We start from the raw sequence: 57,671 nt of genomic DNA, 5'->3' as shown, positions 1-57,671 counted from the left end.
CGTAAACGTAAAATAGAAGAAAATTTGCATCAAGATATGTCCAATTATAATTATCAAGAAGGAATTTCAGCAGAACTTTTCCCAAGAATCTATGCGTTATTACATGAACTTTCCGCAAAGCAAAGGGTGGTGGTATTACTAGTCATGGGATTTGGCTACTCCTCAAAAGAAACGGCAAATTTGCTTTCGGTCAGTGAGGGTTCTATCAAAGCTGCTCTAAACAGGGCTAGGAAAAATGCTAAGCAAAAATCCTACGAATCCTTCCGATATGATGTTGAAGACGAAACAGCTATGTCTTATTTACACGCATGGAGCAGTGGAGATCCGACTGCAGTTATTCGTGTTTATCAGAATGATCATCAACAACCATATATGCAAAGTGGAAAAATAGAACTCGCTTCCTCAAGTCACTCTATCGTCCATTCATATGTACAGGGTAATTCTTCTTATATGCTAATTTCGTTCCTCAAGAAAAATGGCGAAGTGCTAATTGTTCCGTTCTATCAATTAGAAGTAACTAGGTTATTATCTCAGCTTACTTTTTGGAAAGAAGAGGGTCTTTTAGCTATAGCGTAGAAAGGGGAAAGAAAATGTCTAACCTTATTCCATATGTTGTAGAACAAACAGGACATGGCGAGCGTTCATATGATATATATTCGAGATTATTGAAAGATCGTATTATTTTCCTTGGCTCGGAAATCAATGACGTTGTTGCTAATAATATCGTAGCGCAACTATTATTTTTAGAAGCAGATGATCCGGAGAAGGATATTTCTTTGTACATCAATAGTCCAGGAGGCTCAGTAAGTTCTGGATTTGCAATTTATGATACAATGCAGATCATTAAACCAGATGTACGTACGATTTGTACGGGAATGGCTGCTTCATTTGGTGCGACAATATTAGTTGCGGGTGCAAAAGGAAAACGTTTTGCTTTACCGAACAGTGAGATTATGATTCATCAACCTCTTGGCGGAGCGCAAGGTCAGGCAAGTGATATTGAAATCAGTGCTAGACGTATTCTGTTGATGAAAGATAGAATTAACCGAATCTTTTCAGACCGAACAGGTCAGTCCATTGAAAAAATAGCCAAAGACTCTGACCGTGATTATTTTATGACAGCTGAAGAAGCGATGAGTTATGGCATTATTGATCAAATCGTATAACGATATAAAACTCCTCACCTTATTTGGTGAGGAGTTTTATTAACTTAGAGCAGTTAATACCACAGCAATGCCATTAAAGACGCCATGTATAATCATGCCAGGATATATGGATCCGGTTTTTTCATAAGTCCATGAAAATATAACACCCGTAAGAAAATTGACTGGCAATGTATTATAGGAAGGAATATGAACAAGCATGAAAACGGAAGAACTAAGTAATATCCCAGCTGGCACTCCCAACTTAACTCTAAACCATCTATAAAGAAAGCCGCGATAGAAAATCTCCTCATAAATAGGAGAAATGATAGCAGCTGATACGAAAGCGAATAGAAATGACAAGATTCCCATATTACTTTGTAGGCTTTGTGTCTTTGTATTTTCTGAAGTCCCTCCAAGGAGTTCCATTAATATAACTATTATTAGACTAGTTCCTATTAAAAAAACTGTCCAAGTTATAATAGACTTCCAATAGGATGTTTGGAATGAGTTGAATCCGACAGCTCGCCATGAAAGGTTATATGGTCTCAAAGCGATGACATAAACTCCTCCTGTGAAAAGAATAGACATTACGAGTCCTGTTAATGTGCCTGAATAAAGGCTATCCTCCAAAAATACATACAAAACATCCTGTAATAGGTTCTCAATAACTATAGGAACAAATAAAAAAGTTACCAATAACAGCAGTATAAGTTCACTCCAAGACCAAAACATTGTTTTGAACGAAAATTCTTTCATTTTGTAATTCCTCCAATAACGAAATATGTTATTTTTAGAATAAGTGGTGACGTAACGTTACCTGCAAGACATTTTATATGGAGGGGATGAATTTTGGTTTACTACACTACAGGAGAGGTATCAAAAAAACTTCATATCTCTGTCCGTACTATTCGTTATTACGATCAAATCAATTTACTTAAACCAACAATGATTCATGAAAGTGGTAAAAGGCTTTATTCGGAAGAGGATCTCTTATCGCTTGAAAAGATAGCCTTGCTAAAAGCGGCTTCGCTTCCGCTAAAGGATATACAGCAGATCGTGGAAAGAGTCTCTATTGCAGACATACTTAAAATGCACCGAGAACGACTCAATGTAGATATGCAGCAATTACAGAAATCTATTGATCATACAAACACCTTACTTAACATAGTCCAGCTCGAAGGGATGCTAAAGTGGGAAGAATTAGTACCGCTTTTCCAACAACATAAAAAGTATAGTAAGGAAGATGTATGGAAGGAAATATTTACTGAAGAGGAAAGAACAACCTTAACAGCTAGTCTGCCAAAATTAGAACAGGATGCAGATAACATTGTGAAATGGATCAATCTTATAAAACGAATCGAACTATGTTTGACTGAAGGGAAATCACCAAATTCTCCGGAAGGAAAAATTATTGCGGAAGATATCCGTATTTTATCCAGTATTACATTCGCTAATGAAGACTTAGCTGATAAATTCTGGGAAGTTCGGAAATCTGAAGATACATCCGAAGCGTTAGGTCTCTATCCCGTTAGTCAGGAAATAATTGAGTTTATAGAAGAAGCGGTGGAAGGAATAGCTAGTGTGCAACAATAAGGGGATAGATAAGTGCTAGCTATTCAAAATCGATATTTACTAATTCTCTAAATGCTCCTCGTCACTCAGAGGATGAAACTAAAAATGATATAAAAGAAGCGACATGGATATAGGTATAAGGAAACACGCACAAGTATTTGTGTGTGTTTTTTTATTTTATTTTAAGCAATTAGTCTCAATCATTGAGATATTTTGAAGAAAAAAAGTGCTTATATGTAACTTTATGCCTCTAAAATAAGTCGCAAGGAAAGAATTTATGACTTTGTTTGTAGAAAAAATAGAGGTTATGAGGAATCCGTTACCCGCAAATTTAGCAAAAGTATAATTATGTTAATCTTCTGTCACTAACTGATTAACTGTTAAGGATGAGTGGAAGTAAAAAATAAACTATATAACTAAAAGGAGGTTATTATTTCTAAAATACTAGTTATAAAAGAATGGGTATATGGATAGAATGGTTGGGGCGAGTAAAAGGGGTGTAAACAATGAAAAAAGTTATAGGAACTATTTTGATATTTCTTGTTCTACTAGGATCCAGCACCATTTATGCCAGTGGTTTGCCACAAATTTCCCTTTCCAAATGGTATGGTCAATCATTTCAAGAGGAGAGTGAGGCATTTGAAGTTGTAACATCAAAAAGTATTAAAGAGATTCTAATGGAAATGAAATTATTTCTAACGACAACAAATGAAAAACTTGATGTTGATGTTTCAACTTTTTTAGACACTCAGTTAGAAGCAACAAACTCCAATTTGGAGGGATTTTCAAATGAAACTAAAAGTAGTCTTGCTGAATCAATAAAAGATTTAGAAAAGGTTAGCTTTGATGAGTATATGGATGAAGAACTCATAAAAGAAGAAGTCGAACAAGAGGTTGAAGGACTATTAGCAGATGTATTAAGCAAATAAACACTTATCTAAAAACTACAGTGCCAAGGGAGATATTTCATTGAAAAGAACAGTTAAACGTAAACTAATCGCAGGAGCAGTGGTAGTAGGACTAATATCGACTACAGGAGTTGCATTTGGAGCAACGGATGCTGGCGCTGGTTTAAAAGGTTGGTATGACTCACAATTTAAAAAGGCAAATACTGAGGTAGCTATTGAATCAGCAAAACATACTACCCAAAAATTGCTCGAATTTAACAATGATACAAAAGAATTAAAAACAGGTGCTACTGAAAGTATTAATGGGACAAGGGATACTGAAACAGAAGCTGCAAAAAGTTCCATTCATCAGGAAAGTAGAGATTATATAAATTCAGTTAATAGTAAAAAAGCTGAAATTCAAAATAACATCGACAATCAATTTAAGAAAATTGAGGATGATGCGAATAAGGCAATATTAGCAGCTAGCAAATTAACTTATAGTTTAGCCGAATTGGATTTAAAAACACAAACAAGTAAGGAAGGCAAAGCTGCTCTTGCGTTTTTAAATACAGAAATTGAAAAAGAAACCAACAAAGCACTTAGTGACTTGGAGTGGGAGATTCGTACAACGAAGGGTTTCTTGCAGGATTTGCTAAATAAAAAAAGTAGTGCCTCAATCGAATCCATTAATAAAACAGTGGACAATGAGATTGCTAGACTACTCAACTTAATTACGAAGAAAACTGGAGAATTAGTAACTGCACAACAGACTGCAATTTCGTCAAAAGCTGCAGAATTAGAAGCAGCTGCTAAATTAAAGTTAGAAGAACGAGTAAATGCATTAATAAATGAAAAATAAAATGAACATATTTGATAATTGTAAGATGGACTAATTCATACAAAATTATAAAATCAAAGGGAGATAGTTAATATGATGAAAACAGTTAAAGGTAAAGTAATTGCAGGAACAGTAGCAGTAACACTATTTGCAGGGGCGGGTGCAGCATTTGGAGCATCTGATGCAGGCTTAAACTTAAAAAATTGGTATAAGGCTCAATTTACTAATTCTTCGAATGAAGTAAATAAACAAGTAGCGGAATATGCAGGAAGTAAAGTAGAAGAAATTACAACAGAATATAACACTATTAAATCAGAAGCTGGAGATAGTATTAATGAAAAAGGAGAATTTGTCGCAGGCGTAGCAAGTGATAATATCGATGAACGTAGCCGTGAGCATATTGATTCTATTAAAGATGAAAAAGCTCATATTGAAACCTACCTAGCAGGTCAATTTGATTCGCTTTCAACGTTTACGCAAGGTTTAATAAATGAGGCAGGTAAAGAGGCATTAAAGTATGCAGACAAAGATTTAACTAAATATACTGGAGATACTGGAAAAGCGGCTGTTGAAAAAGTAAATACAGACGTTAAAGCGGCGACTGCAGTGGCGGTGAAAGATTTAAAGGATACAATCGATTGGGCTAAGACTGATCTTCAAGCAAAACTTGATAAAGAAACAGATTTAACAGTAGCAGAAATCAAAGCCATGATTGATGCAAAAATTGTTGAACTACGTGGGGAAATTACGAAGAAAACAAATGCATTAGTTAAAGAGCAAGAAAGAATTATTACAATGGCAGCTAAAGATTTACAAATAGCTGGATTGAAAGAACTTGATGATTTAGTAAGTGGCATGAACAATTAATTAAAATTAATAAGGACCTCTTACTTTAGAGGTTCTTATTCTTCTAATTGGAGGAATATAAATGCTAAGTAGAATTGAGAAATACAAAAAGAAAAGACAAATTAAAAAAGCGACAATAATTATTGCTTTACTAATTATACTTTTGGGGCTCTCAGGTGGTGTAGAAAATGCTTTAGCAGATCAAGATATTCAAAGTTTACTGAACAATTGGTTTAACAACAAGAAGGTGGAATCCGTTCAGGAAATAGAAGGGGCGGTCTCATCAGAAAGAGATCGTTTAATGCAGGATCTTGAGGTGGAACTACAAAGAGAAATGCAAGCTGCTGAAAATCAGCTGAATAGCTTTACAGCATCTCAAAAACAAACTCGTCTTGCGGCGTTACAAGAATATGCTAATAACATAAAAGCAGGAATGACCATTGATAATAGTGAACAACAAGCTGCAATTATGAAAAACATAGATATTATTTTAGAGAATGCAAAAGCACAGCTGGATGGTCAACAAGCTCAGTTAAATTTAGTGGCAATTCCCAATCCTGAGGCAAATCCTATACCTAATCCAGTTGTGGTTCCAGAAACAATCCCTGTCCCTGAATTAGAAACACCCCAAACACCTGATACAGAAGTGATTTCCGAAACAGAAAAAGCTCCTGAAAAGGAAGTTAAGGCTTCTTCCCCATCAGTAAAAGAAGAACCTGTTGGTCTCCCTCCTGTCGAGGTAGATATTTACTCGGTTACAGATTGGTTTGTTCTACCGAATACTTCGAATGTACAAATAGAAGAACTGACAATCACGGATGACGTATTTTCTATTAATACCTCTTTTTCGGATATTTTGATGAACTCCCAGGCGCGAGGAATCTTTAATAGTATTTTACCAGGACTAGAAAAACATCCGCAGTTTAATCTAATTCAATATAAAACAATTGAAGAGATGTCGCGTATTGCACCAGGACATTTTACAGAATCAGTTTTATATCTATTAAATAAATCATTAAGCACTGTAAAAAAATAAAAAATACCAGGTAATTCAACAACTAACATTGTTGAATTACCTGGTATTTACTTTTTCGGGGTAAAAATATTTACTTTATGGAGTAAACTAATTGATTTTTAGCGTAATTTAAATTACTATTAAAAGTAATAAGGAGGGGTGTTATGGAAGATATAAGATTGAATGTTGCTTTACTGAGAAGGAAGGTTCCCAATTTGACGACCGCGGCGAAATCAATAGGGATTAGACCTGCAACCGTTTCGAATTTATGTACCGGGAAGATTGATTTGGGAAAGGCGGAGATAAGGACCCTTGTAGGTCTAGCTTCTTTGGCAAATTGTAAGGTAGATGATCTAATCATACGGGGGGAGAAGTTGGATATGATAGAAACAAAAATCAAAGCATTAGATTTTTTTGCTCCATTAGTAAAAGAGGGGACAACTGGTTTAGTTGCAAGACCTGGAATGGGGCAGTTAGTTATTCTTGCAGAACTTTTGCACAGATTTAAAGACGGTGATTATTCTACGGTTTTTTTATTGCCTAAAACTCGACAAGATGAACTTGAAACAGAGGGTATAACTGAATTAGCAAATTATTTAACTGAATCCATAGAAGAAACATTTTTGAAGTTATCCGAAATTTCTGGGGATATCCTGTTAATAACAGATAATAGTTATGTGGTGTCGGGACAGTTATTAGATTTGCAAGAAAAAATGATCAAAGAAGGAATTAAAAACGTCACCACAATACTATTAGACCTTTCTGGGGAAGTGGTCGATGAGGATATTCCTTTTGGACCTTTAGAAACAGTGTGGCAATTGGATGCAGACCTTGCAGCACGTCACCTTTATCCTGCAGTTCAACCAATTATTTCTACTTCTTCACTTGTGGAAGGAGTGGACGTAGATCAGCGTCACTTTAATTTAAGGCAAAGAGCACAGAAATTACTTAGACGTTATAAAGAACTGCGTTCGTTAGTTGTTGTCCATGGTTTAGACAAAATTAGAAGTAATGAATTAGAAACTTTCAATCGTGGAGAACGACTAGAGGCGTATTTTACGCAACCCTTTTATGTTGCAGAGTCCTTTACAGGTCAAGTTGGGCACGAAGTTTCCCTGTCTCAAACATTGCAAGATGTCGAATATATTCTAGATGGTAAGGCTGATGAACAATCAGTAGATAACCTGAAATATATTGGAAGTCTAGTATAAGCTATATCGAAGAAAAGCAACTGAAGCTATTTCGGTTGCTTTTTTACTTAGTATTTTTGTTGACTATTATTATTTCTATATTCCTACCCTTCTGTTTAAATCCTTTCTGAAAAGGAGAAACTTAGTTAAAAAAGGGTGTTAAACATGACTACTTCTGTAAAAACTTCTTCCATTCATAAACAAAATCCAAATAAAAGAGTATATGCCAAACAGAATATGTGGACAGGTATTTTGTTTGGACTGGGAATTGTAGCATTTATAGATGAAGTAGTTTTTCATCAGCTTCTTCATTGGCACCATTTTTACGATAAATCTACTACGGATATTGGACTAGTGTCAGATGGGCTTTTTCATGCCTTTAGCTTCATAGCTACGATAGGGGCATCCTTTTTACTTGCAGATCTTCATAGGCGGCATGCTTTTTGGTTAAAGAGATGGGTAGGGGGAATCCTTCTAGGTGCAGGTGTTTTTCAACTGTACGATGGAATTATCCAACATAAGTGGATGGGTTTACATCAAATTCGTTATGGGGTAGATATCCTTCCTTATGATTTAGTATGGAATATTTTAGCTGCTTTAATGATTATTTTGGGGTTTATTTTAATATATCAGACAAGCCATGAAAGGAAGGTCTGAGTATAAGTGCATACTCACGAACAGTATTCAGCGACTAGTCTCCAGTTTTTTTTAGCAATTCCTTTTATACTGTTATTTGTTTTTTATATTGTGGCGGTAGGTCTATCCAATCGAAAGAAAAAAACATGGTCAGTGTTCCGGTTAGTAGCATGGAGCTTTGGAGTACTGTGTGCATTGCTCGCAATAATTGGTCCAATTGCAGATTTAGGACACATGAATTTTTCTGTTCATATGATTGGTCATGTATTACTTGGCATGTTGGCGCCGCTTTTAATGGCGTTAGGTGCTCCGATAAAGCTTCTGCTGCGTACGATTAGTGTATATACAGCACGAAAACTAACTACAATTTTACGACACAATAGTTTTCTTCATTTCGTTCAACATCCTATTATTGCTTCTTTACTAAATATTGGTAGCTTATGGGTTCTTTACACAACTGACTTGTTTCTAATGATGCACGAAAATATGCTTCTTTATGTAATTATTCATGTACATATTTTTCTAGCTGGATATGTATTTGCAGTTTCAATTATTTATGTTGATCTGGTGATTATAAGAAAAAGTTATTTATATCGTACGGTCGTCTTTCTTTTTGCATTAGCAGGTCATTCCGTCTTAGCTAAATATATTTATGCGAATCCGCCAAGTGGAGTTCCAAAAGATCAAGCGGAATTCGGTAGCATGATTATGTACTACGGTGGGGATACTGTGGAGGTAGGGCTAATTTCAATACTGTTTTATCAGTGGTACAAAAAAAGTCGCCCTATACTCAATAATGGAAAGGATGGGTTTGCTATAAGTACTAAAAAATTTACAGTTGCAGGAACAGATATTGAGGAAGTTAAAAGATTAAATGCAAATGCAGGCATGAGTTATCGTGAAATAAATGAGTGGTTTGCAAAAAAACAATCTAAGGCTAGCACAGTAACTAAAAAAAGATAAATCGAGAGGGGTTAAAATAATGTATATGAAAGCTTTATTTATGAAATTTCTCATGATAACTGCGGTGCTATGGGTTGTTTTAAGCCTTATTTATGATGTGTCTTTTACTGACGTACTTATTACTAGTGTGGTTCTTACAGCAGTAGGATATGTAGGAGATGTCTTTATATTACCTAAAATAGGAAATGTATGGGCAGCTATAAGTGATTTTGTTATTGCTTATGCAGTTATTTACTTCCTTGGTTCCTATATTTATGAGCAACCACTAGCCTTAGGAACAGCCGCTTTTATATCTGCGCTGATATTAATGGTAGGAGAACTCTTGTTACACCGATATATGCACACAAATATTTTCGAACCGAGGAAATCTAACCCCAATGAAAAAGTGGGATATTACAACCGAACGAATTTACAGACTGAATTTGCAGAAGAAGTGGAAATTGAATCCTTTTCCAAAGAAGTAAAAGGAAAAAACTCAAAGAGGTAATAAATTATAAACATTGAGGTATATATATCAGTCTTTCGACCATTCTAATATGGTCAAGGAGGTGAGCAGTCATGGGAAACAATAATAATCGCAATAATAACAACAACAATAACCGTAATAACAACAACCAAAATAATCCAGCTGAGTTCGGTGAGGATTTCAACTTTGACAATTTAAACGAGCAAAACCAAAACGAACAAAACAGAAACAATAACAACCAAAACCAACGTAATAACAATCGCAATAACAACAATAACAACAATAACAACCTTAAGTAACTAATTGCTTCTAATACAGTTATTCCTAAAGTTAACTTTAGGAATGACTGTATTTTTGGTTTATGAATAGAGCAAGTGAGGTAAATAAGAATAATTAATAACCAAAAGTAGGTGGATAAAATGGATAGTTTAGTAATTCGACCTTTGGATGTTACGGATGCGTACATGACTTATCTATTCCCATTTTCTTTTCGAGAGAAAGATCGTCAAAAGTTAATGGAGCAGCTAGAAAAGCACCATTTCACCTTTTTTACTTTAGAAAAAGAAGAGCTACAAGACATGTATTATGGAGATGATATAAAAATCTCTCATGAGGAATTGGAACAGTTCTTTTTGCCGTTCATTGAAGATAAACTATTCCCTCCTAATACCAATAATAGGGGCTTTTTGCGTTACTCTAAAGTAGTTGAAGATTATTTTACATATGAATTGAATGATAACAAATTCAATTTTATCATTAATAGTGTGGACATTGTTTTATGTCCTTTTGGTATTGGTATAATCACCATACGTTCCGCAATGAATCAGGATCAGGAAACATTAACAAGAATATTGGATCATATTAGTCACTTTCGAGTGCTAGAGCCTAAGCTTTCATTTGATAAAGGATCTAAAATTCACTATAAAAGTAAAGTATTTAAAACTACAAATGAGCTCGTTTTTGACTATTTATGTCAGCCTCTAAAGCCATTTATCATCCACGACGAAAAGTTAGCAGGTTATTATGGCAGCCTCCCTTATTTTGAAGATGAGCGAATGCATACATCTGTATTTTTAGTTGGGGCAAATAATACTGAAATTACAGATGACCAGTTGTTCCGTCTGGCGCATTTAGATGGGATGGATATAGAAGGGAATGAGTTTATCTCTAGCTCGAATTCCAATTATGTGAAGCGATATGTGAGCGACCGAATTCATGATCGTTGGGCACCGAATACATATGTAATTGCTTCAGAACACACCCAAGCAACTATTTCCAATAAGAAAAAAGAAAGTTTAAAGCAAGAGATTTCCCAGTTTATGAGTGTGCATTATTATAATTTAATGCTGCATTATTACTATAAGATTATGCTATTAAAGGTTTCCTTTGAGCATAGTGAAGTTAGTTGGGCAAAGGATAAAAGATATGTGGAGGAATTAATAGAACTGATATCAAAATTTTACTCACGTTATTATTTTGAAGAGGTTTCTGCTAGATCCGAAGGGAAAGAGCTAACGCAACAGTTACGTAAAGTATTCCGTTTACAGAATCTTTTCAATGAAGTAAAACAAACTGTAGATGACTTGTACCGTGCTCAAGATAATCAATCAGGCAAACGAAATAATTCCCTGTTATTTATGTTAACTATTTTTACAGTAGTTTCCGGTATTTATGGGATGAACCTAGTCATTGAGGATTGGAAGGGAAAAACAGATTGGGCAAAAGTTCCAGGGTATTCCTTTTTTGAGTGGATAGCGCTTATTACTTCGTTAACTGGAATTGGCCTAGCTGTCACCTTAGTAGGTTACACAAGTGGTAAAGGTATTTACAATAGGTATAGAAAATGGAAAAGAGACAGGTCCTAAAACTTCTTATCAATGGATAAGAAGTTTTTTGTATTTCCTATTTTCAGCAATATCCAGTATATTAAGATTAGTTTATAAGTATAGAAAAGTATTAGAATGGGGTAAAAAAGTGAATCAAACAAATACATCTAAATCAATTGTGTTACCATTAATCATTTCCATTGTAGCAATTTCTTTTGCAGCCATTTTTGTTAAATGGTCTCATGCACCCGCTACTATATTAAGTATGTATCGAATGATTTTAGCCACTCTATTGTTACTACCAGTCGTTTGGTTTAAAAGAGCGGAGTTTAAAAAACTAACAAATAAAGAATGGCTACTACTATTCGTTGCAGGTATGTTCTTAGCTTTACATTTTGCCCTATGGTTTGGATCTTTAAAACTGACAACAGTTGCTAGTTCAACTATCATTCTTGCACTGCAACCTATTATCGCATTGATCGGTGGTGTCATTATATTTAAAGAAAGAACGACTAAATCTGCACTTATGACCATGGGTATTGCAGTGATAGGAGCAGTAATGGTCGGATGGGGAGATTTTGGCCTAAGTAGAAATGCCATTCTTGGGGATATACTTTCTTTTCTAAGCGTTATTGCTGTTGTCGGGTATTTATTAATTGGGCAAAAAGCAGTGAAAAAAGTTTCGCATTGGATTTATAGTTTTGCTGTTTTTGGATTCGCTGCTATCGCGCTTGTTGTCTATAACATGCTGACAGGCGTTACAATGGGAGGTTATGATTTAAAAGAATGGGGAATTTTCGTATTGTTAGCAGTTGTACCAACAATTTCTCATTTGATAAATAACTGGCTAATGAATTATGTAACTGCAACAACTATATCTATGAGTATTTTAGGTGAGCCTGTGGGGGCAACTATTCTTGCTGCTATTTTCCTAGGAGAACGGCTAGTAGGCTGGCAAATTGTTGGTGGTATTCTTGTGCTCGTTGGTGTATTTTTGTTTATCCTGCAGCAGATGAATCGATATCCTACAAGTAAAATACAAAAAACTAGACAATCTTAGAGAGTCTAGTTTTTTTGCATTAATTTAGCTTGATCTCTATTTCGGAATGTTTAGTCTAATTCAAATTGCTATTTATTTTAAAAAGCCACCTTCTATTAATAGCTCTTTAATTTCTTGTTTGGTCATTAGTTTTTGTTTCGTATCTATTAGAATAGCAGGCACGGTTGAATTTTGGTTGGTAGAGTTTGAGGAAGAGATCTTTATCAAATCTTTGTTGAATACGGTAGCCATTGGTATTTCATTTTCTGCAATTAGTACCTCGTGGGTCTTTTCTCCAGCTCGAGCTCCGATTTCTAGGATGTGGACATCTTTTTTGTGAAAGTACTCAATTAGTACTTCTGCCAAGTCGAGTATATTACAAGCGTTCATATGCATGACAAAAATCTCTCCTCCATTTCCTAACTCGGTGGCCTGAAGAAGAGTTTTGATTGCCTGTTGAGGCGTGACAAAATATCGTGTCATTTTTTTATCAGTAATGCGAATTTGATTTTCTTCTTCTAATTGTTTGATGAAAATTGGTAGTACACTACCGCTACTTCCAAGCACATTCCCTCCTCGAATGCATAAGAACCTTGTGGGCGAACCCAATTCGTTTGCACAAAGAATCAGCTTTTCTCCAAGTGCCTTTGTCATGCCATACGTATTAGCTGGGTCTGCTGCTTTATCTGTAGAAACGTAAATTACTTTTTTTACTTGGTTCTTTATGGAAGCTTCAATTACATTCTGCGTTCCAACTATATTCGTTTTAATAGATTCTAGAGGATTCTCCTCACAGACAGGTACATGTTTAAGTGCAGCTAAGTGAAACACATAATCTACCCCAACACAGGCTGCCGAAAGAGCATTTTCATCTCGTATATCCCCTATATTAAATTGTAGTCTTGTATCTTCAAAATTTCTTCGCATCATGACTTGTCTATTTTCATTTCTTGAAAAGATAATAATTTTCCTAGGGTCAAGAAGAAGAAGTTGTTTGATTAATTCAATTCCCCATGAGCCTGTCCCCCCGGTTATCAATATTGTTGCATTGGTAAACACTATTTTTCCTCCCTAATAATTGATTGATTTTTTTAGAGACATTCGGTACATTCGGTCAAGTACGCAAACGAATCCCACTTAACACCTCTCTCCATAAGTCATGATTTCCTTCCCATTTATCTTTATTTGGAAACTCAATCGAACAAATTTTTTCTAATGGCCAACTTTTTTCTACAATTCCTTGAACATACGTATGGTTAATGAGTAAAACACTGAAATCATGTTTTACCAATCTAGATAGGACATCTTGTAAAACTGCTGCATCCTCGAGTGTTCCTTCTGTTCGGACAAATAGTATTCGTTTGGCGTTATTCATTTCTGAAAGAAAGCGTTGTATTCTTCTTTCGTATTTCTCCATGACTTCCGCGTAACCACCTAAATAAGTTAGTGTATTTTTTTCTCCATCAAAATCATGGTTGGAAACAAGATTATAGCCATCATCTGAAACGCAGATAAATGTATCAGCATATCCGATAACTCGTAGATTGTCATATTCGAGGAAATCCAAAAAACGATTTTCTAAAAGCTCATTTACCTTTGATAGTTCGACACTAGCCATCCAGTCTAGTACCCCTGAATATGGTCTCAAATTGTGTTTTTTTAGTTGGATAGATGCTAAGCAAAGGTCTCCTAGACTAAATATTGCATCATATTCTCCTTTAAGTTGACTTAAATCCATTATTTCACCCCCTTCAATCTTCAGCTTCAAGGCGTCATGTACACCTTATTTAATAGTTAATGCGATTTATTAAAAGGGAGCAGGGGCTAGTTTCCTATAAATAGAAAATATTTATATAGAAAGAAAGATAACCTTTAAGTTTTTTAGAATATCTTACTAGTTGATTGAAAGAACAAAGGCGATGTAGAGCTTTTATTCCAAATAAAAAAGACAGGTTGCCCTGTCTATTCTGATACAATCTCTGGATGGAAGTTGACTGTCTCCATAATAATGGGAGTCCCTTTAGGAATCTCGGAATCCTCTGGGAGAGAGATGAGTAAGGAACCTATTCCGTCCTCTCCAGCGGTGTAAGAAAAGTTTTCATCCATCTGCAGTACCCCGTTTATATATACATTAAAATAGCTATTGTTCAAATTCAGCGCTGGTAACGATTGTGCCGTTTCACCTTGATCATCAAAAAAACTTGAAGCGTTGATCTTATGAGTGGTAACTTCTGTTATTGTTTCTGGCACCTCATGAAAGTAGCGAGCGACAGTGGGTGAAGTTGAAATAGTTTGTTTTGGCGATATAGCTAATTTAACAATTTTTAAAGCCAAGTATGTTCCTCCTTTTCTTTTCTCTTTCAACATATGACTCAGAGTGAGTAGGAGGTATGGGCAGATGAGAATTTCTTGAAAAACGGGAAGAATGACCTAGGTATACACATTTTTGATTTTAAATGGATACACTAACTTTATCCCGCATTAAGGGCAGTGAGGCTTCTGTCTGATGTAATAAAGATTAAGTAGGAGACAACTGCATGCAAATGCCCTGCCTTAGTAGAAAATAGACGAAAACGTAACGTCGTGTGGACTCTTCTATATGACTCGTTACCTGCGAGCCTCGAGCCAACATGGGGTTGGTCACTAAGTCACTGCCGTAGTTCTATTGTCAATCAGTGGATGATGAAGAAAACCCATTTGATTGAAATTTCACTTTATTTCAGTTGGTAGGAGGGAAGAAATGAAAAACCAACCGTACGTCCCGCGGAGAGCGACTGCACATTTTTCACAGCCTTTAATCATTCCGATAGTGGTAAACAGACCAGAGTCCAAAGTAATTAGTCATAAAGAGGTTATTACAACTGAATTCTTTGTGTTATCCGATGGTATCAAGAAAGTATATACAGAGAGAGACGCTATTGCTGATTATGGAATTCAACGAATTATGAATCCAGTAAGTGTTTCCTATATGAATCTTTTTATTAACGGGATTTTACAACCAAAAGTAAATTATCAAGTAACCGAAGGAATACTTATTTTATTGACCGAGGATGTACCTGAAAAGGGGTGTCCAATTATTCTTCAAATGATTCGAATTTAATCGCCCACACACTATGGAGTTAATAGAAATATGTATAGAACATGCGGTTAAAACGGGGAGATGTATAATTTGAAAATCTTGCTAGCCACATATTGGTCTATTCCTCATTTAGGTGGGGTTTGGAACTATATGGTTCAATTGAAAAAGAAGTTAGAACAGCTTGGGCATGAAGTTCATATGCTTGGATATGATGAAGACAATTTGAATATCCATATGATTGGTTCAGATAAAAAGGTGCCAAGAGACAAGTTGCTACCTTTACTTCAAGCCAAAATAAACAAAGATAATTATCCCGAAATTTATGAAAATAAATTAGTCGAATACACAGAGTTCCAACGATATATTTTTGAATTAGGAACAGCTTACTTTGGTTTAGGAGATTATGATTTGATACACACACAAGATGTTATTTCAACAGCCTGTATCGATCGAATTCGTCCCAAGCATGTTCCGTTAGTTGCTACTTTACACGGTTCTGTCGCGCATGAAATCCATCATCAATTAACGACTATTCATAAAACACCTAATTCTTACATTGCCAGAGCGTATTACGATGATCTAGAACAACTAGGAGCAGGTACAGCAGAAAAAACTATCGTAGCGAACAATTGGTTGAGAAACATATTAATCGACGAATTTAAAGTGGTAGAGGAACAGATAAAAGTACTCCATTATGGCTTTGATACAGAAAGCTTTATAAAACAAATGAAAGTAAAAACACTTATTACACCACCCAAAAATAAAAAAGTAATCATCTATACTGGAAGACTTACTGACCTAAAAGGGATTAAATATTTGTTAGAGGCTCTAGGAAAACTAAAAAAAGAACGTCAAGATTGGGTTTGCTGGATAGTTGGGTCGGGCGATGGAGAATCTAAACTTCGAGTTAAAAGCAAGGTGCTTGGGCTAGATGATTACGTGCAGTTTCTAGGAAAACGTGAAGATGTTCCAGCTTTATTGGGAAAGGCCGATATTTATGTATTGCCTACGCTGTTAGAAAATCAGCCATTATCATTAATCGAAGCACAAATTGCAGGTAAGGCAACAATTGTTAGCGAAGTTGGAGGTCTACCAGAAATGGTGCAGCATAAGGTAACGGGTATATTGACACCTCCAGGGGATTCTAATACGTTGTTTGAAAACTTAAATTTACTTCTAAGTGATGAACAGCTACGAAAGAAACTGGGAACGAATGCGAAAAAGTGGGGTATGACACACTGGTCTATCGATCAAGGGATGAAAAGTTTGCTAGAAGTTTATAATGAGGTTGTTTCAATGAGGAAGAATGGTGACGAAGATGTCTCGAATAATCCAATACATTAAACTTTTTTTTCTAGCAATATTCTATAAATGTAAGACCTGGTGGGAGGGAATCTGGAGTTCAAAAGAATTCGATACAATATCGGAAAAACCAAATGAAGAAACTATCGTGTCTTCGGAGAATTACAAATCGAGATTTACCAATGAGGGAATAAATTCAGAAGTAGCAATAGTTAAAGAAATTTGGAATCAGATAGATAGTTCGCTTCCGGAGGGTGTAAAGTATCCTAATAACTCCACTATCAACCTCTTTAAGCCAATGAAATCAGATTACTATAATTTGTTGTTTCCTTACTCACCAACTACTCCAAATTTATTTGTGGATCGCTCATTATGGACAGATATTCTGAGTCATTTGCCAGAGGGGTACGAGATTCCTCCAAATGTAACAATAAAATTAATGAAGCCGATGAGTAGTGAATATTACGAGAATATTTTCACTTCCTCACAAGCAAATAAGAAAGTGTTTGTAGATAATCGTATTTGGGAAGAAATTATGAAAAATTTACCTATCACCTATATGATTCCTAATTTTCAAACAAATATAAGTGTGTGGACTAAAAGACAGAACATGGCTTCCCCAATAATTATGAAGCACCAATTTAGCGAAATTTCATAAAAACATATCCTTAGATGAATGATTCTTTTAAGATTCATTCATTTTTTAAATCTATTAGGATTCTGCTAACACCAGCATTAGGTAGTGCTGGACTTTCACTTTTATAAGGCACATGTCCCCATTTTTCTATTCAACTTGCATATATTATGGAAAAGATAAAAGGAGATTGGATATGAAAGTAATAGTTTCAGGGGGGGCGGGCTTCATAGGCTCTCATCTTGTTGATGCACTTATAGACAGAGGTATTGAGGTTTATATTATAGATAATTTGGTATCTGGACAAAAGGAAAATGTCAATCCACAAGCACAATTATATATCGTTGATATATGTAGCGAGGAAGCAAGTAAGATTATTATGGATATCCGACCAGATGCATTTTATCACTTAGCTGCACAAGCGGATGTTGGAAAATCTGTACAATATCCCAAGTATGATGGGGACGTAAATATTATTGGAACAATAAATATGCTGGAGGCTTGTCGTAAAGCAAATGTGAGGAAATTTATATTTGCAAGTACCTCGGCTGTATATGGAAATTTAAACAATGAATTACTTTCGGAAGATGAGATCACAGTTCCTGCTTCTTTTTATGGACTATCCAAGTTAACTGCAGAGTCTTACATAAGGCTTTTCTATGAACTTTATAGACAATCATATACAATTTTAAGGTACGCAAATGTATATGGTCCAAGGCAACTTCCTAAAGGAGAAGGTGGAGTTGTGTCTGTATTTTTCGATCGACTTCGAAAAGGTGGTCATATCAATGTGCATGGCGATGGAAAGCAAACGAGGGATTTTATATACGTAAAGGACATTGTTACTGCCAATATTGCAGCGCTGGAGAATGGCGACCAAGAAACGATACAAGTAAGTACATCACAAAGGACTTCTATCAATGAAATACTATCTTTTTTAACAGATATTCACGGGATTTCCATTCTAAGAGAATTTACCGCACCAAGAGAAGGAGATATTATGCATAGCTGCTTATGCAATAAAAAAGCTACTAATCTTTTAAGCTGGAAGCCACTCTATACAATTGAAGATGGATTAAAAGAAACATATGAGTTTCACCAACATGACATGACTAGCGCATATTTAGAGAGTGAGCAAATGGGATGACTAAGCAAAAATTAATAATAACAGGTGCAACAGGTTTTACAGGTATTCATGCATGTAGTTATTTCCAGCAAGCAGGCTACGAAGTAATTGGCGTTTCCAGACAACCATCCAAAATAGAAAACAATCAAGTTCATTTCGTGTCATGTGACTTAACCAATAAAGAAGAATTAACCGATCTGATACAAAGGAATAGACCAGACAGAGTGCTTCATTTGGCTGGTCAAAATCATGTGCCCTCTTCCTGGTCAAATCCAATTGCCTCATTAGAAACAAATACAATATCGACTGCCTATTTACTGGAAGCTATTCGACAGCAAACCCCTAACTGTAAAGTCCTAGTCGTTGGGTCAGCACTTCAATTTGATGCAAATGACATTACAACCCTGGATCACCCATATAGCTTGAGTAAAACTTTACAAGTGTTGGTAGCACAATCATGGGAATTATTATATGAAATGAATATTGTTATTGCTAAGCCTTCGAATTTAATAGGTCCAGGAAAATCCAACGGTGTTTGCTCCATTTTAGCTAGAAAGGTAGCAGAAATGGAATTACTCGGAGCGGAAAAAGTACTTACGGTGAATAATTTATTGGCACAACGGGATTTTCTCGATGTTCGTGATGCAGTTAGCGGTTATGAAATTCTATTTAAAAAGGGTCAATCAGGTAGTATACATGAAATGAATTCGGGATTGCCTAGATATTTAAAAGAAATTACTAGTAGTTTACAGGCTATTTCTAGCATTGATTTCACTGTAGAGTCTGTAGAAGAAAAATTAGAAGAGAAAATGAGTAAACTTCCTTCAGATCTCATATTAGAAAATATGCCAGCTTTAATCCCATTTGAAAAATCGATAGAGGATATTCTAAATTATCAGCGCGATTTATTGCGATAGGTGGTAAAATCTATAGGTGAAGCTATTTCGTTAAGGTTGCTCATGAACTTAAATGGTTCATGAGCTTTTCATTGTCTTTTAGATGACAATTATCCAAAAAGGAAATTGGCATTGTTATGCTATTTCCTGTTATGGACTTAGACGTTTTTGAGGGTTTGATCAAATTTAATTGGATTAAAGCGACTAACCCAAAAGGAAGCTAACAAGAAATTGTTTCCCGGGAAATAATAAAGTCGAGTTATGTTATATTTTTTACAGGAGGGATGAACGTGGCAAACTATACATACGAACAGCCTATTGATATTGAGGAGACTCCGAAAACCTCTGTTTATAATGAAAAGGGAGAAATCGTGTATATATTTCAACGATATTATTCCAATGGTTTAAAGAAGCGATTAGATAAAATAATGGATTACCGTTACTTTCTTTGGTATAACGTTTACGATACAAATGGTGAATTAAAGTGTATGTGTAAAAAAGTATCTCGCAAAGGAAAAGTTTATTTTGAAGCATTTGACTATACCGAAGAGAAGAAATACATAGTTGCGTATGATAAGTGGAAAGAACTAGTGCCAGACTTATTAATTACTGATGGTAATTTGCAGATTGAATTAGATAAAGAAATAGAAGGTTGGTCTAAATTTGTCTATAATGACGATGAGATCGCAAGGTGGAAGGCGAGTCTCGACAAGGTTTTTAAAATTCAACTTGAAGTAAATGACAATACTCCTGTAAATAACGCAGCATTCTTTATCGCAATTAGTCAGTGTGCTTTGTTTATAGGTTCCTAAAATAAAAATGTGTGAAGTTTTCAAGTCGAAAACTCCATGCATTTTTTATTTTACAAATGCATATCATTTTACATCGTACACGATATAGTTTACTGTGATAAATATATCGTACACGATTAAAATAAAAGGAGGGTGTAATATGAAAACATTATACGAAACAACTATTGTAAACACAGGTGGTCGACAAGGTGAGGTACATTCACTAGATAATATATTTTATCTGGATATTGCTAAACCGCAAGCTTTAGGTGGAGAAGCAACTACTGCATCAAACCCAGAACAGCTTTTTGCTGCAGGCTATAGTTCATGCTTTAATAGTGCCTTGGAGCTAGTGCTTGAACATGATAAAGTAAAAGTAGAAAAGAGTGAAGTTACCGCAACTATTTCATTAATCACCGATAACGAAAACGGTGGAGTGAAGTTAGCTGCTAAGCTAGAGGTCGAAATTTTTGGCTTAGACGATGAGCTAAAAGAAAAATATGTACAAAAAGCCCATGACTATTGCCCGTATTCTAAAGCAGTAAAAAACTCTATTGATGTAGAAATAATAGTATTATAAATAAATCTATTAGGTGTGATTTTTTTGAACAACCCTTCCAAATTGGAACAACAGCTATGCTTCGAGGTATACAAGGCATCTAGTAATTTTTCCAAATTATATGCCCGAACTTTAGAACCATTTCATTTAACATTCTCGCAATATCTAGTACTTCTCACGCTATGGGAACAGAATAACTTGTTAGTAAAGGATATCGGAAATCAATTAGGGCTTGGGATTGGAACATTGAATCCTATTATCAACCGTATGATCAGTAATGGATGGCTTAACAAACAGCAGTCTGATAAGGATCGACGAGCATTCGTTATTTCGTTAACGGAAAAGTCTATAGAGCAGGAGAAACCAATCGAACGGGCAATTATAAGTAAAATTACTAGTTGCAATTATTTAGAAATTAACGCACAGACTTTAATGACCAATCTAAAAGAGTTAAATGCAATTCTAAATCAACTTAAGGAGTGAGTAATATGAGCATTTATGATATTAAAGTTAAAAAATCTGATGGCCAAGAGTACGAGTTAAATGAGTATAAGGGAAAGCCAATGCTCATCGTCAACACTGCAACTAAATGTGGTCTAAGCGGTCAGTTTGATGGACTTGAAAGAATATATAATGATTATAAGGATGATGGGCTCGTTGTACTAGGATTCCCTTCAAATCAATTCAAGCAAGAATTAGGTAATGCTGAGGAAGCAGAGCAAGCTTGTCGAATGAGTTATGGCGTCACATTTCCAATGCATGAAATGACCAAGCTTAATGGAAAAGATGCGCATCCGCTCTTCCAACATTTAACCACTAACAGTAAAGGGATTTTATCGAAAAATATCAAATGGAATTTCACTAAATTTCTTGTCGATGAAAAAGGGGAAATCATTAAAAGATATGCACCAACAGATAGCCCAGAATCGATAAAAAAAGACATTGAAAAAATATTTTCTGAATGAATCATAAAACCTGGATATGGAATATTCAGGTTTTATATGTTTAGGATTTAATGTGAAAGGGAATAACAGGGAAAATGATGGAATGGGGAGATACAATGGGGAAATTAGTAGAAAAGGAACAAATACTTTTAGCATACTATGTTTGTAACTTCTTAGAAAAAAATGATAAAAACACAGGTGAACTAGGAGAAGTCTTAAAAAAAGCATTAGGCAATAATTTGGAAAGTATTCAGGGTGAACTAAATGATAAAGGTCTACTAAGTGATCATGATCGAATGATAACTAATGAGGGAATATTATATTTGGACAATTTATTACACATACCATCCGATGCTGTGGAGCGGAACAAATTAGCTTATGTGAAAGATAACCTTTTGACGTATGAGTTAGAGTTATCTGTTCCTGAAATCAGGGAGTATATTCATAAACATGTAGGAATTGAATAATATATAATGCACGTTGACTTCCAAATAGTCAAACGTGCATTTTTGTATTGCTGGAAAAATTGTACGAAATCACCTCAGTTCTTATAGCGTCTGCACTTTTCTTATAAACCTATAGTAGAAATGCATTTTCTATGGTAAGATTCTTCTTATCAAAATTTCAAGATAAAGAAGGAGTTGCAGTGGTAGTTACTAAAAAAAGCAATTTGGGAGAAAAGTTAAGCCTGTTCACCTTGACTTGGCCGATTTTTTTGGAAGTATTTTTGTTTATGTTAATGGGAATTGCGGATACATTCATGCTCAGTGCCCTTTCGGATGATGCAGTTTCAGGAGTAGGAGCAGCAAACCAGTATATTCATATAGCTATCTTAGTACTAGAGGTTGTTGGAAATGGTGCGGCAATTGTTGTTTCTCAATATTTAGGCTCAAGGCGTTATATAGAAGCATCGAAGATTTCAGGATTGGCAGTAACCCTAAACTTATGTGTGGGGATTCTCCTCAGTATTGGATTCGTTTTATTTTCTAAAAGTATGATGATTGCAATGAATCTGCAAGGGGATGTTCTAGTCCATGCTCATCAATATTTGACGATTGTTGGAGGGGCAATTTTTTTACAGGCTATTATTAATGCACTTTCGGCTATTATTCGTGTTCATGGTTATACGAAGCAGACAATGTTTGTTTCCCTTGGGATGAATATATTCCATGTCATAGGAAACTATGTGTTAATTTTCGGGAAATTTGGATTTCCAGAACTAGGCGTTCAAGGTGCAGCTATTTCATCTGTACTAAGTCGGTTTTTAGCATTACTTGTATTCTTCTGGCTGTTATACCGAGTGATGGAGTATCGAGTACAGGTTCACTATTACTTCACTTTGTCCAAAGAGTATATTAAAAAGATTTTACGGATTGGTCTTCCATCTGCATTTGAACAGATTTTATACCAAGGCTGTCAAATTGTATTCTTATACTACGTTACCTATTTAGGAGCAGAATCATTGGCAGCTAGGCAATATGCTGTGAATATATCGATGTTCACGTACTTATTTGCTATTGCAATTGGAATGGGAACAGCGATAATTGTCGGACGATTGGTAGGAGCAAATGAAAAAGATGAAGCATATAAATCAGTTTGGTTTAGTGTGAAATGGGCCATAGTTTTTACTGTAACAATGGTAACAATCGTCATCATTCTACGTTATCCACTTATGGGGTTATTTACTGACAATACACAAATTATCAAAATTGGTGCATCTGTGTTACTACTAAGTTTTGTATTAGAAACAGGACGAACGATAAATATAGTGATTATCAATTCATTACGTGCTGCAGGTGATGCAACTTTTCCGGTTATTATGGGTGCTCTATCTATGGTGATGATGAGTTTGCCATTGGGATATTTTTTGATTTTTGTAATGGATTTAGGTTTAGCAGGAGTTTGGCTAGCAATAGCAGCAGATGAATGGACTCGTGCTACAATTATGTACTTTAGATGGAAAAGTAGGCGTTGGGAAAGGTTTGCACTCGTACATCCTAAAGTGGAGGAAGATGGACTAAGAGATAGCTAGGCAGATCCTTGTCTAGTCACTCTTAGTCTTTTTTCTACTCCCAAAGATTGGAAATATATGATTAAACAAATAATATATATATCTATTAAAGGGTGAGGATTATATTAGATTAAACTCCCGTGAAAAAATATTTTCATAACTAACTTTAACGCCTAGTCTCAATAGTTAAAGTTAATCTGCAAAAAACTAGTTCGTTTTAATAGCTCCAACTAAAAACAATCTTTAGTCGATAAACAGACTAAAGATTATTTTTTATAATCGTGATAGAAGCTCATCTGTTATTTTGGGATTACAAAGAGCTTTATTCTAATATTAACAAATTGTAAGTACTTCTAATTTCTTTAATTGTTCTACCGCTTGTCTCAATACATCTATATCCTGCACTAATGCAACGCGAACGTAGCCTGCACCAGCGGACCCAAAAACGGTTCCTGGTACCATTACGACTCCAGTTTGATCAATTACTTGAAAGACGAAATCCATGTCATTCATTTCATGTGGATATTTTGCCCAAACGAACATCCCCCCAGTGGAAGGAGCGACTTTCCATCCAAGATCAGTTAATGCGTTTGTGAGGAAATGATGTCTCTCAGAAAATATCATACGCAAACGTTCTGTTATCTCTTCTGCATGGTTTAAGACAACAATTCCTGCTTCCTGAATGGGACCGTAAATCCCAAAATCTAAATTCGATTTTAGTTGCTTCATAATATTAATCATCTCTGCGTTTCCAGCAATATAAGCAATCCGAGTACCAGCAAGGCTAAAGCTTTTCGATAAAGAGTTGATCTCCATACCTACTTCTAATGCTCCCGGTGTTGAGAGGAAGCTGCTTGGCGAATTCCCAGTAAAATAGAATTCTGAATAAGCTGCATCATGTAGAACAGCTATATTGTATTTATTGGCAAAGGCAACAACTTTCTCAAAGAAAATCGGATCAGGCATTGCTGGAACTGGATTTCCTGGCAAATTTAATATCATTAGTTTTGCCTTCATTGCAATCTCTTTAGGTATTGCATCTAAATCAGGTAAAAACTTATTTTCTTCTAATAGTTCCATATAATAGGGTTCTGCACCAGCAAGTTTAATGCCAGCATCATAGGCTACATAACCAGGATTTGTCGTAAGAATAATATCTCCTTCATCACAAAAGGCAATTGGGAGATGGACAAGTCCTTCCTGTGAACCCATCGTTTGAACAATCTGAGTTTCTGGATCCAATAGAACATTGGAGCGACGTTTATAATAATCTGCAACTGCTTCATTGAAGCGTGTTGTTCCAGTAAGAGTATAGCCATATGAATCTGTTGCGTAGCTAAGATCTGATAATACTTTTCTAGCACGTTCATCTGGTGGAAGGTCAGGACTACCTAGGCTTAAATCATATAGGTCAAAGCCTAGAGCTTGCTTGGCAGCTGCGGCGGCTTTCAAATCCCCAAAAATTGCTTTTTTAAATAATGACATTTTAGTAGATGGTTGAACCTTCAATATAAGCACTCCTAACTCAAATAAAATTTTATGTTCTATCATATCATAATTTTCAATAAAATTGTGAGAAACATGAATGCAATATTTTACAAATGCCAATACTAGTATTTTCTACACAGAATCGCTAAACTGCATTCTTGCTTTTCGGACAAGTTTTAAAGTAATAATCTTCACGAAAGAACAAAATATGCTAATAAAACATGTTGAGTGATTAAAACTGAATAGATTTGTATATCCTTTTTTAAGAAGTTCCCAGTAAGATCATTTTCTTTAAGGAGACTATGTATATGACAGAAAAACCAAAAAACTATTCAAGAAGAGACTTTCTAAAAACGACAGGGATTGCTACTGGAGCATTAATTGGTGGCGGGTTAATCGGTGGCTTAGTTGGGTTAAATGTAGATAAGACAGATAAAAGTGTATCTGATACAGGAACTACAAATCATGAGATGGCAACTAACCAGGGATTCCAATTTTTTCAAAATCAGAGAGAGTTCGATGTGCTCTCAAATGCCACGGAACGTATTTTTCCGAAAGATGATTTAGGACCAGGTGCAATTGATTTGGGGGTACCTTATTTTATTGATCACCAACTAGCGGGACAGTATGGGAGTAATACAAAAGAATACATGCAAGGTCCGTTTGCTGTAGGTGCTAAAACTCAAGGATATCAGAGTCGGTTAACAAGAGCTTCAATTTTTAGGCAAGGAATTGCTAAGCTAGAAGAAGAGGCTAGTAATAGATTTGATAAGGGATTTTCTAGTTTAGAAGCTGAGCAAATGGATGAGATTCTAACAGCTTTTCAAAACGATGAAATTGCAATGACGGGAGTTACCTCAGCGTTTTTCTTCCGCTTACTTCGAACAGCAACATTAGAAGGAGCCTATGCGGATCCAATGTATGGTGGTAATCGAAACATGGATGGTTGGAAGATGAAAGAGTTTCCTGGACATCAAATGGCATATATAAATGTAATTGAAGAAGATAAATTCCAAAAAATCGAGCCAATGTCACTTGGCGGAATGTAAACGAAAGTAGAGGGGAAGATTTATGGCTACTACATTACCAAAAGTAGATGTCGTTATTGTTGGTTTAGGTTGGACTGGCGGAATCATTGCGGCAGAATGTGCAAAAGCTGGACTAAAGGTGATTGGTTTAGAAAGAGGAAGAAAACGAGGGACAGAAGACTATCAAAAAATACATGACGAGTATCGTTATGCTGTTCGTTATGAATTAATGCAGGAAGTATCAAAAGAGACTATTACTATTCGAAATAACCGAAAGATGCCTGCACTTCCAATGAGACAGATGAGTTCTTTTTTACTCGGTGAGGGATTAGGAGGTTCAGGAACACACTGGAATGGGCATACATGGAGATTTTATCCATATGATTTTCAAATTAAAACGATGACAGACGCAAAATATGGTCCAAATAAGTTATCCAGTGATTATTTACTTCAAGATTGGGGTGTTACCTACGACGAGTTAGAACCGTATTTTTATAAATATGATCAAACCGCAGGGATTTCCGGGGAAGATAAAAATCCATTTTGGGGTAAGAGGGCGCAGGACTTCCCGACACCTCCCATGAAAAAAACTCCCATCTTGAAAAAGTTTGAAGGAGCGACCAAGTCACTAGGCTATTCTCCTTTTATGCTACCCTCTGCAAATCTCTCGGAAGCATACACAAATCCAGATGGAGAGGTCATAAATGCATGTCAATATTGTGGTTTCTGTGAGCGATTTGGTTGTGAATATGGAGCCAAGACATCACCTGAAATAACCGTTATTCCGACGGCTACAAAAACCGGGAATTTTGAATCAAGATTTCATGCAAATGTATTGGAAGTTGTAAAAAATGGGGATAAGGTGACTGGTGTAAGATATTTAGACACACAGTCTGGGGAAGAATTTATCCAAGAAGCCGAAGTCGTTGTTCTAGCAAGCTACGTTATGAATAATGCAAAGCTGCTAATGGTATCTAAAATTGGTGAGCAATATGACCCTGAAACAGGAAGAGGAACACTTGGTAAGAATTATTGCTATCAAATATTACCTGGTGCAACTGGTTTCTTTGATGAGCAAATGAACACATTTATGGGGGCTGGAGCCCTTGGTATGTCTATCGATGATTATAATGCGGACAACTTCGATCATAGTGATTTAGATTTTATTCATGGTGGTAGTATTTCCATCACACAAACCGGATTTAGACCGATCGAAACGAATCCAATACAACGGGGTACACCAACCTGGGGTGCAGAATTCAAGAAAAATTCTATATACAATTACACTCGTACATTATCAATTGGAGCCCAAGGTGCATCGATGCCTCATAAGGAAAATTACTTGTCGCTTGATAGTAAATACAAGGATGTTTACGGGTTACCACTCCTCCAAATGACGTATAATTTTACGGATCAGGATAGAGCCTTGCATAAGTATATTACTGAAGTATCTACAAATATTATGAAGGAAATGGGAGCGAAAACGGTAGAAGGGAAAGAGGTCATAACGGATTACGATATCGTAGGCTATCAGACAACTCATAATACGGGTGGGACAATTATGGGGGCAAGTCCAGAAAATAGTGTAGTAAATCCATATTTACAACACTGGAATGCAGAGAATTTGTTTGTAGTTGGAGCAGGAAACTTCGCGCATAATGGAGGCTATAATCCAACCGGAACAGTAGCAGCGCTAGCTTATAAAAGCGCTGAAGGAATTATTAAATATAGTAAATCGGGTGGTTCACTAGTTTAATTATTAAACAGGATTGAAAAGCTATCAGCTCCTACAAAGGGTTCTGGTAGCTTTTTTTTAAGAAAGTATAAAAAAGTGATTCCTTAACACTGTTTTCAAGGTAATTTTTAAAAAAATAATACTACTGATTTTCGTTTCATGCGGACGCTTCCGGCGGGCGTTGCTTCAGCCTCCTCGCTGGAAAACATATGCTCCTGCGGTTACTCGTCGCAAAGACATTGCCCAAACAAAGTTTGACCAATGTCTTCGCTGTGGGGTCTTCAGCTAACGCTTTTTCCGCTGGAGTCGCCGCCGCCTTCCACTACAATCAATTAATTGAGTAGAACCCAACAAGAAGACTTAGTATGACTTATCGCTAAGATAATATGATTAGATGAAATTAATGTATAGTGAATGATGCCTTTGAACGGACTTCTTCCAGACAAACATGAATTTCTTGACGTTCGCTTCTATTTTTGTACCATCGATAAAAATCGTCTCTTGATCAATTAGCTTCTCTTCTACTAACTGGCAACGGAAGCGAACGAAGCGCTGACGAATAAGTTCTTTCATATCGGGGTGGATAGGGAAACGATTGATGGTACGGTAGCTTGGCTCGTATCCCTGAGCGAGCCACATCATGCGTGGATGATAGGTTGGACAGCAAGTGTGTCGGACAAAGGCATTAAACGCTTCGTGCGGAATACTTTCGACCAAATGGTGGATAGAAAAAGCAATATCATTTTTTTGTAATTTCACCTCTAAATCTAGCGATAAAATAAGTTGATTCATGTTATATTCTTTAAACATAGGGACACTTCTTTCATTTAGAATTTGGTAGTAGGATACTTAAATTTAAACAGAATGTGTCCTTTTTTGATACTTGAAATTATGCAGGGATTTTCTTGATATAGAAGAGATATCAGTTGTTTGGAGTGAAGGCGGCGACTCCTAGGGGACAAGCGCGTGGGAGAGACTACAGGCTCGACCCGTGCCCCCAGGAAAGCGTCCGTCGTAACGGAAAACAGCGGCTACGAAGTATATATAAAAATAAAGCAGTTCAATTTTACTCCATAGTAAAATTTGAACTGCTTTTAATTTTGAGATGGGTTTTGTCCCAGCCTCTTCAAAAATTCAATCGGTAATAATAAATATAGCAAAAAGTCTGTTCAGGCCCTTCGAAAGCGATAGAAACAGGTTTTGAACTAAAAGGATTGGGGGTTTCTTTTACCCGTTTTTTGGGGAGGCGTGAATGGAAAAATTATCTTCCTGTAATAGGCAATCAACGTTAGAGCTCTGTATTTTCGTTCATATTATATAAATACAGTAAGTATGGATGAAAATAGGTGGTTAATTTATGAAGTCGATTGTGTTCATAGGAAGTTATAACTCTGGTACAAGTAAAGAGGCTCTAATGGTTGCAAGTGAAATGGGGTACTGGGTTGTTTTGTTTACTGATAAGAACAACCAGCGGGAATACAAGGAAGCAAATGAAACTCTATTTATGAATAACTTGTTTGACGAACATCTAGTGATGAAAAAAATAGCTGAACTACAAAGGGAAGGGAAGGAAATATGCGCTTGCTTTAGTTTCATTGATCCCTATGTTTCTTATTCGATACGTCTATCTAATCGGTTAGGTGTTGGGAGGGCCTCATTGGAATCACTAATTTTAATGGAAGATAAAATAACTATAAGAGAAAAGTTTAAGCATTTATCTGTATCCCCTCATTACTGGATAATTCATCCAGGAACTCCCTTTCAAAGTTTAGACGCAGAGCTTGAACCCAATCTCCCTTTAATAATAAAAGCACCTGTTTCGAATGGCTCTAAGGACGTGTTAAAGGTTGAAACATTAGAAAATTTAGCAAAAAATATAATTGACTTGCAAAAAAGATATCCAAATAAATGCTTGCTAATTGAGGAATTTTTACAAGGACCGCAGTACTTGATTGAATTAGTGGTCCATCATGATGAGATAAAATTTATAGAGATAATTGAACAAGAAGTAATATATAATGGAAAATTTATTGTCATGGCTTATAAATATCCAGCAATGTTAGAAGAGGAAATACTAAATAGGCTCCGTTTGCATATATCGAGCATTATTGAACAAATAGGATTTTCTAATGGATCATGTCATATGGAGATGAAACTTGTCCAAGGTGAATGGAAACTGATTGAAATTAATCCGAGAATGTCGGGTGGTGCCATGAACAGAATTATTGAAGAAGGCACTGGTATTAATCTTCTAAAAGAAATATTAAAAGTTTATTTAGGAGAAGAGTTTTCTTTTATAAAAACGAGAAAAAAGTATGTATATGCTAGGTATTTAACGATAGAAAAAAGAGGTAAATTACTAAGAGTTATTGGTAAAGAACGGGCATTAGAGCATGATGATATTAAATATGTTCATATAAAACCGAAAATTGGAAGAGTTCTTAAAAGGCCTTATTCAATGGGTGATCGATACGCATGTATCGTTGCAGCATCCGAATCCGCAAAACAAGCAGAGGAGAATACTTTAGCGGCAGCTAAGGAGATAAAGTTTTATATGGAGCCTCTTTAATAGAACAAAAACTATATTAATAGTGTAGGAGGGAGTGAACTGTTAATTGTCCAGTGAAAGTTGTAATTATATATGTAAGGCGTTCTACGAATTAAAATTACTTCAAGATTTTTTACAAGACTCTCAAACAAAGTTTTTCGGAAATTTACTAGCTAAAATAGTAGGTACCGATACTATTCCCTTTCTACTTACAACAACAAAAGGAGACTTACTAACAATAAGCAATGTGCAGGATGGATTTGAAACTAACTACTTCAGAATTGAACTCGTTGATTTAGAAAAATGCTGTGTAACAATTTCACTACTGCGACCAATAGATATTGAAGGTAATGTGTCCAACGCTCCTTGTGATGTGGTTAGATTAGAGAAAACATCTATTTGCAGGGTTATTGATACAAACTTCATCTGTGCCATCCAAACTTTGGAGACCAAAATGTTAACAAGGAAAATTATTATTGAGCCTAAATGGTAGTGATAAACTTATCCCTTTGAAATTCTGAGGGTTTTTTTAATGATAGAGGATATTTTATATAAAAACTGAACGTTTGTCCGAATACAAGAAATAATTGTCGAATCTAATACTTATAAAGCGATGTTAAGTTTTGTTTCTTTATCGTCCATTGGGGTAATATTGCAAAGTTTAAATAGACTAAATATAAAGGAGATTAAAATGATAACAATAGGAATGTTACATCATCGAAAAGATCCTAAAACAGTCATCAAGTCATATGCGTATGCGGCTGTTGCGAGGGCCGAGGGAATTAACTTTTTTTTCTTTTCACCAGGAACAGTAAATTTTGTAAACAGAACAATTAGGGGTCAAGTGTATGAGAATGGAAACTGGCGTGAGAGAATAATGCCTTTCCCTGATGTAATATATAATGCTGGGAGTCCCGAAAAGCTAATAAAGTCAAAAGAAATAATTAACAAATTGAAAAGTTCTATTCCATTCACCACGAACTCAATCGGAAACAAGTGGAATATCAGTGAGAGATTAAAAGAGGCGAAGGAATTTACAAACTACTTAATTCCTACAGAAATTATAAAGGATTTAGAAACTTTTTATAAGTATATTTCTTCCTTTCACAAAGTTGTTTTTAAACCAATTGACGGAAGAAAAGGAAAAGGAATTTATTTCATTCATAAAGCAGACGAGAAGTATGAAGTAAGAAAGGATTCTGTAAGTACAACTTATACTAAAGAACAGTTAAGCGATATCCTCATAGAAAAGCTATCCACAGAGACCTTTATTGTTCAGCCTTATATACACTCCATTACAAAGTCTGGTCAAGTGTTTGACTTCAGGCTTCATGTACAAAAAAATGGAGAAGGAAAATGGGTAATTACCACTATCTATCCTAGAATTGCACCATCAGGATCAATTATTGCTAATATTAATAATGGGGGATATACAAATTACCTTGATCCTTTCTTGCAACAAGAGTTTAAAGAAGAGGCATTTAATATTAAACGTATGCTGGAGCACTTCTCTTTGTCGCTAGCGAATCATTTAGATGAAATTCAAATGATGAAGTATGGGGAAGTAATTGATGAAATCGGAATCGATATCGGATTAGATGAGAATTTAAAAATTTGGATTTATGAGGTTAACTGGCGACCGGGTTGCCCACCAGCATTCTATTTAGAATTAGACGTAGTAGTTAATTCTATAAGATATGCAAAGTTTATAGCTGAAAATCAAGCTAAAATAAACAAAGAGATAACCGAGAGTAAGAAGAACAACAGAAAAGAAAAAGTGGATCTTCCAATCATTGCGATAACTGGAAGTGCTGGAAAAACAACGTCTAAGGCATTTCTTGCATCTATCTTATCAAAAAAATGGACTATTTTTGAGTCTAAGGATTATTGGAATACGACGGAGCATACAAAAAAACACGCAGCAGCTATTAATGACACGCATGAAGCAGTTGTTCTAGAATATGGGATGGCTTATCCTGGGGTAATAACGGAGCATTGCAGCATTATACAGCCAACTATTAGTATAGTAACAAATATTGGTCTTGCACATGTAGGAAACTTCGATAGTGATATAAAAAAAGTAGCCCATGCAAAATCCGAATTAATTCATGGTATGGACCAATCTGGTATTTTAATTTTAAACAAGGATGATGATAATTCAAAGTATCTGGAGACCGATCAATTTAAAGGAAAAATAATGACAGTTGGTATAAAATCTCCAGCAAACTATAGAGCATATGATGTTAAATACGAGGAAAATGGAATGAGTTTTAAGATAAAGCTACAACGTCAGGAAATTACGTTGTTTATTCCTATATTGGGTGAACATCATGTATATAATGCATTGAATGCAATTGCTGTTGCAGATTACTTGGGCTTTACGCCAATGGAAATTAAAGCTGGACTTATTTTTAGAAAACCACCAAGAAGATTAACGATCTACAATTGCCGTGACAACATAACAGTCATCGATGACACTGTTCATTCACATCCACAAGGCGTAAGAGCTGCGCTTGATGTACTAACTAATATTAGGGGTAATCGAAAAATAGCTATTATAGGTCAAATGCGAGAATTGGGAGACCTAAGAGAGCAAGAATATAGTAAAGTTGGCGATTATGTGCATGAAAAGGGAATTGACATTTTAATCACATACGGATTTCGCACGGAAGAAATTGGAGCAGAGGCACTTAAAAAGGGCTTTCCAGCAAAGAATATTTATCACTACACTAACAAGGACCAAATGCATGAATTATTAAAAAAGATAGTGACAAAGGATGATACAATTTTAGTTAAGGGAGCAAGTAAAACAAATATGTTTGATACAGTTCATTTTTTAGATCAATTCTTCAAAGCATAGTCATTTAAATTTAAAATAATAGCTATAAGCAAATAAAAAATGAGAGCACTTATTAGGTGTCCTCATTTTCTTTAGGTTTTAGATGGAATTCAATTTGGTTAATAGCTGAATTTGCATGATCTTTAGCTTCTTTTAAGCTAGTGCCTGTTGCAATTACATATGCATATCGGTGTCCCATTGATAGCGGTGGAACTAGTAGAGACCCTTTTTTAGTTTTTACATAGACCTCAACGACTCCAGGGGAATTCTTTGCTCTCCCTTTTCCTGTAACTTTTTCGAGGATCCCTCTTTCTTCTGAGACAAAGTATTTAGTAAATACATGTTGGTGATGTTTTGGAGTAAGGTTTGGTTTTTCGCCTAGAAATAGCTTAAGCGTTTCTTCTACTAAACTAATTCCGAATGCTGCGTGTAGCATCTTATTCATTGCTCCACCAGAAATCCTTGGGTTAATCTCAATGAGTTTCCAACCTTGTTTAGATAAACGTAGTTCGAGGTGCAACGCACCATTTTCAATACCAAATGCCTTAGTAATTGAATGAAGAACGTCTTCTAGTCCTTTTTTTATTTTTTCTGGAACATCCACTAGAACTCCATATCCTGTAATGATAAACCTTTTTCCTCTAGTTATTTCCTGTTCAATAACTCCAACAATATGAGCATTTTTATTGTAAACGACGGCTTCAATTAAATATTGATCACCTCCAATATATTCTTCCAAGATTATCGTTTCTTTTGGATTTTTACTACGGAGAATGTCAATGTTATTTTCCAGTTGTACTTTTCTCTTTGCTAGGAGTACGTCTTTAGAACCTGTAGATTTCGGTGACTTAACTATAATAGGTAAACCTAAATTCTCAATTATTGAGTTTGTTGAAACAATATCATTTGGCTTGATAGATATAAATCTTGGTGTGTAAGATTCTTTTTGAAGAAACTGTCGGGTTTCCTCTTTGTCCTCCATCATTTTAATTGCTTTGGACGAATTATTATTATTACAAAATTCATCACAAAGAGTGGAAGCTATATGAACATAAGGATCTACAAAACTCACGATTGTTTTGACATCTACACCTTTAGTCTGAAGCATAGATATTTCCTCTCTCATTTCCTTCACGCTACTTGTGTCCACAAAAGTCATTTTATGAACATCTTTATATTCCTTCCTTTGTTGAAACTGCTTTTCATTATTTGTAAAAAGAATTGTAAAGTACCCCAATTTTTCAGCTGCTTTAATAGCTTCTCTACTGGAGCCTGATTTATTTGTACTTATAAAAATAATTGCTTTCACCCGGCTCACTCCCTTTTAAACAGACTCTTCTTATATGTATGACTGGCCATAAAAGATACATGGTTATATATCCCATTATTTTTTTAATAATTATCCAAACAACTTATAAATTTAAACATATTATGAGTGTGAGAGGAGGTGTTTAAAATTATGAAAGTCCATAATGTTAGTGATATTAGGGAAATAATTTCTGGTGAATTAGTACAAGGTTCGGATAACACGGAAGTTTATTATGGTGCCTACCGATTAAAACAAATTAAGAATAAAAATACTATTCTTTTTATAAGTAAACGGATTGTAGATTGGAAAAGTCTGAAGAAATTTTTTCCAATGGTACTTGTGACAGAGAGGGAGTATAACAAAGAGGAGATACCGGACAATATAACAGTTATATATGTTTTGAATTCAGAAGAAGCATATTGGAAATTTATACACCACTATAGGAATCTATTTGACATTCCAGTAGTTGCTATAACAGGCACTGCCGGAAAAACAACTACAAAAGAAATGATTAAGCATATTTTATCCTTTGACCGAGAGGTGACTGCTACAAACCGTACTAGTAATTCACGTACAGCCTTTTTACAGTATCTTTTGAATATTGGAGAATGCACAGAGGCCGCCGTATTTGAAACAGCTGTAGGTGCACCTGGTGATGTCCTAAATGCTGGAGAATATTTCAAACCGACAATTGGAATTATTACAAATGTAGGAGCACATCACTTAAATTATTGCAAAACGCTTGAGGGCTATATTGATGCGAAGGGTGAAATGGTCGAAATAATTGATCCATCAGGAGTATTAATTATTAATGGAGATGATTTAAATACCCGAAAAATCGATGTAAAAAAGTTCTTAGGTAAAATAATCAGGGTTGGGAGAAACTCATATTGCCACTTTAAAATTACTAATAGTGAATACTCTAAAGATGGAATGCAGTTTAGTGTTCAGCACAAAAATAGAAATTATCAAGTTTTTGTACCCGGATTTGGTGAGCATCAGGTTTACAATGCTCTTTTTGCACTTGCTGCGGTTAATGAAATGGGTGTAAGTATCCCGGAAGCTGCAAAAAGGTTGAAATCATTTAAGAAGTATAATAAACAGCTTCAGATAGTAGATGGGATCAATGGATCTATCATATTAGATGATACATGGAGTATTACAACGACATCATTGGATGCAGCTTTAAAGGTGCTCAATGAAGTGAAATTAAGGAAAAAAAGAATAGCGGTAATTGGAACGATTACAGATTTAGGGTCTTGGGGCTATGTTATTCATGAAGAAGCTGGAAAAATTGTTTATCAAAATGGGGTTGATGTATTAATCACGATTGGCTATCATGCAAGTATCATTGCTGATCATGCAGTAAAATTAGGTTTAAATTCCCCAGTCTATAAATTTAATAATAGTACACTTGTTTATGGTTTATTAAATGAGATTGCAGATGCCGATACAATAATTCTTATTAAAGGTGATATGTATACGAAGCCTATAATAGAATTAGCTGCTAAGTTAAGGAAAAAATAGATAAATCTTTTTATCGGGGCGAATTATATAAAGTAAATGGACAAACCGCCTTGCCATAATAGTATTGGTATTCATATCTTACAATATTCTTTGTGAAAGGAGGGAAGGGGATGGGAACAATTTGTCCTTGTGGAGTATTAGTGGATGCATTTTCTGAAGATAATAACGTTAGATTTAACGGACAGACTGGTACGATTGAAGGTAACCTCACGTACCTAGCGAATGTTTGTGTAACGAGATTGACCAATTCTACACTTTCTTTAGTCTTTGAAGATACAGAAACTCCAAACCAAAATAATTTCACTTTTACGGCCAATGAAATAACTTCTGTTGTATGTAGAAGAGAAGGTCAGAATTGTGAAGTAACGGTAACCGGTACAGGAATCGTAAATGGAGAGGAATTTCCATTTGAAGCAGTGTTTAGAGATCAAGTTGCTTCAGCGGCGGTTGATGTTGTCCAAAGCTTCGTAATAACTGGTTTCTTTGACCAGAATGGAGCTGCTCCAGTTGAACAAGGTTCCATTATAGCTTTAGGCTGTCAGGAACTATAATTTCAAAAACCCTTGGTGATTATTACCAAGGGTTTTTGGAGCAAGTGTAGGTCTTACGCTAAACCCTTCTGACATTGACGCCTGTATATTACTTTTTAAATTCAAAAAATAACTAGAGGGAAGTTTTTTTACTGAATAGGATATAAAAGTATCAATATTAAGGAGGCGTACAAAATGGGAGTAAGTAGGGGAAGACTTAGTCAATATAAACTATTACAAAAAGAAAAACGATTGCAAAAACACCTAGTGAAAACGGTTCTATTTTCCAGACAAGAACTTTTCTCCCTTTTGGATCAGTATAATACTGTTGTTGTAAAACCTTCTTATGGTCCTGGAAATCTTATAATTTCTTTCGTAAATAATAAATATCAAATTAAATCGACAAATAAAATAATCACTATAACCAATAAGGAAGATATGTTTGAGTATATAAACCAATATGAAATAAAACAAAAATATTATATTATTCAACCTCTTCAACCTGCAAGGACCCCTTACCAATTCTTTGTCACTGTCCATCGTAAAAATTCTACTTCTAATTGGTGTGTAACTTCTATAACGAAATGTTCAGACTCCAAGATTCTTATAACAAATACTCAGCAGTACTTTTTTGAAAAATACAAAGGACTTTCTTATATCGTTGCCAATAAACTTGGAAAGTCCTTTCCAACCTGTAATACGATTGTAGTTGAGTTTATCACTGATGATAAGAAGAACATAGGAATCTGTGAAGCAATCCTTCATTTTTCAATTAGTAAGTGGGATCAGTATCAATCACTTAGAGGATCCTTAATACCAAAGACGGATTTACTAACGAGTTCAACGTTTAGGGGTTATGTAAAAAGATACAATGAAGTTATTATTAAGCCTTGTAATGGCCAGCATGGGTTAGGAGTTGTACAAATAAAAAGAACACAGCATCAATCGTATGAAATTCATTCTGGTATTAGCACTATAACTAAACCAAATATAGATGAAATTTATAAATATGCTATGGATACTATTTACACCTCTAATAAGGATTATATCATCCAAGAAAAAGTACAATTGGCTACAATTGACGAATGTTCATTGGACGTTAGAGTAATTACTCAAAAGTATGAATCCGGATGGAACGTAACGGGCAAAATAGTAAAACTGGCTGGGAAAGGTTTTATTGTTACGAATGCTGCTCAGAAGCTACTTACTTTAGAGGATGCTATACAAGATTCCACTATTCTTTCAAAAAATAGTGAAGCTTTTCATAAAAAAATAGATGAAGTTTGTCTGTCGGCTGCAAATCAACTGGATAAAAAAAATATAGGTTTGAAGATTATTGGATTTGATGTTGGGATTACTGATGAAGGAGACATATGGATTATTGAAGGGAATTATGTCCCCGACCTAACGATGTTCAAAGAACATAAAGACCAAAATGTATATATGAATATATTGAAAATAAATAATAGAAAAAAATGAACTTTATAAAAGAGGAAAACGAAAGTTGGTATATTTCTTGAAAATGCTAATGGCCTCATTGGCAATTGAATGAAATAGAACAGAAGGAATTGGTCGAGAGTATTAAGGAAATCTCTATTTCAGCAGCTCAAGTTATAGCTTCAGAGTATCCTTCTAGAGAATACAGAATTGATTTGGGGTTAAATGCCGAAACTAAACCAATTATTTTTGAAGTAAATAATACTCATGGAATTAACGAATTTGCAAATCCTAGATGGCAAATCCATTTGGAGAAAAATTGTAGAAATTAGGAAACTGCAGAATGGTGAATGAGATTTACACGTAAGTATAGCCCATATAAAACTTGAGAGAGGAGGAATTTTATTGAAGTCTTTACAAGTAAAAGAGATTAGGGGTTTAATCCAAGGTGAGCTAATAAGTGGTTCTGAACTTTGGTATGTCAGAAATGCTATCTATTATAAACGACACGAACTTACGACACGAAATACGTTAATGTTTGTTAGCAGAAGTGATTCTATAAACTGGCAAGAAATAGATAATAAGGGACCATCTCTTGTGATTACCGATAAACCTAAAGAGGAAATGAAAGGTGCAATGTCAAATACTACAGTAATAAAAGTTAAAAGTCTCGTGCAAGCATATTGGGGATTCATGGATTATTATCGAAAACTTTTTCACATTCCAGTTGTAGCTATAACAGGTACATGTGGTAAAACGACGACGAAGGAAATGATTAAACATATACTAAGTGAAGATAGGAATGTTCATGCATCTATAAGCAGTAAGAACGAACCAAGGCAATCCCTACCTTATTTGGTGGGTATCAATGACCGAACCGAAGCGGCAGTTTTTGAGCTTGGATTGGGTAACTCGGGTAATATAAAACATCAGTGTATGATTTATCAGCCGACAATTGGGATAATTACTAATATTGGCGTTCATCATTTAGATGGTTGTGGTAATCTCGAAGGGTATATAAAAGCTAAGTCAGAAATAGTAGATGGAGTGTCAAAAGACGGTACACTAATCATAAACGCAGATGATATAAATACGAAGAAAGTATCATTACGTAATTTTAAGGGGAAAATTATTTACTTTGGAAGTAGTCAAAAATCTGATTTCAGAGCATCGGATGTAAAGTTTACAAATAAGGGCATGAGTTTTTCTTTTCATTTTTCAAATAAAACATTTAAAGCTTTCATCTCTGGATACGGAGAACATCAGGTTTATAATGCACTTGCTGCGCTTGCAGCTATTCACGTAATGGGGATGGATTTGGAGGATGCGATTCCTCGTCTAGCGACATTTCAAAATATGACCAGACACCTTGAATTTTCAAATGGAATTGGTGGAAGTACAATAATTGATGATACATGGACAAATAATCCTACTTCCGTTGAGGCAGCATTAAATGTATTAGATACAATTGGGGTAGATAAAAACGTTATTTTAGTACTCGGTGATATTAATCGATTAGGAAACTTTGAAAAAAAGTATCATGCAGAAATCGGTAGCCTTGTTGCAAAAAGGGATATTCATAGTTTGATAACTATAGGAAGCAAAGCAGAAGAAATTGCTAGAAAGGCGATAGAAGATGGTACGAAAGCCAATGTCCATATTTTTAAGGATATACAAGGGGTAATGAAAGTCTTACAGCCAAAGTTAGATTCACAAGCGATTTTATTGATAAAGGGTCCGATGTCAAGTCGTTCCATGATTGACTTCGCAAATAGTTTAAAGAAAGAATGATATGTATAAGATAATATGCAGCTTTAAAAAAGCATTCATCTCGAGAGAGAAGAATGCTTTTCTTAGAAAGTATATAAAGATGTACACTAATTAGGTACAAATTTTGTTCTTAAAAATTATAAGGATTTTAATTAATTCAGATTACAGTTTATTTAACTACTCGGCGTGCTGTTACGTAGTTTTGCTGAGCAAAGGTTGAGTCTAATTTTTCTTTTATAATACTACCTTTTGTAGTAAGACTTAAATATTCGTTATTTCCAGTGGCAATCCCTGTTTGTGTAATATTTTTCCCGCCATTATCGGTAGAGAAAAACAAAAGATCTCCTTTTTGGATATTGGTTTTTGAAACTGCAGTACCTACTTGCGCTTGTCTGCTTGCTAATTTATCTTTAAGATCGATCCCATGTTCTTTAAATACATAATACGTAAAGCCGGCACTTGTAAAAGTTAAAGAGCTTTCATTATATCCATATCCAAATTTTACTTTACCAATAAGATTATTAGCGAAACTTACAATACTATCAGCTGGCAACGTCGTTGTTTCCTTTGGAGCTGATACATTGGTATCGGTAGTATCTATTTGAGGAGTTGTCACATTAGTGGATGCACTTTCCGAGTAAACTCGCTTTGCAGTAATATAATGCTTATCGTAATAATCTACAAATAAAACTCTTGATGTGATACCACTTGAATTAGGGACAATGATACGATGATCTCCTGCATAGATTGCTACAATTGTTGGATTGCTAGATCCTTCAACACTATTAAAGTATACGAGATCACCTTTCTTCAAGTTAGCTTTTGAAACGGTCGATCCTTTTTTCATTAAATCTTTAATATTTGTAGAACCTAAAGTTACTCCGTTTGTTTTATATACATAGTCTACAAATCCAGTGGCAGTAAAACGTTGGGAAGCTGGATTATTGACAGTTCCCATTGTCACATTATCTTTTAAACTATAAGCGTTGCTAACAATACTATCCCCTTTAGTTGCTGGGTTTGAAGGTAGTAGTGTAGGCAGTACTCTTCGTGCTGTAATATAATTGTCTTTATAGTACGTCTTACTATCTAAATCAGAAATGACAATATTTTGTTTAGGATCTGCCATATGAATGACTTTATTGTCGCCTATATAGATGGAGACATGATTCGGAATATTTCCTCCTCTGCTATCAAAGAAAAGTAAATCCCCTTTTTGCAATTGATCTTTTGCTACATAAGTACCTTGTTTCATCATATAATCTTCGTTGTATGTAGCTAAGTCAACTCCATTTTTTTCGAATATATACATAAGAAAAGTTGCACATGAAAATTTGTATGGATTTGTAGGCTTGTACTCCGTATTGCTATACGTAGACTTGCCTATTAAACTTTTTGCTGTTTGTATTAATTGGTCTGCTTTAGCTTCTACTGCTTGCTGGTTATTTTGAGAATTTATTGTGGCAGCCGAGGCTTTGTATTCAAGACGATCAGCAGGAGCAATTCCACTTATTGTACTTAAACCGATTACGGCTGTTAATGTAGTGATAATTAATTGTTTTTTCATCGTTTACCTCCTAGAATCTTTTGCCCCTTGATTTTAGCATGTAAAAGTAATGAGACCGCGTGGGAAATAAATCCACTTCACTTTTATTACAACTAAAACCCTTACATTTAGAAGACTCAGGTAGAATGTTTACAGTTTCTTTGCAAATATTACAACCAGATGACAGGGAAAAACACAAAATGGTTTAGTACAATCAGGAGAGTTTATGGTATGATTAAAATAATAACCAGGTGCTAATAACAGGTATAATATATCTGAATAATAAAGTGGAGGTATATATGAGAGACTTAATTCAATTAAAAGATAAAAATATTGTTGTTATGGGTGTTGCGAATGAGCGTAGCCTTGCATGGGGAGTTGCGAAGTCATTATTTGAAGTAGGGGCAAATGTTATCTTTACATACCGTAAAGAACGTTCCCTTGGAAAAATAGAAAAATTATTGAAAGATAATAGTTTAGAGGCAAAACTAATAGTAGAATGTGATGTAAATAGCGATGATAGTATTAAGGCGGCGTTTCAACAAATTGGACAGGAAGCTGGAGTAATCCATGGTGTAGTTCACTCCGTTGCCTTTGCACATGCAGAGGATTTAAAAGGTGATTTTTTACAAACTTCAAGAGAGGGTTATGCTTTTGCACAAGATACAAGTGCTTATTCGCTTATTGCTGCAGCTAGAGAAGCAACGCCTTTTATGACCGAAGGTGGATCTATCGTAACAATGACGTACTTAGGGGCTGAACGTGTACTAGAAGGCTACAATGTAATGGGTATCGCTAAAGCGTCTCTCGAAGCCTCTGTTAAGTACTTGGCTTTGGACTTAGGGAAAAATAATGTACGTATAAATGCTGTTTCCGCTGGGGCAGTTCGAACACTAGCTGCAAAAGGAATCTCTTCTTTCAATACGATTTTGCACCAAATTGAAGAAAAGTCTCCGTTAAAACGGAACGTTACTCAACAAGAAGTAGGCGATATGACCGTTGCGTTATTAAGTAATTTATCAAGTGGTGTAACAGGTGAGGTCATCTTCGTAGATTCTGGCTATAATATTATGGGCTAAATTAATATTCACGAATAAAAGCGGCGGAAAATGAATTAGTCATTTTCCGCCGCTTCTTAGATAATAAGTATATACAAAAATATACCGTGAACACTGGATTCATGGGACTTTAAAGAATAAATAATACAGTGATTTCTGTTACATGTGGAGAACAAAGGCTAAGTGCGCCACGTCCTGTGGCAAAGCCTTTGTGACCAACATCCTGTTGGCCTCCGCGGGCGAAGTCGAGCCTACTCGTTGAAAACATATGCTCCTGCGGTTACTCGTCGCAAAGACATTGACCAAATAAAGTTTGGCCAATGTCTTCACTACGCTCCCTGCGGGGTCCCAACTTTCTCGCTTATCCCGCTGGAGTCGCCACATTTCACTACAATCATTTAAGTGAGTGGTATTCTACTAAAAGGTTTTGCATAGCCTCTAGCTTAGACAATAAGAATAGTCAAAGTTAATAGAGGGATAAAACCGTCTGTCCGGTTAGGAATACTATTTTATCATGAAAGAAGAAAGTAGATTTCCTTTTATCGGAGTCTATTTCATCCTTATTTATTTTAAGATAAAACATGTATATTTAGGCGGTTTTATATCCAATTATTCGTCGATATAAAGTGGAAATCAACGGCATATCTGCTTTTCTGTTCTTAGAAGACCAGCTCTTATTGTGCTAAATATAAAATGTATAATCCTCTGGTAACACACGTTTTAAGAATTTCTTAGTGCGTTCTTCTTTTGGACTTATGAAAATATCATGAGGGGTACCTTCTTCAACTACTACTCCGCCATCCATAAAGATAACTCGGTTTGCAACATCCTTTGCAAAGGACATTTCATGTGTGACAACTAACATAGTAGTACCTTCATTGGCGATATTTTTCATAACCGTTAGTACCTCCCCAACCAATTCAGGGTCTAATGCAGAGGTTGGTTCATCAAATAGAATAATATCAGGATTTAATGCTACTGCTCGTGCGATCCCAACACGCTGTTGTTGACCACCGGAAAGCTGACTTGGGTAGGAATTATATTTGTCTGATAAACCAACCTTGTCTAGCGCTTTTTTACCAATATCAGTAGCTTTAGTTTTATGTATTTTACGACCAATGACAAGACCCTCCGTCACGTTTTCTAAGGCAGTTTTATTGTTGAACAAATTATAATTTTGAAATACGAAAGCTGTTTTTTGTCGGATGGTGTGGATATCTTTTTTAGAGGCATCATGCAAATTTACTTGCAACTCCCCAAAAGTTGCCATACCACTATCGGCCTTTTCTAAAAAGTTAATGCAGCGTAATAATGTCGTTTTTCCAGAGCCACTTGGACCGAGAATAACTACTACATCACCTTTATCAATAGTTAAATCTACTCCCTTTAATATCTCATTCTTCCCAAATGATTTATGAATTTCATTGATCGTTAACATTTGATAATCCTCCTTAAGCGCTCACATATTTGTATCTGCGTAGACGTTTTTCATATAATTTAAATCCGTATTCGACAAGGCTACACAAAATTATATATACAAGAAAAATATCTATATAAGCTTCCACATAGTTATAGCCTACATTTGCCGCTACCTTCGCTTTTAATGTGATTTCTTGTAAGGACATTGCATATCCAAGTGATGTAGCTTTTATTAGATTCACGGTAGCTGTACAAATATTAGGTAATGCTACGACCAACGCTTGAGGTATTACGATTCTAAGGTAGGCTTGGAAATTTGAAAGTCCAACTGATTGAGCTGCCTCTAGCTGTCCTTTGTTGACCGTGCTTAAAGCCGATCTAAATACTTCTATCAATATAGCTGTAGTGCTGAAAGAGAATACGATAAAAGCGTACCAAATAGGGTTGATATCGTAGACGTTTATGTTGAGATTATACCTCTCAAAAAACAAGGAAAGTATTAAGGGGACACTCGCATAAACGATGAAAATTTGAATAATAATCGGTGTACCTCTTACGAAGGAAACGTATATTCTTGAGAACCAGTTTAATACAGGCACTTGATTGATACGTGTTAAAGCCAATAAAAAGCCTAAAGGTAGTGCAATAAGCAAAGCTACAACGGTAACGAGAAGCGTAATTGGTACACCGGATAATGCAATGAAGAATGTATCGATTAAAAATGTATAATTTAAACCTTCCGACATTATTTACACTCCTTAATTTGTGTTAATTGTATGCTTTCCTTTGCTAAATACTTTTTCAAGCTTTCCAAAGAACTTTTCGATAAGTATGGATAAAATCCAGTAAACTAGTGCAAGCGCGATAAATATCTCTAATGCATGTGTATTATAGTTTGCTGCAATGATTAAATTGGCTTTCCCAACGATATCGATTAGACCGATAGTATATGCAAGTGACCCCTCTTGAAGTAATGCGATAAGGCCATTTCCGAAGTTAGGAAGTGCAACTACAAGTGCTTGTGGGAAAATGATTCTTCTATATGCTTGAAAGGGACTTAAACCAACGCTAACAGCAGCTTCAAATTGACCTTTTTCTATGGACTCATAGGCTGATCTAATAACCTCTGCCATGATAGCTGCGAATTGTAAGGTGAAGGTAATGACGACAAATACTGCTGTATTTAAATCATGTAAATATAAACCGAAGTTATCGGCTAAAGCAGGTACACCGTAATACACTAAAAACAGTAGTACGATAGATGGTGTACATCTTAAAATCGTTATATAGAAGTTTGCTATTTTTTGAGCAATTTTACTCTTTCCAAGCTTCATCATAGCGAGAATCAAACCAAAAAAAGTACCGAAAATAATGGATAATCCAGCAACGACAAAAGTTACTTTTAAAAATGGAAGCAATATCGGAAGTGAGTTCCATATGTACGATACATCAAAGTATTTTTCCATATTGTGCATTATTCCCCCTATGATATTTTAAAGGCTACCTGTGCATCCTGCGCCAGGCAGCCTCTATCCCGAATAAACGGGCAGTGACACTTCCAATCCAAGGCTTTATTCTATAGTAACTACTTATAGGTGGAACAACTGCCCGTAAAACTCCTAAAATAAGGTGGGGTGAAGAAAACCCTACTAATTGTTGTTTTACGTTATAGGAATCTAACAATTATCTTTCAACTTGGTCTAACACTTCAAAAAGGTCTCGACCGTAGAACTCTGTACTGAGTTCATTTGTTTTCTTTTCTTCTTGTAATTGCTTAATAGCTTTATCGTAAGCATCTGCAAATTCTTGCTCTTTTTTGTTGAATAATGGCCATGTCTTGATAACTGCAAATTCATTGTAAACAACTTCATCTTTTAGATTATAGTAAGGACCAGTTTCATCTAAAACCTGTTTTTGGAATGGTCCTTCAATTATTACTCCGCCGTCAACACGCCCCTCATTGACCCATTGGATTACATCCACGGTAAATGCATCACCTGCATCTAGTTTTACAGGGTTATTAGGATTTGCTTTGTTGTATTCATCAATTACAGTATACTGCGCATTATTTGCGGCAATCGGTGCTAAAGAATATTCAGCAGTTGCAAAATCCTCTAACGATTTAATATGCTCATTTTCTTTTTTCAATACGAGACCTGCACTACTTAAACCAAGGAATTCCTTGGGGAAAATAAATTTTTCTGTGCGTTCCTCTGTCCAAAAAGCATTTTTCACACCAACCTGAAACTTGCCTTGCTCTACCCCGATTAATAGATCATCACTTGTAGTCCCTACATATTCAAATTCATATTCAGGTAGTAGTTCATCTACTAGTTTCATAATTTCTACATCATATCCAGTGGCGTTTCCGTTGTCATCCAACCATGAAATAGGTTTAGAGGCCATGTCATATGCTACTTTTACTTTGCGAACATCACCACCTTCTGATGAAGTAGAAGCCTCCCCGGAACTACAAGCCGCTAAAAAAGTTATGGATACTAAACCAACCGCCACTAATTTAAAATACTTATTCATGTTCATTCTCCTTATCCTTTTACTAAGTTTTTATTATTTACTTCTTCTAACGCTGAAAGTGCTAGTTTCTTAATAGTCATATCATCCATAGGAGGATTATGTAGTCCCGCTCGGACATCTCGATAATAGCGTTGTAGTGGATTAGTTCGCTGTAAGCTTTTGGCACCAACTAAACGCATTGCTTTATCAACAATAGTGATGGCTGAATTAGTGACTATATGCTTTGCCACGCTTACTTCATTAGAAAGTAGTTCTTTTGTAACATCATTGTCATAGGAAGTAGCAACTCCATAAATGACTAATCTTGCCTTCGTAAGCTCTAAATCTATTTCTCCTAAAAGCTGTTGAACGTTTGGCAGCTGTGCAATAGATCCGTTCAAGCTATTTGGTGAATGGGTATTGGCAAATTGTACTGCGTAGTCTCTTGCTGCCTGTGCGATTCCGAGATAGGTCGCTGGTATATGTAATAGCCACCCATTAATCTTTCCACCACTTGCGAACTCGGGGAGCTCTACTAGATTTGACTCATGAACGATTACGTTATTCAATACTAAGTCATTACTACTCGTTCCTCGCATGGATACAACATCCCAGGTTTCTTCAATGGAAAGGCCAGCTGTATTGCGAGGAATAAGGAAGAAACCAACTTTTTCTTTTTCCTCAATCCATGCAGATGTTAAAAAGTAGGATAGTACAGGGGATGCGGTCGTGAATATTTTACGTCCATTTAGTACCCAAGAATCTCCTTTTCTTATGGCTATAGTTCCAGGCCTACCCCCACGCGTTGGGCTTCCAGTTTGAGCTTCACTGACAGAACGATTTATGAGTGCGCCATTTAATACTTCTGCTGCAAAAAAGTCGAGTTTCTCTTTTTTCCAAAGTTTGTTTTCAAATAGTTCACCAACAACACCTAAGCTCCAACCTACTGATAGGGCTGTGTTGGCATCAAAGCTAGCAAGTGTTTCTTGTAAAAGAACCATATCGTATACAGAAAATCCATTACCACCATACGATTCGGGTAGTGTAAGGCTTGCATATCCGATATTGATCAAATCATCCACGTTTTCTTTTGGAAAAATAGATTGTTCATCAATTTCGGCGGATTTACTTTTAAATTTTTCTTCTAACTCATATAACTGATTGATCCAATACTGCTGTTTTTCCGTTTTGATGTACAAGTTATTCACAGTTGTCGTCTCCTTTTGATTTTAATTATTCCTATGTGTTAAGTTGGTTTTAAATGCAAATAAAAAACCCTTTTGAAAATCAAAAGAGTAAGTAATTTTATGTACACTTATCTCTCAAGTTTCTTGCTGGAAGTAGCACCATACCATAGAAGTGGCGGTTGCTGAAGCATCATCGGACCAGTCCCTCAGCTTCTCTTAATAAGTAGTATGGAGTTGTGGGAATAATCGTACTACTTAATCTGCAAGAAGTCAATAGTAATTCTTATCGATTTAGTATGAATTAAGTGTTTGATTCTATTTTAGGGGTTTTTGAACTGTCATTCAGGGTATAAACAATAGTGTAGATATAAGTAGAGGAGGAGTTTGTTTGGATAAGAAAGTAACTGGAAATAGCAAAGATGAACAATTAGAAAAATTCCGTGTGGACGATCAAGGACAAGCATTGACTACGAATCAAGGACTAAAAATATCTGAAGATGAATTTTCTCTAAAAGCAGGAGAACGAGGTCCTACTTTGATAGAAGATTTCCATTTTCGTGAAAAAATGACGCATTTTGATCATGAGCGCATACCAGAAAGAGTAGTACATGCTAGAGGTTATGCAGCTCATGGGGAATTCGAATTATACGAATCAGCAAGTGAATTTACGAAGGCAAAGTTCTTACAAACACCTGGCACAAAGACTCCAGTGTTTGTAAGGTTTTCTACTGTGGCAGGTTCACGTGGATCTGGTGAATTAGCTCGCGATGCTAGAGGATTCGCTACTAAGTTTTATACGGAAGAAGGAAATTATGATTTAGTAGCAAATAATATTCCTGTCTTTTTCATTCAAGATGCTATTAAATTTCCAGACCTGGTGCATGCTATAAAGCCAGAGCCACACAATGAAATTCCGCAGGCTGCGACTGCACATGATACGTTTTGGGATTTTGTTGCTAACAATCAGGAGACGGCACATATGATCATGTGGACAATGTCAGATAGGGCTATACCACGTAGCTTTCGTATGATGGAAGGGTTCGGTGTAAATACATTTCGTTTCATTAACGAGGCAGGTAAATCCCATTTTGTAAAATTTCATTGGAAACCACTACTTGGTACCCATTCAGTTGTATGGGATGAAGCACAAAAGATAAATGGGAAAGATCCGGATTTCCATCGTCGTGACCTATATGATGCGATTGATAATGGGGATTATCCTGAGTATGAATTTGGAGTCCAACTTATCGCAGAGGAAGACGAATTTAAATTTGATTTTGATATTTTGGATCCTACTAAACTATGGCCAGAGGAAGAGATACCAGTAAAAATTTTAGGGAAGATGACATTAAATCGTAACGTAGATAATGTATTTGCTGAAACTGAGCAAGTTGCGTTCCATCCAGGAAGTGTTGTACCAGGAATAGATTTCTCAAATGATCCACTACTTCAAGGACGATTATTTTCTTATACAGATACACAATTAATCCGTCTTGGTGGTCCTAATTTTCATGAGCTACCGATAAACAGACCTGTTTGCCCATTCCACAATAACCAGCGTGATGGATATGGAAGACAATCGATTAATGTGGGAAGAGTGAGCTATCATAAAAACTCTCTTGCTGGGAATACTCCGATACCTGTTAGTGAAGCTGAAGGTGGGTATTCGCATTATCAGGAGAAGATAGATGCTCGAAAAGTTCGTGCACGAAGTGAGAGCTTTAAAGACCATTTTTCGCAAGCTAAGTTATTTTGGAATAGCATGAGTAATCCAGAAAAAGAACATATTATTAGCGCATTTAGTTTCGAACTTGGTAAGTGTAAAGAATTGACTGTTCGTCAACAAGTTCTAGAGATGTTCGCGAAAGTTGATTTGGATTTATCGAATAAGGTAGCGGAAAATTTAGGACTTGTAGTGCAAGGTGTGAGTACTACAACTACTACAAAATCTTCCCCGGCACTTAGTCAGTTAAATACTTTTATGAAGCCACATACTAGAAAAATAGCTGTTTTAGTTGGAGAAGGGTTTGAAGAGGATTTACCTACAATTCTAGCAGATTTAAAAGCAGGCGGAACAATGCCAGAAATAGTGAGTGATCATCATGGATCAGTTGTTGGAGCTGATGGGACGTTGCTGCCAGTAGACCATACTTTCTTAACAGCTGATTCGGTATTATTTGATGCGGTATATGTAGCAAGTTTACATGGTAAAACAGCTATGTTTGAAAAAGAGGCTACGTATTTCATCAAGGAAGCTTATGCACATTTTAAACCGATTGGCGCTACATTTAGTGGTGAGCAACTAGTCGACAATCTTCACTTTACTGGTCAAGCTGGTGTACTCTCCAAAGAATCTGGGAAAAGTTTCGTGGACAGTTTCTTAAAAGCTATTGCTACGCATCGATTCTGGAACAGAGCAGTATAAATATCAAGTGGGCATGTCCAACTATTAGGACATGCCCATTTTACATAGAATATAAATTATATAGTGTTAGTGAGATAACCTTTGACCATTTTTCTTTGTGTATAATATAGACAGAGGTTTACAGATACTGAGGAGAAGCAAAAGCAGAGGGGGAAATTTCATGCATTATGTAATAATCGGTGGAGATGCAGCTGGGATGAGTGCAGCTATGGAAATTGTACGTAACGATCCAGACGCTCAGATTACAACGCTAGAAAAAGGGCATATCTATTCCTATGGGCAGTGTGGATTACCCTATGTAGTCGGAAAGCATGTTCCTTCTTCAACAGATGTAATAGCTCGAAGTGTAGAAATGTTCCGAAGTAAGTATGGGATTGATGCAAAAACAGGATACGAAGTGACGAAGGTGGATCACATAAATAAAACTGTATCAGGGGTAATCTTACAAACTAGGGAAAATTTTATATTAAATTATGATCGTTTACTTATAGCAACTGGTGCGACCCCAGTTATCCCAAAATGGGATGGTGGTCATTTATTAGGGATTCATACGATTAAAACGATTCCAAATACAGAGGCGATTATCTCAGATTTAGAAAATGTCCAGCAAGTTACAATAATTGGTGGGGGATACATCGGGCTAGAAATGGCAGAGAACTTTGTGGGTATTGGGAAAAAGGTGCGAATTATTCAAAGAAGCAATCAGCTTGCTGGTATATTTGATAACGATGTAGCATCTTTTATACATGAGCATGCAAAGGAAAATAATATAGAAGTATTATTAAATGAAGAAGTTCAATCGTTAAAGGGAGTTAATCGGGTAAATACGGTTATAACAGACAAAGGGAGTTATCCAACTGACTTAGTCTTAGTGGCTGTCGGAGTTAAACCAACAACTGAATTTTTAAAGGGAACTGGCATTGAAATGCAACTAAATGGGGCAGTTGTAGTTAATAATCATTTAGAAACGAATTTAGATAGTATTTATGCGGCGGGAGATTGTGCAACTCATTTTCATCGTATTAAAGAATTGAATGATTATATCCCTCTAGGAACTACTGCAAATAAACAAGGGAGAATTGCCGGATTAAATATGATTGGTCAACGGACAGAGTTTAAAGGTATAGTTGGCACATCCATCATGAAATTTTTTAATTTGGCACTTGGAAAAACAGGTTTATCAGAGAAAGAAGCAAAAAAGCTTGGTATTTCATATGAAGTCCATGTTCAGGAATCAACGGACATCGCAGGCTATTATCCGGGCAAGGAAACGATGCATATAAAACTGATCTACAGTGTTGGTGACCAACAACTTTTAGGTGGCCAAATTATTGGTGGAAATGGTGTAGATAAAAGAATTGATGTATTAGCAACAGCTCTTTATCATCAAATGACCTTTTCTGAGTTATTGGATCTTGACCTTGCATATGCTCCTCCGTTTAATGGAGTTTGGGATCCGTTACAGCAATTGGCAAAACGAAATACTGTAAAGAAATAAAAAAAGTAATGTTGACTATTTCCATTTTGTTGCATATACTAAAAAAAATAATTAGTAACTAGCGAAGAAAAGGACATGAATCATTTTAACTTTCTTATCAGAGAATTGGGTCACCGACTGAAAGCCCTTAAAGAAAAGCGAATGATTTACCACCTTGGAGCAATTATGGGGAACGCATTTATGTAATTATCCATAATCGGGAAACCGTTATCTTATATGAGAGCAAGCATCTATTTGTGTTGCAAATTAGGGTGGAACCACGACCACACTCGTCCCTTTACCGGGATGGGTGTGGTCTTTTTGTATTATGGAAAGTCAGTAAAAAATGATAATTTAATATTCAAGCGAAGAAAAGGACATGAATTATTTAAAATTTTCTTACCAGAGAATGGGGTCACCGACTGAAAGCCCTTAAAGAAAAGCGAATGATTTACCACCTTGGAGCAATTATGGGGAACGCATTTATGTAATTATCCATAATCGGGAAACCGTTATCTTATATGAGAGCAAGCATCTATTTGTGTTGCAAATTAGGGTGGAACCACGACCACACTCGTCCCTTTACTGGGATGGGTGTGGTCTTTTTTTAGGTGAAATTTAATTAAATTGGAGGAATTAAAATGTCAGTTAAATCAGAAGAAAGAGTTAATCATCAAAATTTAGGGCAGAGATTAGAACTGTTTATGTCGATGGAAGAAGCACCTGGTATGCCGTTTTATCTACCTAAAGGGATGATACTGCGAAATGAACTTGAAAATCTATGGAGAGAAAAGCATCAACGATCAGGCTATCAAGAGATTAAAACTCCCATTATGATGAAGCAGGAGCTTTGGGAAAAATCAGGGCATTGGGATCACTACCATGAAAATATGTATTTTGCAGACGTAGATGATCAAAAGTATGCGATTAAACCAATGAATTGCCCAGGAGCTGTCTTAATTTTTAATAGCAAACGAAGAAGCTACCGAGAGCTGCCTATTCGATATGCGGAACTTGGTCTGGTCCACCGCCATGAATTATCAGGGTCTTTGAATGGATTATTACGAGTTCGAGCATTTACTCAGGATGATGCTCATCTATTTGTTTTGGAGGAGCAGATTGAAAGTGAATTAGCAAAGGTGCTAGATCTTGTAGATGAATTTTACTCAGAATTTGGCTTTAGCTATAAAGTAGAGCTATCTACGCGCCCAGAGAATTATATGGGGTCAGTAGAGGCGTGGGGTAAAGCAGAGCTAGCATTAGAAACTGTTCTTCAGAGTAAGGGGGTAGAATATCAAATAAATGAGGGAGATGGTGCATTTTATGGTCCGAAGATTGATTTTCATATTTTAGATGCCTTGGGACGTAGTTGGCAATGTGGGACTATTCAACTTGATTTTCAAATGCCTGAGAAGTTTGGTTGCCAGTATATAGACGAGAACAATCAATTACAACAACCAATTATGATCCATCGTGCGATTTATGGATCCGTTGAACGATTCATGGCTATTTTGTTGGAGCATTTTCAAGGTAGCTTTCCGCTGTGGTTATCCCCAATCCAGGTCAAGGTATTACCCATTGCCGATGCGCATATTGAGTATGCGGAGGAGGTAAAGCAACAGCTAGAACAAGAGGGATATCGAGTGGAGGTAGACAATCGGGTAGAAAAAATTGGCTTGAAGATACGTGAAGCGGCTATGCAAAAGCATCCTTATATGCTCATTGTAGGCGATCAAGAAAGAGAAAATAATGCAGTTTCTGTTCGCAAACACAAAGTAGGTATTTTAGGTGAGATGAGTATTTCAGCTTTTATAGAGGAATTGAAAAGAGGAGACAAATAGCCCTAGAGTGCAGCAATTAAACTCTGCTACTATAAATGTTTGTTGCTCCTTCTGGATAGACAATTCTAAATAAGCTTTAAGTGAATAAATACTGTACCAATTGTCTTAATAACTCAAAAGAGCACAAGTATTCACATTATTGAAAAGGAGTTTCCATACTTTATAACGAATGAATAAAGACAGAGTAAGGAGGTAGTTATGAGAAAGTGGTTATTGTTATTTGGGGGTCTTGCTATTCTAGTTGGTAATGTATGGGGCATCTATTCTATGTATCAGCCGAGAGTAGGGCCAATTGGGAACGGGAAAATTGCGGACCAGGTCTGGGTTAGTATATCTATAAGTTCACTGACGGGGTTATTTGTTATAGCACAATCTGTAGTTTTTTTTCTATATGATAACCATAAAAAAAGATTTCCAAGATTGGAAACAGAACGTTTTTTATTGCGCCCAATTGAAATAAGTGATGCAAAGGACGTATATCATTATTTTTCACAAGACGAGGTCACCAAGTATTATGACTTAAATACGTTTAAGGACATAAGGGAAGCAAAAGTATTAATAGAAAACTGGCAAAAGCGATACCATAAAAAAGAGGGGTTTCGCTGGGGAATTGCTACGAAGGAAGACAATAAAATTATTGGTAGCTGTGGTTATCACAATTGGGAGAAGGAACATTTTAAAGCAGAAGTTGGTTTTGAAGTGACACCAGAGTTTTGGCGAAAAGGGGTTATGACTGAGGTTTTAGAGCCTGTTTTACGTTACGGTTTCGAGGCAATGGAGTTAAATCGAATTGAAGCACTCTATGATCCCGAAAACTTAGCCTCAAAAAAGACACTAGAAAAAGCAGGCTTTGTATATGAAGGAGTTTTAAGGCAATCAGCGTTTGAAAAGGGATATTTTTGTGATGCGGCAATTTGTTCCTTATTGAAAAAAGAGAATGTGCCGCAGCACAAACTCTTTAATATCTAACCCAGCTAAGTCCTGTTGTTCCTTCACCAGCGTGGACTCCAACACAAGCACTAAGAGGAAGAACAACTACTTTTAGTTTAGGGAATTCTTGTAGCAATTCTTCTTTCCAAGTTCTAGCATCAATCGTATTGTTGCAATTAATAACCGCAACTTCTGGAACTTTGGAAATTTTCATGTCGTTTCGTAGCAAATTCATTACATAATTCTTCGCTCTTTTATCTGCACGAACCTTTTCTTTCATCACAACTTTTCCGTTATCAAAGGAAATAACAACTTTTATATTTAAAAGGTTACTTAGAAAAGCTTTTGTTCCAGATACACGACCACTTTTATGGAGTTGCGTTAAGCTGGATGGTATAAAGGAAAGTTCGGAGTTATTTGTCATATTTTCAATATGAGCAACAACCTCCTCTATGTCGTGATTTTCTTCCATCATACGCTTACCGACTTCTAGCATTTTGACCATTGGATATGATCCTATTTTAGAGTCAATTGAATACACTTGAAAGTTTGCCATTTTTGAAGCAGTTTGTGAACTATTATAGGTTCCTGACAACTCACTGGATGTGTGAACAGCAACGGCACAGTCGTATCCTTTTGCTTTTAAATCTTCATATAATTGCACCATTTCACCGATTGGAGGCTGTGAAGTTTTTGGATGAACCTTTGCTTTGCTTAACTTGTCGTAAAATTCGTCATGCGTCATTTCAACTGTTTCTTTAAAAGCACCATCTTCAAATACGATATTCAAAGGAAGGACATAAATATTATGTTTTTCAATGAAAGTTGGGTCTAATAAAGCGGCGGTATCAGTAATCCAAGCAACTTTTTTCTGCATAATTTTAAGGGCTCCTTTTTTGCAATCCTATTAGCGCTAATTTACATCAGACTTAATATTAGCAATAGTGTTATATGTCATATTTTGTAGGTATTTCGAAGCCTAGTACATATTTTGAACATAATTTCAAAGGAGAGTGAATCATGAAGCAAACATTACCACAGGAGGTACATAAATTAATGCAAGTCTTTTTGCATTTATTGAACACATATTTAACTAAGGATTTAATTGAAGGAGTCTATATTTATGGTTCTACTGCAATAGGAGCATTTGAACAGGAGAAAAGCGATATTGACTTTATTGTGTTATTGAAGCGAACGGCAAATAAAAAGGAAATAGAAATTCTGGACGATATTCATGTTCAATTAACAAATGAAAACCTTGGAGCACGTATGGATGGAATGTATATTTTAAAGGCCGACATAGGGAAAACAAATAGTGTCTTAGCTCCCTATCCTTACTATTCGGATGGAAGTCTAGAGGTTGGTCATTGGGATATTAATCATATAACCTGGTGGGTTTTAAAGGAGTACGGAAATGTACTACAAGGAACACCAATTATAGAACTTGGCATTGCTACTAAATGGGAAGATGTCTTCAACACATTAAAATATAATATTAATGAATATTGGTACAGTAAGGCGAAAGAAATAAGGGGTTCAGTTTCAGATGAAATGGTGGAATTTGCTACGACAACTATTTGTAGAATTCTTTACTCTTTAGATAAAAAAGAGATTATTTCAAAGAAAATAGCATTAGAAAACGGAATAGACACGTTGCCTGAACGGTGGAAACCTTTATTGATGGAGGGTCTAAGAATACGTTCATCTAGACAAACTGAGTCATTATTTAATACAGAAAGTTTCCGTGCAGAAGCTTGTCGAGATTTTGTTTTTTTTGCGCATGAATTATGTAATGATAAATATTTCCTGGAGGTATAAGAATGGAGTTTAGACAATTAGTAGGTAAAGATGCGAGTGCGTATTGGGAGTTAAGACTAGAAGCATTGCAAAATAGCCCAGAAGCTTTTGGCACGAGCTATGAGGAAGCGATTCTACGGGACAATCCAATTGAACGAGTAAAAGATAATTTTAAAGTAAAGGAAAATTATACATTTGGAGCTTTCGAACAACATACATTAATTGGTGTAGTTACTCTATTACAAGAAAGTACTTTAAAGATGAGGCATAGAGCTAATATTTTCGCTATGTATATTAGTCCAAAGGCCCGAGGAAAAGGTATTGGCAAGGCGTTAATGGAGATGGCAATTGAACATTCCAAAGAAAGTGAAGAAATTCAAAAGATAAACCTATCTGTCGTATCAAGCAATAAGGCAGCCAAGAATCTGTATCTTCAATTAGGTTTTAAAGTATTTGGTACAGAAGAGATGGCATTAAAGATAGGGGATAATTATTACGAAGAACAGCATATGTCACTTATTTTAGAGTAGAGGGTGGAATTATTATGACTAAAAAACCAGAACTGAAATATCCGATGTTTCAAGCACCAGTACGCTCTATTTTTGAAAAGTTTTCTCGTGAGAAGGATGTTGCGTTAGTTTACGGAGAGCCCATTGTTATGGAGAATAAGCAGGTATTACCTGTTGCCAAAGTAAACTATTTTGTGGGAGGAGGAAGTGGTGGGCAATTGGATGAAGAGCAGGCTGTGTCAATTGGACAAGGAGAAGGAGGCGGAGGTATTTTTTCCATTAAGCCAATTGGGGTATATGAGATTACTGATAAAAAAGTTATATTCAAGCCTATCCTTCCCGTTAATTTGATTCTCACATTCGTTGCGGTTATGTCGTTTGGTTTAGTTTTACTTATAAAGAAAAAACGTTGACTTTACTGTGCAACGTTTTTTCTTTGTTTGTACCACTGATATAATGTTAGTAACAATATAGCAACAATTGCCCCGGATGTATCCAATATGACATCCTGAAGGGAAGCAGTCCGACCGCTTGTAAAAGATTGACGAAATTCATCAGCGATGGCAAGAAACATAGTAATTACGACCACAGTGGCCTTTCGATACTTAATTCTTGATAGTGCAATATAGATGGCTAAAGCAATTACTCCAAAATAAACGAAATGTGTTCCTTTTCGTATCAAAAATTCTAAAAATGCATAGTAACCACGCTCTTCCACCGAAACGAGAATACCCCAATATGGAACTTGAAATATAGAAAGAAAAGACTCTAAAGGTTTGTTAGGTAGCCATGCCTTTAAAACTTCCTGCATAGATTGCTGTTCAGCTGTTTGTCCTGATGCCAAAAATACAACAACAAGTAAAAGTAAAAGAGGTATAAGTTTTTTCATATACTGACATTAGCATAAAAACGAGGAATTCTCATGTGTGAAATTGTTGTTACAGTTAGAGAGATAGCTATGGTACACTGGTGGTAAGTGAATAATTTTC

At 35.7% G+C, this 57,671-nt stretch carries 56 protein-coding genes, 1 pseudogene and 2 riboswitches (2 of these 59 only partly in view); of the genes and pseudogenes, 42 read left to right on the top strand and 15 right to left on the bottom strand.

Going from position 1 to position 57,671, the window contains the following annotated elements:
• Positions 1-576, top strand: partial view of a sigma-70 family RNA polymerase sigma factor gene (locus ACQCPR_RS18525; RefSeq protein WP_427137765.1) — the 3' portion only. 240 nt of this gene lie to the left of the window's left edge; only the last 576 of its 816 coding nucleotides appear in the window; the start codon falls outside the window, past its left edge; its stop codon occupies positions 574-576.
• Between the two features lie 14 nt (positions 577-590).
• Positions 591-1,166, top strand: coding sequence for an ATP-dependent Clp endopeptidase proteolytic subunit ClpP (clpP, locus tag ACQCPR_RS18520; RefSeq protein WP_090565875.1), 576 nt, complete (start codon positions 591-593; stop codon positions 1,164-1,166).
• A 39-nt stretch (positions 1,167-1,205) separates the two neighbouring features.
• Here the strand turns inward: clpP and ACQCPR_RS18515 are convergent, their stop codons facing one another.
• Positions 1,206-1,901, bottom strand: a complete 696-nt coding sequence (locus ACQCPR_RS18515) for a CPBP family intramembrane glutamic endopeptidase (RefSeq protein ID WP_427137764.1) — start codon at positions 1,899-1,901, stop codon at positions 1,206-1,208.
• A gap of 93 nt (positions 1,902-1,994) precedes the next feature.
• On the opposite strand from ACQCPR_RS18515, the gene ACQCPR_RS18510 reads away from it, so the two are divergent.
• From ACQCPR_RS18510 to ACQCPR_RS18455, 12 genes are all read left to right on the top strand, one after another.
• Positions 1,995-2,738 (top strand): MerR family transcriptional regulator, encoded by a 744-nt coding sequence (locus ACQCPR_RS18510; protein ID WP_427137763.1) that lies wholly within the window; start codon positions 1,995-1,997, stop codon positions 2,736-2,738.
• A 485-nt stretch (positions 2,739-3,223) separates the two neighbouring features.
• On the top strand, positions 3,224-3,646 hold the full coding sequence (locus tag ACQCPR_RS18505; RefSeq protein ID WP_090565880.1) for a hypothetical protein: 423 nt from the start codon (positions 3,224-3,226) through the stop codon (positions 3,644-3,646).
• A gap of 40 nt (positions 3,647-3,686) precedes the next feature.
• A complete protein-coding gene (locus ACQCPR_RS18500; protein WP_427137762.1) occupies positions 3,687-4,466 on the top strand; it encodes a hypothetical protein in 780 nt (259 codons plus the stop codon).
• 72 nt (positions 4,467-4,538) lie between these two features.
• Positions 4,539-5,312 carry a hypothetical protein gene (locus ACQCPR_RS18495; protein WP_427137761.1) on the top strand — a complete coding sequence of 258 codons (774 nt, stop codon included), beginning with the start codon at positions 4,539-4,541 and terminating at the stop codon, positions 5,310-5,312.
• Between the two features lie 61 nt (positions 5,313-5,373).
• Positions 5,374-6,327, top strand: coding sequence for a hypothetical protein (locus tag ACQCPR_RS18490; protein WP_427137760.1), 954 nt, complete (start codon positions 5,374-5,376; stop codon positions 6,325-6,327).
• Between the two features lie 359 nt (positions 6,328-6,686).
• Positions 6,687-7,517: a hypothetical protein gene (locus ACQCPR_RS18485; protein ID WP_340880648.1), complete on the top strand. Its 831-nt coding sequence runs from the start codon at positions 6,687-6,689 to the stop codon at positions 7,515-7,517.
• 216 nt (positions 7,518-7,733) lie between these two features.
• Positions 7,734-8,153 carry a DUF2243 domain-containing protein gene (locus tag ACQCPR_RS18480; RefSeq protein ID WP_241598251.1) on the top strand — a complete coding sequence of 140 codons (420 nt, stop codon included), beginning with the start codon at positions 7,734-7,736 and terminating at the stop codon, positions 8,151-8,153.
• A gap of 6 nt (positions 8,154-8,159) precedes the next feature.
• Entirely contained in the window at positions 8,160-9,095 is a 936-nt protein-coding gene (locus ACQCPR_RS18475) for a cytochrome c oxidase assembly protein (protein WP_090565892.1), read from the top strand.
• Between the two features lie 19 nt (positions 9,096-9,114).
• Complete coding sequence (locus tag ACQCPR_RS18470; protein WP_340880647.1) at positions 9,115-9,582, top strand: YndM family protein; 468 nt, start codon at positions 9,115-9,117, stop codon at positions 9,580-9,582.
• Between the two features lie 71 nt (positions 9,583-9,653).
• Positions 9,654-9,860, top strand: a complete 207-nt coding sequence (locus tag ACQCPR_RS18465) for a hypothetical protein (RefSeq protein ID WP_427137759.1) — start codon at positions 9,654-9,656, stop codon at positions 9,858-9,860.
• Positions 9,861-9,980: 120 nt separating this feature from the next.
• Positions 9,981-11,426 carry a hypothetical protein gene (locus ACQCPR_RS18460; protein ID WP_090565898.1) on the top strand — a complete coding sequence of 482 codons (1,446 nt, stop codon included), beginning with the start codon at positions 9,981-9,983 and terminating at the stop codon, positions 11,424-11,426.
• Between the two features lie 109 nt (positions 11,427-11,535).
• A complete protein-coding gene (locus ACQCPR_RS18455) occupies positions 11,536-12,447 on the top strand; it encodes an EamA family transporter (protein WP_090566541.1) in 912 nt (303 codons plus the stop codon).
• A gap of 72 nt (positions 12,448-12,519) precedes the next feature.
• Here ACQCPR_RS18455 and ACQCPR_RS18450 read toward each other — a convergent pair whose 3' ends face one another.
• From ACQCPR_RS18450 to ACQCPR_RS18440, 3 genes are all read right to left on the bottom strand, one after another.
• The gene (locus tag ACQCPR_RS18450) at positions 12,520-13,485 is read right to left on the bottom strand and encodes a polysaccharide biosynthesis protein (protein WP_427137758.1); all 966 of its coding nucleotides are present in this window, start codon (positions 13,483-13,485) and stop codon (positions 12,520-12,522) included.
• A gap of 55 nt (positions 13,486-13,540) precedes the next feature.
• A complete protein-coding gene (locus tag ACQCPR_RS18445) occupies positions 13,541-14,164 on the bottom strand; it encodes a DUF1796 family putative cysteine peptidase (protein WP_340880644.1) in 624 nt (207 codons plus the stop codon).
• A gap of 224 nt (positions 14,165-14,388) precedes the next feature.
• Complete coding sequence (locus ACQCPR_RS18440; protein ID WP_427137757.1) at positions 14,389-14,760, bottom strand: DUF4183 domain-containing protein; 372 nt, start codon at positions 14,758-14,760, stop codon at positions 14,389-14,391.
• Positions 14,761-15,166: 406 nt separating this feature from the next.
• Between ACQCPR_RS18440 and ACQCPR_RS18435 the strand changes: the two genes are divergently transcribed.
• The 11 genes from ACQCPR_RS18435 (at position 15,167) to ACQCPR_RS18385 (ending at position 23,789) form a co-directional block, all read left to right on the top strand.
• Positions 15,167-15,526: a DUF4183 domain-containing protein gene (locus tag ACQCPR_RS18435; protein WP_427137756.1), complete on the top strand. Its 360-nt coding sequence runs from the start codon at positions 15,167-15,169 to the stop codon at positions 15,524-15,526.
• Between the two features lie 69 nt (positions 15,527-15,595).
• Positions 15,596-16,849 carry a glycosyltransferase family 4 protein gene (locus ACQCPR_RS18430; RefSeq protein WP_090565908.1) on the top strand — a complete coding sequence of 418 codons (1,254 nt, stop codon included), beginning with the start codon at positions 15,596-15,598 and terminating at the stop codon, positions 16,847-16,849.
• Positions 16,815-17,465, top strand: a complete 651-nt coding sequence (locus tag ACQCPR_RS18425; protein WP_427137755.1) for a hypothetical protein — start codon at positions 16,815-16,817, stop codon at positions 17,463-17,465. Before ACQCPR_RS18430 ends, ACQCPR_RS18425 begins: the two co-directional genes overlap by 35 nt.
• Positions 17,466-17,637: 172 nt before the next feature.
• A complete protein-coding gene (locus ACQCPR_RS18420; protein ID WP_090565913.1) occupies positions 17,638-18,588 on the top strand; it encodes an NAD-dependent epimerase/dehydratase family protein in 951 nt (316 codons plus the stop codon).
• On the top strand, positions 18,585-19,484 hold the full coding sequence (locus ACQCPR_RS18415) for an NAD-dependent epimerase/dehydratase family protein (protein ID WP_427137754.1): 900 nt from the start codon (positions 18,585-18,587) through the stop codon (positions 19,482-19,484). Before ACQCPR_RS18420 ends, ACQCPR_RS18415 begins: the two co-directional genes overlap by 4 nt.
• Positions 19,485-19,753: 269 nt before the next feature.
• Complete coding sequence (locus ACQCPR_RS18410; protein WP_427137753.1) at positions 19,754-20,275, top strand: tubby C-terminal domain-like protein; 522 nt, start codon at positions 19,754-19,756, stop codon at positions 20,273-20,275.
• Between the two features lie 139 nt (positions 20,276-20,414).
• Positions 20,415-20,834 carry an organic hydroperoxide resistance protein gene (locus tag ACQCPR_RS18405; protein ID WP_090565919.1) on the top strand — a complete coding sequence of 140 codons (420 nt, stop codon included), beginning with the start codon at positions 20,415-20,417 and terminating at the stop codon, positions 20,832-20,834.
• Between the two features lie 24 nt (positions 20,835-20,858).
• Complete coding sequence (locus tag ACQCPR_RS18400; RefSeq protein ID WP_427137752.1) at positions 20,859-21,296, top strand: MarR family winged helix-turn-helix transcriptional regulator; 438 nt, start codon at positions 20,859-20,861, stop codon at positions 21,294-21,296.
• A gap of 5 nt (positions 21,297-21,301) precedes the next feature.
• Complete coding sequence (locus tag ACQCPR_RS18395; protein ID WP_090565923.1) at positions 21,302-21,778, top strand: glutathione peroxidase; 477 nt, start codon at positions 21,302-21,304, stop codon at positions 21,776-21,778.
• A gap of 95 nt (positions 21,779-21,873) precedes the next feature.
• Entirely contained in the window at positions 21,874-22,224 is a 351-nt protein-coding gene (locus ACQCPR_RS18390; protein WP_090565926.1) for a hypothetical protein, read from the top strand.
• Between the two features lie 131 nt (positions 22,225-22,355).
• The gene (locus ACQCPR_RS18385; RefSeq protein ID WP_427137751.1) at positions 22,356-23,789 is read left to right on the top strand and encodes an MATE family efflux transporter; all 1,434 of its coding nucleotides are present in this window, start codon (positions 22,356-22,358) and stop codon (positions 23,787-23,789) included.
• A 312-nt stretch (positions 23,790-24,101) separates the two neighbouring features.
• On the opposite strand, the gene ACQCPR_RS18380 is transcribed toward ACQCPR_RS18385, so the two are convergent.
• Entirely contained in the window at positions 24,102-25,277 is a 1,176-nt protein-coding gene (locus tag ACQCPR_RS18380; RefSeq protein ID WP_427137750.1) for an aminotransferase class I/II-fold pyridoxal phosphate-dependent enzyme, read from the bottom strand.
• Between the two features lie 287 nt (positions 25,278-25,564).
• On the opposite strand from ACQCPR_RS18380, the gene ACQCPR_RS18375 reads away from it, so the two are divergent.
• Positions 25,565-26,305: a gluconate 2-dehydrogenase subunit 3 family protein gene (locus tag ACQCPR_RS18375; protein ID WP_427137749.1), complete on the top strand. Its 741-nt coding sequence runs from the start codon at positions 25,565-25,567 to the stop codon at positions 26,303-26,305.
• Between the two features lie 22 nt (positions 26,306-26,327).
• Positions 26,328-28,040 carry a GMC family oxidoreductase gene (locus tag ACQCPR_RS18370; RefSeq protein WP_090565938.1) on the top strand — a complete coding sequence of 571 codons (1,713 nt, stop codon included), beginning with the start codon at positions 26,328-26,330 and terminating at the stop codon, positions 28,038-28,040.
• 390 nt (positions 28,041-28,430) lie between these two features.
• On the opposite strand, the pseudogene ACQCPR_RS18365 reads toward ACQCPR_RS18370, so the two are convergent.
• Positions 28,431-28,829 (bottom strand): annotated as a pseudogene (locus ACQCPR_RS18365) (transposase); the annotation flags it as partial.
• A gap of 547 nt (positions 28,830-29,376) precedes the next feature.
• Here ACQCPR_RS18365 and ACQCPR_RS18360 point away from each other — a divergent pair.
• The 3 genes from ACQCPR_RS18360 to ACQCPR_RS18350 all read left to right on the top strand — a co-directional run bounded on the left by ACQCPR_RS18360 (position 29,377) and on the right by ACQCPR_RS18350 (position 33,427).
• On the top strand, positions 29,377-30,588 hold the full coding sequence (locus tag ACQCPR_RS18360; protein ID WP_090565941.1) for an ATP-grasp domain-containing protein: 1,212 nt from the start codon (positions 29,377-29,379) through the stop codon (positions 30,586-30,588).
• Between the two features lie 46 nt (positions 30,589-30,634).
• Complete coding sequence (locus tag ACQCPR_RS18355) at positions 30,635-31,060, top strand: CotY/CotZ family spore coat protein (protein WP_090565944.1); 426 nt, start codon at positions 30,635-30,637, stop codon at positions 31,058-31,060.
• 198 nt (positions 31,061-31,258) lie between these two features.
• Positions 31,259-33,427, top strand: coding sequence for a YheC/YheD family protein (locus ACQCPR_RS18350; protein ID WP_090565947.1), 2,169 nt, complete (start codon positions 31,259-31,261; stop codon positions 33,425-33,427).
• Between the two features lie 52 nt (positions 33,428-33,479).
• Here ACQCPR_RS18350 and ACQCPR_RS18345 read toward each other — a convergent pair whose 3' ends face one another.
• Positions 33,480-34,715 (bottom strand): ATP-grasp domain-containing protein, encoded by a 1,236-nt coding sequence (locus ACQCPR_RS18345; RefSeq protein WP_427137748.1) that lies wholly within the window; start codon positions 34,713-34,715, stop codon positions 33,480-33,482.
• Positions 34,716-34,865: 150 nt separating this feature from the next.
• On the opposite strand from ACQCPR_RS18345, the gene ACQCPR_RS18340 reads away from it, so the two are divergent.
• From ACQCPR_RS18340 to ACQCPR_RS18325, 4 genes are all read left to right on the top strand, one after another.
• The gene (locus ACQCPR_RS18340) at positions 34,866-36,242 is read left to right on the top strand and encodes a Mur ligase family protein (RefSeq protein WP_427137747.1); all 1,377 of its coding nucleotides are present in this window, start codon (positions 34,866-34,868) and stop codon (positions 36,240-36,242) included.
• Between the two features lie 110 nt (positions 36,243-36,352).
• Entirely contained in the window at positions 36,353-36,793 is a 441-nt protein-coding gene (locus ACQCPR_RS18335) for a hypothetical protein (RefSeq protein ID WP_427137746.1), read from the top strand.
• Between the two features lie 174 nt (positions 36,794-36,967).
• Positions 36,968-38,251 (top strand): YheC/YheD family protein, encoded by a 1,284-nt coding sequence (locus ACQCPR_RS18330; protein WP_427137745.1) that lies wholly within the window; start codon positions 36,968-36,970, stop codon positions 38,249-38,251.
• Between the two features lie 363 nt (positions 38,252-38,614).
• Positions 38,615-40,000, top strand: a complete 1,386-nt coding sequence (locus ACQCPR_RS18325; protein WP_427137744.1) for a UDP-N-acetylmuramoyl-tripeptide--D-alanyl-D-alanine ligase — start codon at positions 38,615-38,617, stop codon at positions 39,998-40,000.
• A 148-nt stretch (positions 40,001-40,148) separates the two neighbouring features.
• Here ACQCPR_RS18325 and ACQCPR_RS18320 read toward each other — a convergent pair whose 3' ends face one another.
• Positions 40,149-41,546 carry a C40 family peptidase gene (locus tag ACQCPR_RS18320; RefSeq protein WP_427137743.1) on the bottom strand — a complete coding sequence of 466 codons (1,398 nt, stop codon included), beginning with the start codon at positions 41,544-41,546 and terminating at the stop codon, positions 40,149-40,151.
• 278 nt (positions 41,547-41,824) lie between these two features.
• Between ACQCPR_RS18320 and fabI the strand changes: the two genes are divergently transcribed.
• Positions 41,825-42,604: an enoyl-ACP reductase FabI gene (gene fabI, locus ACQCPR_RS18315; protein WP_340880641.1), complete on the top strand. Its 780-nt coding sequence runs from the start codon at positions 41,825-41,827 to the stop codon at positions 42,602-42,604.
• A gap of 661 nt (positions 42,605-43,265) precedes the next feature.
• Here fabI and ACQCPR_RS18310 read toward each other — a convergent pair.
• The 5 genes from ACQCPR_RS18310 to ACQCPR_RS18290 form a co-directional block, all read right to left on the bottom strand.
• Positions 43,266-44,021, bottom strand: coding sequence for an amino acid ABC transporter ATP-binding protein (locus tag ACQCPR_RS18310; protein WP_090565982.1), 756 nt, complete (start codon positions 44,019-44,021; stop codon positions 43,266-43,268).
• 13 nt (positions 44,022-44,034) lie between these two features.
• A complete protein-coding gene (locus tag ACQCPR_RS18305; protein WP_090565985.1) occupies positions 44,035-44,748 on the bottom strand; it encodes an amino acid ABC transporter permease in 714 nt (237 codons plus the stop codon).
• A 12-nt stretch (positions 44,749-44,760) separates the two neighbouring features.
• Positions 44,761-45,477: an amino acid ABC transporter permease gene (locus tag ACQCPR_RS18300; protein WP_427137742.1), complete on the bottom strand. Its 717-nt coding sequence runs from the start codon at positions 45,475-45,477 to the stop codon at positions 44,761-44,763.
• 208 nt (positions 45,478-45,685) lie between these two features.
• A complete protein-coding gene (locus ACQCPR_RS18295) occupies positions 45,686-46,537 on the bottom strand; it encodes a transporter substrate-binding domain-containing protein (RefSeq protein ID WP_340880640.1) in 852 nt (283 codons plus the stop codon).
• An 11-nt stretch (positions 46,538-46,548) separates the two neighbouring features.
• Positions 46,549-47,724 carry an acyl-CoA dehydrogenase family protein gene (locus tag ACQCPR_RS18290; protein WP_427137741.1) on the bottom strand — a complete coding sequence of 392 codons (1,176 nt, stop codon included), beginning with the start codon at positions 47,722-47,724 and terminating at the stop codon, positions 46,549-46,551.
• A 104-nt stretch (positions 47,725-47,828) separates the two neighbouring features.
• A riboswitch (SAM riboswitch) is annotated at positions 47,829-47,929 on the bottom strand.
• A 162-nt stretch (positions 47,930-48,091) separates the two neighbouring features.
• Between ACQCPR_RS18290 and ACQCPR_RS18285 the strand changes: the two genes are divergently transcribed.
• The 4 genes from ACQCPR_RS18285 to ACQCPR_RS18270 all read left to right on the top strand — a co-directional run bounded on the left by ACQCPR_RS18285 (position 48,092) and on the right by ACQCPR_RS18270 (position 54,415).
• Positions 48,092-50,128 (top strand): catalase, encoded by a 2,037-nt coding sequence (locus tag ACQCPR_RS18285; RefSeq protein ID WP_427137740.1) that lies wholly within the window; start codon positions 48,092-48,094, stop codon positions 50,126-50,128.
• 160 nt (positions 50,129-50,288) lie between these two features.
• Positions 50,289-51,626, top strand: a complete 1,338-nt coding sequence (locus ACQCPR_RS18280; RefSeq protein ID WP_427137739.1) for an FAD-dependent oxidoreductase — start codon at positions 50,289-50,291, stop codon at positions 51,624-51,626.
• Between the two features lie 620 nt (positions 51,627-52,246).
• A complete protein-coding gene (gene thrS, locus ACQCPR_RS18275; protein WP_427137738.1) occupies positions 52,247-53,446 on the top strand; it encodes a threonine--tRNA ligase in 1,200 nt (399 codons plus the stop codon).
• 198 nt (positions 53,447-53,644) lie between these two features.
• Positions 53,645-54,415 (top strand): GNAT family protein, encoded by a 771-nt coding sequence (locus tag ACQCPR_RS18270; RefSeq protein ID WP_340880636.1) that lies wholly within the window; start codon positions 53,645-53,647, stop codon positions 54,413-54,415.
• Here ACQCPR_RS18270 and ACQCPR_RS18265 read toward each other — a convergent pair.
• On the bottom strand, positions 54,405-55,253 hold the full coding sequence (locus ACQCPR_RS18265; protein ID WP_427137737.1) for a DegV family protein: 849 nt from the start codon (positions 55,251-55,253) through the stop codon (positions 54,405-54,407). The two genes, ACQCPR_RS18270 and ACQCPR_RS18265, sit on opposite strands and share 11 nt — an antisense overlap.
• 143 nt (positions 55,254-55,396) lie before the next feature.
• On the opposite strand from ACQCPR_RS18265, the gene ACQCPR_RS18260 reads away from it, so the two are divergent.
• From ACQCPR_RS18260 to ACQCPR_RS18250, 3 genes are read left to right on the top strand one after another with little or no spacing between them, the layout of a single operon-like run.
• Positions 55,397-56,194 carry an aminoglycoside adenylyltransferase domain-containing protein gene (locus ACQCPR_RS18260; protein ID WP_090566006.1) on the top strand — a complete coding sequence of 266 codons (798 nt, stop codon included), beginning with the start codon at positions 55,397-55,399 and terminating at the stop codon, positions 56,192-56,194.
• Between the two features lie 2 nt (positions 56,195-56,196).
• Positions 56,197-56,703 (top strand): GNAT family N-acetyltransferase, encoded by a 507-nt coding sequence (locus ACQCPR_RS18255; RefSeq protein WP_090566009.1) that lies wholly within the window; start codon positions 56,197-56,199, stop codon positions 56,701-56,703.
• A gap of 14 nt (positions 56,704-56,717) precedes the next feature.
• Entirely contained in the window at positions 56,718-57,095 is a 378-nt protein-coding gene (locus tag ACQCPR_RS18250; protein WP_269922655.1) for a hypothetical protein, read from the top strand.
• A 2-nt stretch (positions 57,096-57,097) separates the two neighbouring features.
• Here the strand turns inward: ACQCPR_RS18250 and ACQCPR_RS18245 are convergent, their stop codons facing one another.
• Positions 57,098-57,571, bottom strand: a complete 474-nt coding sequence (locus ACQCPR_RS18245; RefSeq protein ID WP_090566015.1) for a VanZ family protein — start codon at positions 57,569-57,571, stop codon at positions 57,098-57,100.
• 92 nt (positions 57,572-57,663) lie between these two features.
• Positions 57,664-57,671: riboswitch (cobalamin riboswitch) on the top strand (it continues 180 nt past the right edge of the window).

The organism is Psychrobacillus psychrodurans (assembly GCF_050209195.1).
GTDB lineage: Bacteria > Bacillota > Bacilli > Bacillales_A > Planococcaceae > Psychrobacillus > Psychrobacillus psychrodurans.
Note: the sequence above shows the minus strand (reverse complement) of the source record. Positions and strands in the feature narration are given on the sequence as shown.

Excerpts from the sequence above, each read along its gene's own strand:
- clpP (WP_090565875.1), top strand. The coding sequence starts at position 591 with ATGTCTAACCTTATTCCATATGTTGTAGAACAAACAGGACATGGCGAG.
- ACQCPR_RS18515 (WP_427137764.1), bottom strand. The coding sequence starts at position 1,901 with ATGAAAGAATTTTCGTTCAAAACAATGTTTTGGTCTTGGAGTGAACTT.
- ACQCPR_RS18505 (WP_090565880.1), top strand. The coding sequence starts at position 3,224 with ATGAAAAAAGTTATAGGAACTATTTTGATATTTCTTGTTCTACTAGGA.
- ACQCPR_RS18495 (WP_427137761.1), top strand. The coding sequence starts at position 4,539 with ATGATGAAAACAGTTAAAGGTAAAGTAATTGCAGGAACAGTAGCAGTA.
- ACQCPR_RS18490 (WP_427137760.1), top strand. The coding sequence starts at position 5,374 with ATGCTAAGTAGAATTGAGAAATACAAAAAGAAAAGACAAATTAAAAAA.
- ACQCPR_RS18485 (WP_340880648.1), top strand. The coding sequence starts at position 6,687 with ATGATAGAAACAAAAATCAAAGCATTAGATTTTTTTGCTCCATTAGTA.
- ACQCPR_RS18480 (WP_241598251.1), top strand. The coding sequence starts at position 7,734 with ATGTGGACAGGTATTTTGTTTGGACTGGGAATTGTAGCATTTATAGAT.
- ACQCPR_RS18470 (WP_340880647.1), top strand. The coding sequence starts at position 9,115 with ATGTATATGAAAGCTTTATTTATGAAATTTCTCATGATAACTGCGGTG.
- ACQCPR_RS18465 (WP_427137759.1), top strand. The coding sequence starts at position 9,654 with ATGGGAAACAATAATAATCGCAATAATAACAACAACAATAACCGTAAT.
- ACQCPR_RS18460 (WP_090565898.1), top strand. The coding sequence starts at position 9,981 with ATGGATAGTTTAGTAATTCGACCTTTGGATGTTACGGATGCGTACATG.
- ACQCPR_RS18445 (WP_340880644.1), bottom strand. The coding sequence starts at position 14,164 with ATGGATTTAAGTCAACTTAAAGGAGAATATGATGCAATATTTAGTCTA.
- ACQCPR_RS18435 (WP_427137756.1), top strand. The coding sequence starts at position 15,167 with ATGAAAAACCAACCGTACGTCCCGCGGAGAGCGACTGCACATTTTTCA.
- ACQCPR_RS18420 (WP_090565913.1), top strand. The coding sequence starts at position 17,638 with ATGAAAGTAATAGTTTCAGGGGGGGCGGGCTTCATAGGCTCTCATCTT.
- ACQCPR_RS18415 (WP_427137754.1), top strand. The coding sequence starts at position 18,585 with ATGACTAAGCAAAAATTAATAATAACAGGTGCAACAGGTTTTACAGGT.
- ACQCPR_RS18405 (WP_090565919.1), top strand. The coding sequence starts at position 20,415 with ATGAAAACATTATACGAAACAACTATTGTAAACACAGGTGGTCGACAA.
- ACQCPR_RS18395 (WP_090565923.1), top strand. The coding sequence starts at position 21,302 with ATGAGCATTTATGATATTAAAGTTAAAAAATCTGATGGCCAAGAGTAC.
- ACQCPR_RS18390 (WP_090565926.1), top strand. The coding sequence starts at position 21,874 with ATGGGGAAATTAGTAGAAAAGGAACAAATACTTTTAGCATACTATGTT.
- ACQCPR_RS18385 (WP_427137751.1), top strand. The coding sequence starts at position 22,356 with ATGGTAAGATTCTTCTTATCAAAATTTCAAGATAAAGAAGGAGTTGCA.
- ACQCPR_RS18375 (WP_427137749.1), top strand. The coding sequence starts at position 25,565 with ATGACAGAAAAACCAAAAAACTATTCAAGAAGAGACTTTCTAAAAACG.
- ACQCPR_RS18370 (WP_090565938.1), top strand. The coding sequence starts at position 26,328 with ATGGCTACTACATTACCAAAAGTAGATGTCGTTATTGTTGGTTTAGGT.
- ACQCPR_RS18360 (WP_090565941.1), top strand. The coding sequence starts at position 29,377 with ATGAAGTCGATTGTGTTCATAGGAAGTTATAACTCTGGTACAAGTAAA.
- ACQCPR_RS18350 (WP_090565947.1), top strand. The coding sequence starts at position 31,259 with ATGATAACAATAGGAATGTTACATCATCGAAAAGATCCTAAAACAGTC.
- ACQCPR_RS18340 (WP_427137747.1), top strand. The coding sequence starts at position 34,866 with ATGAAAGTCCATAATGTTAGTGATATTAGGGAAATAATTTCTGGTGAA.
- ACQCPR_RS18335 (WP_427137746.1), top strand. The coding sequence starts at position 36,353 with ATGGGAACAATTTGTCCTTGTGGAGTATTAGTGGATGCATTTTCTGAA.
- ACQCPR_RS18330 (WP_427137745.1), top strand. The coding sequence starts at position 36,968 with ATGGGAGTAAGTAGGGGAAGACTTAGTCAATATAAACTATTACAAAAA.
- ACQCPR_RS18320 (WP_427137743.1), bottom strand. The coding sequence starts at position 41,546 with ATGAAAAAACAATTAATTATCACTACATTAACAGCCGTAATCGGTTTA.
- fabI (WP_340880641.1), top strand. The coding sequence starts at position 41,825 with ATGAGAGACTTAATTCAATTAAAAGATAAAAATATTGTTGTTATGGGT.
- ACQCPR_RS18310 (WP_090565982.1), bottom strand. The coding sequence starts at position 44,021 with ATGTTAACGATCAATGAAATTCATAAATCATTTGGGAAGAATGAGATA.
- ACQCPR_RS18305 (WP_090565985.1), bottom strand. The coding sequence starts at position 44,748 with ATGTCGGAAGGTTTAAATTATACATTTTTAATCGATACATTCTTCATT.
- ACQCPR_RS18300 (WP_427137742.1), bottom strand. The coding sequence starts at position 45,477 with ATGCACAATATGGAAAAATACTTTGATGTATCGTACATATGGAACTCA.
- ACQCPR_RS18295 (WP_340880640.1), bottom strand. The coding sequence starts at position 46,537 with ATGAATAAGTATTTTAAATTAGTGGCGGTTGGTTTAGTATCCATAACT.
- ACQCPR_RS18280 (WP_427137739.1), top strand. The coding sequence starts at position 50,289 with ATGCATTATGTAATAATCGGTGGAGATGCAGCTGGGATGAGTGCAGCT.
- thrS (WP_427137738.1), top strand. The coding sequence starts at position 52,247 with ATGTCAGTTAAATCAGAAGAAAGAGTTAATCATCAAAATTTAGGGCAG.
- ACQCPR_RS18270 (WP_340880636.1), top strand. The coding sequence starts at position 53,645 with ATGAGAAAGTGGTTATTGTTATTTGGGGGTCTTGCTATTCTAGTTGGT.
- ACQCPR_RS18265 (WP_427137737.1), bottom strand. The coding sequence starts at position 55,253 with ATGCAGAAAAAAGTTGCTTGGATTACTGATACCGCCGCTTTATTAGAC.
- ACQCPR_RS18260 (WP_090566006.1), top strand. The coding sequence starts at position 55,397 with ATGAAGCAAACATTACCACAGGAGGTACATAAATTAATGCAAGTCTTT.
- ACQCPR_RS18255 (WP_090566009.1), top strand. The coding sequence starts at position 56,197 with ATGGAGTTTAGACAATTAGTAGGTAAAGATGCGAGTGCGTATTGGGAG.
- ACQCPR_RS18250 (WP_269922655.1), top strand. The coding sequence starts at position 56,718 with ATGACTAAAAAACCAGAACTGAAATATCCGATGTTTCAAGCACCAGTA.
- ACQCPR_RS18245 (WP_090566015.1), bottom strand. The coding sequence starts at position 57,571 with ATGAAAAAACTTATACCTCTTTTACTTTTACTTGTTGTTGTATTTTTG.